This window comes from Pseudomonas sp. E141, assembly GCF_052659885.1.
In genome coordinates this window covers 403701-461371 of sequence record NZ_CP084024.1, presented here as the reverse complement: position 1 = coordinate 461371, position 57671 = coordinate 403701, and the positions used below count along the sequence as shown (strand labels likewise).

Annotated in this window: 45 protein-coding genes, 2 tRNA genes and 3 rRNA genes (2 of these 50 cut by a window edge); 22 read left to right on the top strand and 28 right to left on the bottom strand. The window is 60.4% G+C overall.

All coding sequences use genetic code 11. The annotated features are described in order from the left end of the window. The 10 genes from recD to GKKCFE_RS01890 all read right to left on the bottom strand — a co-directional run. A protein-coding gene (gene recD / locus GKKCFE_RS01935; RefSeq protein ID WP_339492483.1) for an exodeoxyribonuclease V subunit alpha crosses the window boundary here: on the bottom strand, nucleotides 1-171 show its 5' portion. It extends 1926 nt beyond the left edge of the window; only the first 171 of its 2097 coding nucleotides appear in the window; the start codon lies at nucleotides 169-171; its stop codon lies off the left edge, out of view. Continuing rightward, nucleotides 168-3857, bottom strand: a complete 3690-nt coding sequence (gene recB, locus GKKCFE_RS01930) for an exodeoxyribonuclease V subunit beta (RefSeq protein WP_445577430.1) — start codon at nucleotides 3855-3857, stop codon at nucleotides 168-170. The genes recD and recB overlap by 4 nt, the downstream gene beginning before the upstream one ends. Next, the gene (gene recC, locus GKKCFE_RS01925; protein WP_445577429.1) at nucleotides 3854-7306 is read right to left on the bottom strand and encodes an exodeoxyribonuclease V subunit gamma; all 3453 of its coding nucleotides are present in this window, start codon (nucleotides 7304-7306) and stop codon (nucleotides 3854-3856) included. Before recC ends, recB begins: the two co-directional genes overlap by 4 nt. 154 nt (nucleotides 7307-7460) lie before the next feature. Beyond that, nucleotides 7461-7576: ribosomal RNA gene (gene rrf / locus GKKCFE_RS01920) — 5S ribosomal RNA — on the bottom strand. A gap of 150 nt (nucleotides 7577-7726) precedes the next feature. Next, a 23S ribosomal RNA gene (locus GKKCFE_RS01915) occupies nucleotides 7727-10618 on the bottom strand. 247 nt (nucleotides 10619-10865) lie between these two features. After that, nucleotides 10866-10941, bottom strand: a tRNA-Ala gene (locus GKKCFE_RS01910). A 27-nt stretch (nucleotides 10942-10968) separates the two neighbouring features. Then, nucleotides 10969-11045 (bottom strand) — tRNA-Ile (locus GKKCFE_RS01905). 65 nt (nucleotides 11046-11110) lie between these two features. Continuing rightward, nucleotides 11111-12647 (bottom strand): 16S ribosomal RNA (locus tag GKKCFE_RS01900). Together the 16S, 23S and 5S rRNA genes with 2 tRNA genes alongside form the textbook arrangement of a ribosomal RNA operon. Nucleotides 12648-13272: 625 nt before the next feature. Then, nucleotides 13273-14766, bottom strand: a complete 1494-nt coding sequence (locus GKKCFE_RS01895; RefSeq protein ID WP_139051231.1) for a CoA-acylating methylmalonate-semialdehyde dehydrogenase — start codon at nucleotides 14764-14766, stop codon at nucleotides 13273-13275. A gap of 72 nt (nucleotides 14767-14838) precedes the next feature. Next, a complete protein-coding gene (locus GKKCFE_RS01890; protein WP_445577428.1) occupies nucleotides 14839-16188 on the bottom strand; it encodes an aspartate aminotransferase family protein in 1350 nt (449 codons plus the stop codon). A gap of 122 nt (nucleotides 16189-16310) precedes the next feature. Here GKKCFE_RS01890 and GKKCFE_RS01885 point away from each other — a divergent pair, with 122 nt between their 5' ends. The 6 genes from GKKCFE_RS01885 to GKKCFE_RS01860 all read left to right on the top strand — a co-directional run bounded on the left by GKKCFE_RS01885 (nucleotide 16311) and on the right by GKKCFE_RS01860 (nucleotide 22736). After that, entirely contained in the window at nucleotides 16311-17231 is a 921-nt protein-coding gene (locus GKKCFE_RS01885) for a LysR family transcriptional regulator (RefSeq protein WP_047227434.1), read from the top strand. A gap of 131 nt (nucleotides 17232-17362) precedes the next feature. Beyond that, a complete protein-coding gene (locus GKKCFE_RS01880; protein WP_445577427.1) occupies nucleotides 17363-18013 on the top strand; it encodes a TetR/AcrR family transcriptional regulator in 651 nt (216 codons plus the stop codon). A gap of 7 nt (nucleotides 18014-18020) precedes the next feature. Beyond that, on the top strand, nucleotides 18021-18602 hold the full coding sequence (locus GKKCFE_RS01875; protein ID WP_445577426.1) for an IMPACT family protein: 582 nt from the start codon (nucleotides 18021-18023) through the stop codon (nucleotides 18600-18602). Between the two features lie 537 nt (nucleotides 18603-19139). Further along, nucleotides 19140-20693: an ABC transporter ATP-binding protein gene (locus GKKCFE_RS01870; RefSeq protein WP_445577425.1), complete on the top strand. Its 1554-nt coding sequence runs from the start codon at nucleotides 19140-19142 to the stop codon at nucleotides 20691-20693. 10 nt (nucleotides 20694-20703) lie between these two features. Next, the gene (locus tag GKKCFE_RS01865) at nucleotides 20704-21810 is read left to right on the top strand and encodes an ABC transporter permease (protein WP_445577424.1); all 1107 of its coding nucleotides are present in this window, start codon (nucleotides 20704-20706) and stop codon (nucleotides 21808-21810) included. Next, on the top strand, nucleotides 21810-22736 hold the full coding sequence (locus GKKCFE_RS01860) for an ABC transporter permease (protein WP_047227429.1): 927 nt from the start codon (nucleotides 21810-21812) through the stop codon (nucleotides 22734-22736). Before GKKCFE_RS01865 ends, GKKCFE_RS01860 begins: the two co-directional genes overlap by 1 nt. 66 nt (nucleotides 22737-22802) lie before the next feature. Here the strand turns inward: GKKCFE_RS01860 and GKKCFE_RS01855 are convergent, their stop codons facing one another. Further along, nucleotides 22803-23243: a hypothetical protein gene (locus GKKCFE_RS01855; protein ID WP_047227428.1), complete on the bottom strand. Its 441-nt coding sequence runs from the start codon at nucleotides 23241-23243 to the stop codon at nucleotides 22803-22805. A gap of 81 nt (nucleotides 23244-23324) precedes the next feature. Here GKKCFE_RS01855 and GKKCFE_RS01850 point away from each other — a divergent pair, with 81 nt between their 5' ends. From GKKCFE_RS01850 to GKKCFE_RS01840, 3 genes are all read left to right on the top strand, one after another. Next, nucleotides 23325-23675: a MerR family transcriptional regulator gene (locus GKKCFE_RS01850; protein ID WP_047227427.1), complete on the top strand. Its 351-nt coding sequence runs from the start codon at nucleotides 23325-23327 to the stop codon at nucleotides 23673-23675. Nucleotides 23676-23700: 25 nt separating this feature from the next. Then, nucleotides 23701-24387, top strand: a complete 687-nt coding sequence (locus GKKCFE_RS01845) for an SDR family oxidoreductase (protein ID WP_047227426.1) — start codon at nucleotides 23701-23703, stop codon at nucleotides 24385-24387. A gap of 247 nt (nucleotides 24388-24634) precedes the next feature. Further along, nucleotides 24635-25993 carry an 8-oxoguanine deaminase gene (locus tag GKKCFE_RS01840; protein ID WP_445577423.1) on the top strand — a complete coding sequence of 453 codons (1359 nt, stop codon included), beginning with the start codon at nucleotides 24635-24637 and terminating at the stop codon, nucleotides 25991-25993. Between the two features lie 103 nt (nucleotides 25994-26096). Here GKKCFE_RS01840 and GKKCFE_RS01835 read toward each other — a convergent pair whose 3' ends face one another. After that, entirely contained in the window at nucleotides 26097-27188 is a 1092-nt protein-coding gene (locus tag GKKCFE_RS01835; RefSeq protein WP_047227424.1) for a calcium:proton antiporter, read from the bottom strand. 291 nt (nucleotides 27189-27479) lie between these two features. Between GKKCFE_RS01835 and GKKCFE_RS01830 the strand changes: the two genes are divergently transcribed. The 3 genes from GKKCFE_RS01830 (at nucleotide 27480) to GKKCFE_RS01820 (ending at nucleotide 30707) form a co-directional block, all read left to right on the top strand. Beyond that, nucleotides 27480-28562, top strand: coding sequence for a BMP family ABC transporter substrate-binding protein (locus GKKCFE_RS01830; protein WP_445577422.1), 1083 nt, complete (start codon nucleotides 27480-27482; stop codon nucleotides 28560-28562). 142 nt (nucleotides 28563-28704) lie between these two features. Then, nucleotides 28705-29670 carry a 2-oxoglutarate and iron-dependent oxygenase domain-containing protein gene (locus GKKCFE_RS01825; RefSeq protein ID WP_305467289.1) on the top strand — a complete coding sequence of 322 codons (966 nt, stop codon included), beginning with the start codon at nucleotides 28705-28707 and terminating at the stop codon, nucleotides 29668-29670. Between the two features lie 83 nt (nucleotides 29671-29753). Next, complete coding sequence (locus GKKCFE_RS01820) at nucleotides 29754-30707, top strand: adenosine deaminase (protein WP_076386484.1); 954 nt, start codon at nucleotides 29754-29756, stop codon at nucleotides 30705-30707. Between the two features lie 120 nt (nucleotides 30708-30827). Here the strand turns inward: GKKCFE_RS01820 and GKKCFE_RS01815 are convergent, their stop codons facing one another. The 3 genes from GKKCFE_RS01815 to GKKCFE_RS01805 form a co-directional block, all read right to left on the bottom strand. Continuing rightward, nucleotides 30828-32210, bottom strand: a complete 1383-nt coding sequence (locus tag GKKCFE_RS01815) for an MFS transporter (protein ID WP_445577421.1) — start codon at nucleotides 32208-32210, stop codon at nucleotides 30828-30830. 88 nt (nucleotides 32211-32298) lie between these two features. Continuing rightward, complete coding sequence (locus tag GKKCFE_RS01810) at nucleotides 32299-33033, bottom strand: ArsR/SmtB family transcription factor (RefSeq protein WP_047227419.1); 735 nt, start codon at nucleotides 33031-33033, stop codon at nucleotides 32299-32301. Nucleotides 33034-33234: 201 nt separating this feature from the next. Further along, nucleotides 33235-34164 (bottom strand): LysR family transcriptional regulator, encoded by a 930-nt coding sequence (locus tag GKKCFE_RS01805; protein WP_047227418.1) that lies wholly within the window; start codon nucleotides 34162-34164, stop codon nucleotides 33235-33237. Nucleotides 34165-34277: 113 nt separating this feature from the next. Between GKKCFE_RS01805 and GKKCFE_RS01800 the strand changes: the two genes are divergently transcribed. Both GKKCFE_RS01800 and GKKCFE_RS01795 read left to right on the top strand, forming a co-directional pair. Then, the gene (locus GKKCFE_RS01800; RefSeq protein WP_047227417.1) at nucleotides 34278-35291 is read left to right on the top strand and encodes a zinc-binding alcohol dehydrogenase family protein; all 1014 of its coding nucleotides are present in this window, start codon (nucleotides 34278-34280) and stop codon (nucleotides 35289-35291) included. Nucleotides 35292-35513: 222 nt separating this feature from the next. Further along, nucleotides 35514-35684: a hypothetical protein gene (locus GKKCFE_RS01795; protein WP_171061426.1), complete on the top strand. Its 171-nt coding sequence runs from the start codon at nucleotides 35514-35516 to the stop codon at nucleotides 35682-35684. A gap of 1 nt (nucleotide 35685) precedes the next feature. Here the strand turns inward: GKKCFE_RS01795 and GKKCFE_RS01790 are convergent, their stop codons facing one another. After that, complete coding sequence (locus GKKCFE_RS01790) at nucleotides 35686-36888, bottom strand: multidrug effflux MFS transporter (RefSeq protein ID WP_445577420.1); 1203 nt, start codon at nucleotides 36886-36888, stop codon at nucleotides 35686-35688. Between the two features lie 96 nt (nucleotides 36889-36984). Continuing rightward, nucleotides 36985-37182: a heavy-metal-associated domain-containing protein gene (locus GKKCFE_RS01785; RefSeq protein ID WP_417695863.1), complete on the bottom strand. Its 198-nt coding sequence runs from the start codon at nucleotides 37180-37182 to the stop codon at nucleotides 36985-36987. A gap of 148 nt (nucleotides 37183-37330) precedes the next feature. Between GKKCFE_RS01785 and GKKCFE_RS01780 the strand changes: the two genes are divergently transcribed. From GKKCFE_RS01780 to cueR, 3 genes are all read left to right on the top strand, one after another. Beyond that, complete coding sequence (locus tag GKKCFE_RS01780; RefSeq protein ID WP_047227414.1) at nucleotides 37331-37714, top strand: hypothetical protein; 384 nt, start codon at nucleotides 37331-37333, stop codon at nucleotides 37712-37714. A gap of 128 nt (nucleotides 37715-37842) precedes the next feature. Next, a complete protein-coding gene (locus tag GKKCFE_RS01775; protein WP_107321490.1) occupies nucleotides 37843-40236 on the top strand; it encodes a heavy metal translocating P-type ATPase in 2394 nt (797 codons plus the stop codon). Beyond that, on the top strand, nucleotides 40233-40646 hold the full coding sequence (gene cueR, locus GKKCFE_RS01770; protein ID WP_047227412.1) for a Cu(I)-responsive transcriptional regulator: 414 nt from the start codon (nucleotides 40233-40235) through the stop codon (nucleotides 40644-40646). The genes GKKCFE_RS01775 and cueR overlap by 4 nt, the downstream gene beginning before the upstream one ends. A 1177-nt stretch (nucleotides 40647-41823) precedes the next feature. Here cueR and GKKCFE_RS01765 read toward each other — a convergent pair. After that, complete coding sequence (locus GKKCFE_RS01765) at nucleotides 41824-42717, bottom strand: PA4780 family RIO1-like protein kinase (RefSeq protein WP_047227411.1); 894 nt, start codon at nucleotides 42715-42717, stop codon at nucleotides 41824-41826. 225 nt (nucleotides 42718-42942) lie between these two features. Continuing rightward, nucleotides 42943-43734 (bottom strand): AraC family transcriptional regulator, encoded by a 792-nt coding sequence (locus tag GKKCFE_RS01760; protein ID WP_076382810.1) that lies wholly within the window; start codon nucleotides 43732-43734, stop codon nucleotides 42943-42945. Nucleotides 43735-43813: 79 nt separating this feature from the next. Here GKKCFE_RS01760 and GKKCFE_RS01755 point away from each other — a divergent pair, with 79 nt between their 5' ends. After that, entirely contained in the window at nucleotides 43814-44842 is a 1029-nt protein-coding gene (locus GKKCFE_RS01755; RefSeq protein ID WP_445577419.1) for a bile acid:sodium symporter family protein, read from the top strand. Here the strand turns inward: GKKCFE_RS01755 and GKKCFE_RS01750 are convergent. Continuing rightward, the gene (locus GKKCFE_RS01750; protein ID WP_047227408.1) at nucleotides 44829-46106 is read right to left on the bottom strand and encodes an acetyl-CoA C-acetyltransferase; all 1278 of its coding nucleotides are present in this window, start codon (nucleotides 46104-46106) and stop codon (nucleotides 44829-44831) included. The two genes, GKKCFE_RS01755 and GKKCFE_RS01750, sit on opposite strands and share 14 nt — an antisense overlap. Nucleotides 46107-46251: 145 nt before the next feature. Here GKKCFE_RS01750 and GKKCFE_RS01745 point away from each other — a divergent pair, with 145 nt between their 5' ends. After that, complete coding sequence (locus GKKCFE_RS01745) at nucleotides 46252-47604, top strand: 3-oxoacyl-ACP reductase (protein WP_076382814.1); 1353 nt, start codon at nucleotides 46252-46254, stop codon at nucleotides 47602-47604. A gap of 2 nt (nucleotides 47605-47606) precedes the next feature. Further along, complete coding sequence (locus GKKCFE_RS01740) at nucleotides 47607-48461, top strand: MaoC family dehydratase (protein WP_139048470.1); 855 nt, start codon at nucleotides 47607-47609, stop codon at nucleotides 48459-48461. A gap of 294 nt (nucleotides 48462-48755) precedes the next feature. Here the strand turns inward: GKKCFE_RS01740 and GKKCFE_RS01735 are convergent, their stop codons facing one another. The 4 genes from GKKCFE_RS01735 to GKKCFE_RS01720 are packed head-to-tail and all read right to left on the bottom strand — an operon-like array spanning nucleotide 48756 to nucleotide 51028. Then, entirely contained in the window at nucleotides 48756-49313 is a 558-nt protein-coding gene (locus GKKCFE_RS01735; RefSeq protein ID WP_047227405.1) for a DUF4136 domain-containing protein, read from the bottom strand. 20 nt (nucleotides 49314-49333) lie between these two features. Next, nucleotides 49334-49951 carry a DUF4136 domain-containing protein gene (locus tag GKKCFE_RS01730; RefSeq protein WP_076382818.1) on the bottom strand — a complete coding sequence of 206 codons (618 nt, stop codon included), beginning with the start codon at nucleotides 49949-49951 and terminating at the stop codon, nucleotides 49334-49336. A 25-nt stretch (nucleotides 49952-49976) separates the two neighbouring features. Next, a complete protein-coding gene (locus GKKCFE_RS01725) occupies nucleotides 49977-50726 on the bottom strand; it encodes a methyltransferase (RefSeq protein ID WP_047227403.1) in 750 nt (249 codons plus the stop codon). Beyond that, nucleotides 50723-51028 carry a MazG-like family protein gene (locus GKKCFE_RS01720; protein ID WP_076382820.1) on the bottom strand — a complete coding sequence of 102 codons (306 nt, stop codon included), beginning with the start codon at nucleotides 51026-51028 and terminating at the stop codon, nucleotides 50723-50725. Before GKKCFE_RS01720 ends, GKKCFE_RS01725 begins: the two co-directional genes overlap by 4 nt. 164 nt (nucleotides 51029-51192) lie before the next feature. On the opposite strand from GKKCFE_RS01720, the gene GKKCFE_RS01715 reads away from it, so the two are divergent. Then, nucleotides 51193-51486, top strand: a complete 294-nt coding sequence (locus GKKCFE_RS01715) for a hypothetical protein (protein WP_047227401.1) — start codon at nucleotides 51193-51195, stop codon at nucleotides 51484-51486. A 209-nt stretch (nucleotides 51487-51695) separates the two neighbouring features. Then, entirely contained in the window at nucleotides 51696-53045 is a 1350-nt protein-coding gene (locus GKKCFE_RS01710) for an MATE family efflux transporter (RefSeq protein ID WP_281459574.1), read from the top strand. Between the two features lie 5 nt (nucleotides 53046-53050). On the opposite strand, the gene GKKCFE_RS01705 is transcribed toward GKKCFE_RS01710, so the two are convergent. The 4 genes from GKKCFE_RS01705 to GKKCFE_RS01690 all read right to left on the bottom strand — a co-directional run. Next, the gene (locus GKKCFE_RS01705; protein WP_288911140.1) at nucleotides 53051-53848 is read right to left on the bottom strand and encodes a DUF4123 domain-containing protein; all 798 of its coding nucleotides are present in this window, start codon (nucleotides 53846-53848) and stop codon (nucleotides 53051-53053) included. Continuing rightward, a complete protein-coding gene (locus GKKCFE_RS01700) occupies nucleotides 53845-55161 on the bottom strand; it encodes a type VI secretion system Vgr family protein (protein WP_281459576.1) in 1317 nt (438 codons plus the stop codon). Before GKKCFE_RS01700 ends, GKKCFE_RS01705 begins: the two co-directional genes overlap by 4 nt. Before the next feature lie 234 nt (nucleotides 55162-55395). Beyond that, entirely contained in the window at nucleotides 55396-57309 is a 1914-nt protein-coding gene (gene speA / locus GKKCFE_RS01695) for an arginine decarboxylase (protein ID WP_047227397.1), read from the bottom strand. Between the two features lie 223 nt (nucleotides 57310-57532). Then, nucleotides 57533-57671 carry the 3' portion of a translation initiation factor Sui1 gene (locus tag GKKCFE_RS01690; protein ID WP_047227396.1) on the bottom strand. It continues 233 nt past the right edge of the window, so 139 of the gene's 372 nt are visible here — the last part of the coding sequence; its start codon lies beyond the right edge, outside the window; its stop codon occupies nucleotides 57533-57535.

Sequence of the window (57671 nt, the reverse complement as noted above, 5' to 3'; positions counted from 1 at the left end):
GAGCTCATGGAGGAAGGCGACGAATGCCTTGTCCAGGGCGCGCAACCATCCTCGTTCGACCCAGCGGGTGAGCAACAGCAGCAAGTCATCCGCGCGGCTCAGCGGAGCCAGATCCATCAGGCTCTCGTCATCAGACGATTTGGGTAACAGATCGGCAAAAGAACGTTTCATAGCAGCTCCCCCTGTTCCCATGCCGGTTCAGCCTTTGGCTCGCAAACCCCTTGGAACATGCGGTCCAGTTGCTCGATCAGCGCCCGTGGAGGCTTGGTGAAGTAAACGCCCTGACTGGCTGAGCGGGTACCGCGCAGGAACAGATACAACGCCCCGCCGACATGCCGGTCGTAGTCATAGTCGGGCAGGCGCGCCTTGAGCTGACGGTGCAGGGCCAACAGGTACAACACGTATTGCAGGTCGTAGCGATTGTCGAGGATTGATTGTTCCATGGCCTGCTCGGTGTAGGCCATGTCATCGACACCCAGCCAGTTGGACTTGTAATCGGCCACGTAATACCGGCCTTCGTGCTCGAACGTCAAATCGATGAAGCCCTTGAACATCCCGTTGAGCAACACCGGCTCAGCGGCCACGCGAGCGACACCGCCATGGGTGAATTGGCAAACCAGTTGGTCGAGCTTGAGCACATCGACCTTGTGGCTGGCAAACCAGAACTCCATCTCGACCTGAAACCGGGACAGGTTCTCGAGCACCACCGGCGCCTGGTCACCACCTATGTGCATAGGCAGTTTGATCAGGTGTTGCAGCCAGTCACCCAGGGTAGCGATCCAGCCTTTCCAACCTCGACGATTGCAGCGCCGGGCTATGGCATCCTCAATGGCGGTTGGCGTAGCTTCAAATCCTTCGCCAGCGGCCCACTCCAGCAGGCCATGAAGGAATGTGCCGGGGCCAGGGCCGCGAGGGAAGCGGTGAATATCGCCACCCACGGCAACAATTTCCCTTGGGGCATCGGGGTCAAGCCGCTCATCGTCGAACAGCTTCTGAGCCTGCGGGTTCTCCGGCGCATCATTGCTGCCCGCACTCAGGCTTTCCCCAATACGCAAGGCGCTGTAGGAGGCGATCCACCAGTTTTCGCTGGCTTTGCGTACGGGTATCAAAGGTTCAAGCAATACCGCTTCGTTGCGTGGCGGCCGGTAATGCTCGTCGGTGGCCTGGGGCATCTCCTGATAGCTGACCACTGCGCTGCCTTGTTGCAGGTCCTCCAGCCAGCGCCTCAACTCCACCGATTCGACTAACGGCACACCACCGCCCAACAGATAGCCCAATGCGGACAGGTGCAGGATCGAGCTGTTGTTATTGCCCCGTTTGAGATCAGCCACACCCAGCCAGCAAGCGTGTTGTGCGCGGGTCAGGGCCACGTAGAGAAGCCGCAGATCCTCGGCCAGACGCTCGTCATCGGCCTTGGCGATCAACTCGGCGGTAGGCTTGAGGCTGATCTGTGCCTTGCAGGCTTCATCGTGGTAATGCAAAGGCAACCGACTGCCATCCACCGGTTTCGTCGAACAGGTGAAGGGCAAAAACACCAGTGGATATTCAAGTCCCTTGGACTTGTGAATCGTGACCACCTTGACCAGTTGCTCATCGCTTTCCAGGCGCAGGATCTGTTCTTCGCCAGCCTGCCCGGACAGCGCCAGGTGCTCGGACAGATGCCGAATCAAAGCTTGCTCGCCATCCAGCTCACCGGCGGCCTGTTGCAACAGCTCGCAAAGATGCAGCAAATTGGTCAGCACCCGCTCGCCGTCGCTACGCGTCATCAAGGCCTGGGGCAGCTCGAAATCATGTAGCAGGCGACGCAACATGGGCAACACGCCCTGGGTACGCCAGACCGTACGATAGCCCCGGAACTGCATGACCCGACGCTCCCAGGCCAGCTCATCCTGATTGAGACGTTCCAGCTCCGTCAGCGCAAGATTCAGCGTGATGCTGGCCAGCGCTGCCCGCAGTGGCCGCTCGACATCCGGCTCGGCGCAGGCCCTGAGCCAGATCAGCAGGTCCCGCGCTTCCTGTGAAGCGAAGACCGAGTCTTTGTCGGACAGATAGACACTGCGCACTCCCCGCGCGGACAGCTCGTCGCGCACGGCCTGAGCTTCTTTGCCGTCACGCACCAGGATGGCGATATCCGCCGGGCGTAATCCCTGGAGCGTCTTTTCATCGACCGTAAAGCCATCGCGCCCCGATTGGCCGCCATTGAGCAACGCCGTGATCTCACTGGCACAAGCCGCCGCCATGTGCTTCCGATACACCGCCCCGGAAAGCGGCTGATCAGAAGACAGGTGCCAGATATTCATTGCGGCAACGGGTAGCCCGTTGATTTGCAAGGACTCCTTGCGCCCTTGGGACTCAACGGGCTGGAACGGCACCGGGTTCTTGCCCGACGGTTCACGAAACAGAAAAGCACCGCGCCCTTCAGGGCGAGATTCGGCATTCTGGAAAATATGGTTCACCGCACTGACCATGGCGTGGCTGGAACGGAAGTTTGTTCCCAGCGTATGCAGCCTGCCGGCGGTGGCTTCGCGGGCGCGCAGGTAGGTATAGATATCAGCGCCGCGAAAAGCGTAAATGGCCTGCTTCGGGTCACCGATCAGGAACAGCCCGGTGTCGGGGTTGCTTTCTGCGATGTGGTAGATGCTTTCGAAGATGCGATATTGAATCGGGTCGGTGTCCTGGAACTCATCGATCAGCGCCACCGGAAACTGTTCGCGGATCAAGCTCGCCAGCCGCTCTCCGCCCTCGGCCTGAAGGGCCGCGTCCAAACGCAGCAGCATATCGTCGAAGCCCATCTCCGCGCGGCGCCGTTTCTCCGCCTCGAAACGTGCCCCCACCCATTGCGCGGCATGTTGCAGCACCGCGGCATCGGGAGTGGGCAAGGCTTCCAGGCTGGCCTTGAGACCGGACATGGCGTCCAGCCCGGGATGACTGGGCACTTCGCCTTTCCAGGCCTCGGCCATGCCCTCGGGGGTCAGGCGTGTGAATCCGCTGCCGATGTCCAACAGCTCAAGGCTTTCGTCCTCCACCCAGGCATTGATTTTCTGGAACCACGGTTCGAAGTACCGGGCCTGCATCTTGCGCCCGTCGACGCTTTTGTTGGCGACACCTTGCTGACAGATCTCCAGCAGCTCCACGGCCCATTGCCGCCATGGCGCCTTGAGATCGAGCAAGGCGGCGCTGCGCTCCTGAAGCGATGCGGCGATCAGTTCGGCGGGTTCAAGCCCCTCAGCAGCATCGCGTTCGCTGGAAAACAGTCCTCTGACTCGCGGCAGCAGCGCAGCGGGCCCGCCCCAATGTGTCCGCACCCAATTCAGCGCCTCGCCTTGCATCGAGTAGCAGAACAGCCGCCAATAGTCGCGAAGCACTTCGCCGAGCAAGTCGCTGTGATCGGTTTCCAGGGTCTGGGTAAACAGGCTACCGCTGTCAAAAGCATGTTCACGCAGCATGCGCTGACACCAACTATGGATGGTCGACACTGCTGCTTCATCCATCCATTGCGCAGCGATGTCCAACCGGTTCGCACAGCCAGGCCACTGCGTTGCATCGAACTCATCCCGCAACTCGGCGATCAGCGAATCCGGGGCGGCAATTTCATCACGAAAGAAGCGCGCCGCCTGGGCCAGACGCATGCGGATACGTTCACGCAACTCCTTGGTGGCAGCGTCCGTAAAGGTCACCACCAGGATCTGCGGAGGAAGCAGTTCGCGACCAAAGCCGGTAGCCGGGCCGCCATGCCCCAGTACCAGACGCAGGTACAACGCCGAAATGGTAAAGGTCTTGCCGGTACCGGCGCTGGCCTCGATCAATTGACTACCACGTAGCGGGAAGGCCAGGGCGAGTGGAGGCTGGCGAGTCATGAGCTTACCTCCTCGCCGGCCAATGAACGCCATGGTGCTTCGAGCAGTGGCCGGTAAAGTGCATCGCACCAGTCGGGGAATGTCTCGTCGGCCGTCAAGGCATCGAAGTCAGCAAACTGCCGGGCCAACGCCGGACTTTCCCGCCGCTCACCCTCAGAGTTCTGCCCGTCGCCTTCGTAGGCTTTTCGAGCAGCCGCATCGGCTTTGGCTGGATCGCTCTGGCCGAGCCAGGCGAAGGCGGTTTTCACCGCGACGGGAAGCGGCTGACGCATACCCGCCTGCCAGGCTTGCAATAGATCGCCGAGCAACCGTCGTGCCACGGGCTCTTCAAAAGGAGCCAGCAGCAAGCTGTCATCACTGGCCACCAGTGCCGTCGTCATCGAAAAGCCGTTAGCGCACGCAACAAGATGATTGACCCAAGGACGAATCAGACGATGCCATTTACGGGTCTTGGGGGAGCCAATACCGTTGGGTATCGCGCTGATGGTGAGAACCGCTCCATCCGCACTCTGGTGCAGGCCACTCAGCCAGCCCTCGACGCTCACGCCATGCAATTGCAAACTGACAGGCAAGGCACTGGTCAACGGTGTGGGCCATAACGCCAGAAGCTGCTGGTAACGCTGGAGCAAATCAGGCAAGGGCTCGATCAATTCACGTTGCATGCATTCACCGAAACCGGCCATCGGTAACAGGCCACTGTTCTGCAGTCTTTTGGCATGAGTGGCCAGTGCCAGATCCGGTTGATCGAGGCGAACCAGGGCGGCCTCCAGCAAGCTGTCGCTCAGGCTGTAGCGTTGCAGCGCATCGAGAACGAAGGGTTCGTCATCTGCCAAAGGGGCCTCGATGGCCTCGAAGAATATTTTGAGTCGTTGACTGAAGAAGTGCCGGACGGGATTGCGCAGAAAGTCCTGCAGTTGCCCAAGGCCCAAGGGCTCTTCCTGAACATAGGGTTCCAGCACCTGGCTTTGGGCGGCGTGTTCGTGGGCACCGTGGAGCATTCGCCATTCACTGGCGTAACTGAACAACGCACTGCCTTGATGAAAATAACGAGCACTGAACGGTTGCAGCGGATGTTCCTGGGTCAACGCCTCAAGAAGGTCCCCGCGGTCATCCGCCAACCGCCAACCGCTGGCGAGATGATCCCGCAGTTGGCCGACCAATACTGAAGCAGGACGGTCGCTGTTGTCGCGGATGCTGCGTCCGACCCAACTGATATAGAGCTTTTCCCGGGCTGAAAGCAGCGCTTCCAGTAACAGATATCGATCATCTTCGCGTCGGGAACGATCCCCGGGGCGATAGTCGCTGCCCATGAGATCGAAATCCAGGGGCGGTTGTGCTCGCGGGTAATCACCGTCGTTCATACCCAGCAGACACACCAGTTTGAAAGGAATCGCGCGCATCGGCATCAGGGTGCAGAAGTTGACCGCTCCGGCCAGGAAACGCTGGGACAGTCGGCCCTGATCCAACCCTGCCAACCAGGCCTCACGGACTACAGTCAGGGGCAACTCATCCTGCAGGGCAACCGACTCACAGGTCTCCAGCCAGGTTTCACGCAAGTCTTCGAGTTGGGCCAGCAGATAGTCGTCATGTTCGTTGCTCGCCTGGAAAAACAGTTGCATCAGATCATGTAGGCGCGAGCCCCATTCTTGCGGTGATGCGGGCCGGGTGAGTTCCTGATGAGCGACTTGCAAAGCATCCAGCAACGCAACCAAAGGACCGATCAACACCGCATCCAGGCCACCAATTTCATCATAGGGTTCGATGCCGTCATAAGCGCCCGCGCTGCCGACGGCATACCCCAGCAGCATGCGCCGAAGACCGAAACGCCAGCTGTTCTGCTCGAGCTCCGCGGGCAAACCCAGTCCGGCACGATGTTCGGCACTCATGCCCCAGCGGATACCGGCGCCCTCGATCCAGCGGTGCAGCGTAGGCAAGTCAGCTTCATCGATACCGAACCGCTCACGCAACGCCGGAACATCGAGCAGATCGAGGATTTCGCTGACCGGAAAGCGGCTATCCGGCAGCTTGAGCAAGTGTTCGACGGCGATCAATAACGGATCACGTCCACGCTGGCCCTGATCAGTGAGGGTGAAAGGAATGAAACGGGGATCAGTCCTTTCAAGCTGACCGAACACAGCGCGTATATGCGGTGCGTAGCTGTCGATGTCCGGGACCATGACGATGATATCCCGGGGGCGCAGGCTCGGATCCGCACTGAAGCGGGCCAGCAACTGATCGTGAAGGATTTCAACCTCGCGCTGAGCACTGTGGGCTACATGGAAACGGATAGACCCGTCCTGCTCCGTATCCACCGCTGGCCAGTGTTCCCGGGTTTCGTTCAGGGGGCGCAGCTCGAGAATGTCATCCTGCAGTTGGCCGAGAAGGGTCGTGGGATTCCCCTCGCTGAACAGGTCGATCCGTCCATCGCGAAATACCGAGCGATAACTGTTGGGATCGTCGTAGCTGTCGAGCAGGTTGATATAGTCACGCCCCTGCTTGCCCCACGCAGCCAATAATGGATGAGCATGCTGGTGCAAGGTCTGCGGGTCGAGGACAACAGGCATTCCGGCCTTGCGGGCCTGGCGTTTGTATTGGTGGCGTAGCAGGTCCTTGTCGGCGACGATGTCCGCCCAATGGTGGCGACATGGGTTATGAACGCACAGCAGAACCTGGCTAAACCGTGACAGACCGGCAAGTGCTTCAAGGACTTGGGCCGGCAGAGAAGAAATGCCGAACACTATCACCCGCGCGGGCAGGTTCCTGGGAGCCACTTCCAAACTGTTGATACGCTCGATGTACCGTTGATGAACCCCAGCACGGCTTTGGGCCATGCCTTGCTCCCCTACATCCATCAAAAGGGCCCGCCACAGTTCGGCCTGCCAACAGTTTTCTGGCGCGAGCGGCTTGATTTCGCCCCGGACATTTCTTGTCTGGTGCCGACCTTCCGCCCAGTCCTCCAGCCAATCCGCCCGGTACACCTGATATTGGTCAAACAGATCGGCAAGACGCTCGGACAACTGATAACGCTTGCGCAAGTCGGTATCGTGGGTAAGGAAACGCCGCAGGGGCTCGAAATGGGGCTGCTCGATCAACTGTGGCAGAAGGCGCATCAGCCGCCATGTAAGTGGAGCCTTATCAAGCAACGACTTGGCCGGAATTTCGTCACGTCCCAGGACCGTTCGATAGAGTTGCCACATGAAACTGCCGGGCAACTGCACATCAATGGCGGCGGCGATACCGCAGCCACCGGTATCGTCATCTTCCGGATCCTCAGCCAATGCCAGCTTCAACCATTGGGCGATGCCATTGCTTTGAACCAGCGCGATTTCATTTTCAAGAGGCCCCAGCGGATAGCGCCGCATCAAGCTGATCACCAGGCTGCGCAACTCATCCAGGCGATTCCCGTGGACCACCATGAAAGCAGGGCTTAAGGACGTCGCGTCCGGCATAAAGGCATCCTTGAAAATGCAAAAGCTAGGGCCGAACCTTAGCACTGTCGGGGGGCTGTGACAGCCGGGAGCTGTCCGTGCTTGTCGTAAGAACTTTCCTGCGGGCAAAACAAAACCCCTACCTGCGTCAGCAGATAGGGGTTTCGGAATTTAATCTTGACGATGACCTACTCTCACATGGGGAAACCCCACACTACCATCGGCGATGCATCGTTTCACTGCTGAGTTCGGGATGGGATCAGGTGGTTCCAATGCTCTATGGTCGTCAAGAAATTCGGTAGCCAGCGCGTGCCTTGCGGTCACGTTCCAGCGAATGGGTATGCGATAGGTTTGTGTGTTGTGCGAACTTTCGGTTCATAGCGTCTTCACACACCGCAATCTGGTGCCCTGTATCGGGTCAGCAAATTGCTTGGGTGTTATATGGTCAAGCCTCACGGGCAATTAGTATGGGTTAGCTCAACGCCTCACAGCGCTTACACACCCCACCTATCAACGTCGTAGTCTTCGACGGCCCTTCAGGGGACTCAAGGTCCCAGTGAGATCTCATCTTGAGGCAAGTTTCCCGCTTAGATGCTTTCAGCGGTTATCTTTTCCGAACATAGCTACCCGGCAATGCCACTGGCGTGACAACCGGAACACCAGAGGTTCGTCCACTCCGGTCCTCTCGTACTAGGAGCAGCCCCTCTCAAATCTCAAACGTCCACGGCAGATAGGGACCGAACTGTCTCACGACGTTCTAAACCCAGCTCGCGTACCACTTTAAATGGCGAACAGCCATACCCTTGGGACCGGCTTCAGCCCCAGGATGTGATGAGCCGACATCGAGGTGCCAAACACCGCCGTCGATATGAACTCTTGGGCGGTATCAGCCTGTTATCCCCGGAGTACCTTTTATCCGTTGAGCGATGGCCCTTCCATACAGAACCACCGGATCACTAAGACCTACTTTCGTACCTGCTCGACGTGTCTGTCTCGCAGTCAAGCGCGCTTTTGCCTTTATACTCTACGACCGATTTCCGACCGGTCTGAGCGCACCTTCGTACTCCTCCGTTACTCTTTAGGAGGAGACCGCCCCAGTCAAACTACCCACCATACACTGTCCTCGATCCGGATAACGGACCTGAGTTAGAACCTCAAAGTTGCCAGGGTGGTATTTCAAGGATGGCTCCACGCGAACTGGCGTCCACGCTTCAAAGCCTCCCACCTATCCTACACAAGCAAATTCAAAGTCCAGTGCAAAGCTATAGTAAAGGTTCACGGGGTCTTTCCGTCTAGCCGCGGATACACTGCATCTTCACAGCGATTTCAATTTCACTGAGTCTCGGGTGGAGACAGCGCCGCCATCGTTACGCCATTCGTGCAGGTCGGAACTTACCCGACAAGGAATTTCGCTACCTTAGGACCGTTATAGTTACGGCCGCCGTTTACCGGGGCTTCGATCAAGAGCTTCGCGTTAGCTAACCCCATCAATTAACCTTCCGGCACCGGGCAGGCGTCACACCCTATACGTCCACTTTCGTGTTTGCAGAGTGCTGTGTTTTTAATAAACAGTCGCAGCGGCCTGGTATCTTCGACCGGCGTGGGCTTACGCAGCAAGTGCTTCACCCTCACCGGCGCACCTTCTCCCGAAGTTACGGTGCCATTTTGCCTAGTTCCTTCACCCGAGTTCTCTCAAGCGCCTTGGTATTCTCTACCCAACCACCTGTGTCGGTTTGGGGTACGGTTCCTGGTTACCTGAAGCTTAGAAGCTTTTCTTGGAAGCATGGCATCAACCACTTCGTCACCCAAAGGGTAACTCGTCATCAGCTCTCGGCCTTAAGATCCCGGATTTACCTAAGATCTCAGCCTACCACCTTAAACTTGGACAACCAACGCCAAGCTGGCCTAGCCTTCTCCGTCCCTCCATCGCAATAACCAGAAGTACAGGAATATTAACCTGTTTTCCATCGACTACGCTTTTCAGCCTCGCCTTAGGGACCGACTAACCCTGCGTCGATTAACGTTGCGCAGGAAACCTTGGTCTTTCGGCGTGGGTGTTTTTCACACCCATTGTCGTTACTCATGTCAGCATTCGCACTTCTGATACCTCCAGCAAGCTTCTCAACTCACCTTCACAGGCTTACAGAACGCTCCTCTACCGCATCACCTAAGTGATACCCGTAGCTTCGGTGTATGGTTTGAGCCCCGTTACATCTTCCGCGCAGGCCGACTCGACTAGTGAGCTATTACGCTTTCTTTAAAGGGTGGCTGCTTCTAAGCCAACCTCCTAGCTGTCTAAGCCTTCCCACATCGTTTCCCACTTAACCATAACTTTGGGACCTTAGCTGACGGTCTGGGTTGTTTCCCTTTTCACGACGGACGTTAGCACCCGCCGTGTGTCTCCCATGCTCGGCACTTGTAGGTATTCGGAGTTTGCATCGGTTTGGTAAGTCGGGATGACCCCCTAGCCGAAACAGTGCTCTACCCCCTACAGTGATACATGAGGCGCTACCTAAATAGCTTTCGAGGAGAACCAGCTATCTCCGAGCTTGATTAGCCTTTCACTCCGATCCACAGGTCATCCGCTAACTTTTCAACGGTAGTCGGTTCGGTCCTCCAGTCAGTGTTACCTAACCTTCAACCTGCCCATGGATAGATCGCCCGGTTTCGGGTCTATTCCCAGCGACTAGACGCCCTATTAAGACTCGCTTTCGCTACGCCTCCCCTATTCGGTTAAGCTCGCCACTGAAAATAAGTCGCTGACCCATTATACAAAAGGTACGCAGTCACCCAACAAAGTGGGCTCCCACTGCTTGTACGCATACGGTTTCAGGATCTATTTCACTCCCCTCTCCGGGGTTCTTTTCGCCTTTCCCTCACGGTACTAGTTCACTATCGGTCAGTCAGTAGTATTTAGCCTTGGAGGATGGTCCCCCCATATTCAGACAAAGTTTCTCGTGCTCCGTCCTACTCGATTTCATGACTAAGAGATTTTCGCGTACAGGGCTATCACCCACTATGGCCGCACTTTCCAGAGCGTTCCGCTAATCTCAAAGCCACTTAAGGGCTAGTCCCCGTTCGCTCGCCACTACTAAGGGAATCTCGGTTGATTTCTTTTCCTCAGGGTACTTAGATGTTTCAGTTCCCCTGGTTCGCCTCTTGCACCTATGTATTCAGTACAAGATAACCATCTTATGATGGCTGGGTTCCCCCATTCAGACATCTCCGGATCAAAGTCTGTTTGCCGACTCCCCGAAGCTTTTCGCAGGCTACCACGTCTTTCATCGCCTCTGACTGCCAAGGCATCCACCGTATGCGCTTCTTCACTTGACCATATAACCCCAAGCAATCTGGTTATACTGTGAAGACGACATTCGCCGAAAATTCGCATGCTCTAAGAGCACTCACAAATTTTACCTTAGCCTGATCCGTTACCAGTGAAAGTAACGTTCAGTCTATCTTTCTATCACATACCCAAATTTTTAAAGAACGATCTAATCAAAAGACTAGAAATCAACATTCAGCACCGTCTTGGTGGAATGCTCATTTCTAAGCTTTAAACGTTGGTGCCAATCTGTAATGGTGGAGCCAAGCGGGATCGAACCGCTGACCTCCTGCGTGCAAGGCAGGCGCTCTCCCAGCTGAGCTATGGCCCCGTATTTCTACAGGGAACACCATGAAATTGGTGGGTCTGGGCAGATTCGAACTGCCGACCTCACCCTTATCAGGGGTGCGCTCTAACCAACTGAGCTACAGACCCAATCGTCTTCTTCAATGAATCAAGCAATTCGTGTGGGAGCTCATGAAGCAGCTGCGGTCGTCGATTAAGGAGGTGATCCAGCCGCAGGTTCCCCTACGGCTACCTTGTTACGACTTCACCCCAGTCATGAATCACACCGTGGTAACCGTCCCCCCGAAGGTTAGACTAGCTACTTCTGGTGCAACCCACTCCCATGGTGTGACGGGCGGTGTGTACAAGGCCCGGGAACGTATTCACCGCGACATTCTGATTCGCGATTACTAGCGATTCCGACTTCACGCAGTCGAGTTGCAGACTGCGATCCGGACTACGATCGGTTTTGTGGGATTAGCTCCACCTCGCGGCTTGGCAACCCTCTGTACCGACCATTGTAGCACGTGTGTAGCCCAGGCCGTAAGGGCCATGATGACTTGACGTCATCCCCACCTTCCTCCGGTTTGTCACCGGCAGTCTCCTTAGAGTGCCCACCATGACGTGCTGGTAACTAAGGACAAGGGTTGCGCTCGTTACGGGACTTAACCCAACATCTCACGACACGAGCTGACGACAGCCATGCAGCACCTGTCTCAATGTTCCCGAAGGCACCAATCCATCTCTGGAAAGTTCATTGGATGTCAAGGCCTGGTAAGGTTCTTCGCGTTGCTTCGAATTAAACCACATGCTCCACCGCTTGTGCGGGCCCCCGTCAATTCATTTGAGTTTTAACCTTGCGGCCGTACTCCCCAGGCGGTCAACTTAATGCGTTAGCTGCGCCACTAAGAGCTCAAGGCTCCCAACGGCTAGTTGACATCGTTTACGGCGTGGACTACCAGGGTATCTAATCCTGTTTGCTCCCCACGCTTTCGCACCTCAGTGTCAGTATCAGTCCAGGTGGTCGCCTTCGCCACTGGTGTTCCTTCCTATATCTACGCATTTCACCGCTACACAGGAAATTCCACCACCCTCTACCATACTCTAGCTCGACAGTTTTGAATGCAGTTCCCAGGTTGAGCCCGGGGATTTCACATCCAACTTAACGAACCACCTACGCGCGCTTTACGCCCAGTAATTCCGATTAACGCTTGCACCCTCTGTATTACCGCGGCTGCTGGCACAGAGTTAGCCGGTGCTTATTCTGTCGGTAACGTCAAAACACTAACGTATTAGGTTAATGCCCTTCCTCCCAACTTAAAGTGCTTTACAATCCGAAGACCTTCTTCACACACGCGGCATGGCTGGATCAGGCTTTCGCCCATTGTCCAATATTCCCCACTGCTGCCTCCCGTAGGAGTCTGGACCGTGTCTCAGTTCCAGTGTGACTGATCATCCTCTCAGACCAGTTACGGATCGTCGCCTTGGTGAGCCATTACCTCACCAACTAGCTAATCCGACCTAGGCTCATCTGATAGCGCAAGGCCCGAAGGTCCCCTGCTTTCTCCCGTAGGACGTATGCGGTATTAGCGTCCGTTTCCGAGCGTTATCCCCCACTACCAGGCAGATTCCTAGGCTTTACTCACCCGTCCGCCGCTCTCAAGAGGTGCAAGCACCTCTCTACCGCTCGACTTGCATGTGTTAGGCCTGCCGCCAGCGTTCAATCTGAGCCATGATCAAACTCTTCAGTTCAAACATCTTTGGGTTTTGAGAAAACCCTAAACTTGGCTCAGCAATCGTTGGTTACATCTTTGATTTCTCGCGGAGTAACTTGTGATGCTGATAATCTGTTGACTAGCAGTCTGACCCCACAAGCACCCACACGAATTGCTTGATTCAGTTGTTAAAGAGCGGTGGGTTGAGCCTTTCGTCTCAACCGAGGCGCGCATTCTACAGCGCCCCGTGTATCTGTCAAGCGGTTATTTTAAGAAGTTTTCAAAGTTTCCTCTGCAACTTCAACCACTTGCGCTTCCGATCTCTCGTTAGCGGGAGGCGAATTCTACAGCGTTACTCGCTGCTGTCAACACCTCTTTTTGACCGCTTTCGATCGAGAAGACCGAACCGTTAACGGAGCCAGAAAAACCGCCCCACTAACTGCTTCCCAAGCTTCGATGACCTGAAGCCCTGCGCTGCCGAAAATCGTTTAACTCATTGAAACTCAAGGAGTTTTCCGTTTCGACTGCGCCGAAAGTGGGGCGAATTATAGACGTCCAGAATTTGCCGTCAACACCTATTTTCACATTTCTGTCACAACAGCCAAAAGCTCCCGCAAACACAGAGGCCGGTGTCCAAAGACACCGGCCTCTTCACCTACCGCTTACAAGCTCGGGAAGGCGAACTGTGACGCTTCGTGGCTGGCACGCTGCGGCCAGCGCTGGGTAATGGCCTTGCGACGGGTATAGAAGCGCACCCCGTCCGGACCATAGGCATGCAGATCGCCAAACAGCGAACGCTTCCACCCACCGAAGCTGTGGTAGGCCACGGGCACCGGCAAAGGAACGTTGACGCCTACCATGCCGACTTCGATTTCATCGCAGAACAACCGCGCCGCCTCACCATCACGGGTAAAGATGCATGTGCCGTTGCCATACTCGTGATCGTTGATCAGTTGCATCGCCTCTTCCAGGCTGTTGACCCGGACGATGCACAGCACCGGCCCGAAAATCTCTTCTTTATAGATGCGCATCTCAGGCGTCACGCGATCAAACAGGCAGCCGCCCAGGAAGAATCCCTCCTCATGCCCGGCCACGCTCAAACCGCGACCATCGACAACCAGCGACGCACCCGCCGATACGCCATCTTCTATATAGCCGCTGACCTTGTCGCGATGCTGACCGGTCACCAATGGTCCCATGTCCAGTCCGCACGACGTACCCGCGCCGATTTTCAGCGACTGGATCTGCGGCACCAGCTTGGCGACCAGCGCATCCGCCACCTGATCGCCCACACACACCGCCACGGAGATCGCCATGCAGCGTTCGCCGCACGAACCGTAGGCCGCCCCCATCAGCGCACTGACGGCGTTATCCAGATCCGCATCCGGCATCAAGACCGCATGGTTCTTCGCCCCACCCAGTGCCTGCACGCGTTTGCCGCGCCGGGTGCCTTCGGCATAGATGTATTCGGCAATCGGCGTGGAGCCGACAAAACTCAGCGCCTTCACCTCCGGCGCTTCGATCAGCGCGTCCACTGCGGCTTTGTCGCCATGCACCACGCTCAACACGCCTTTGGGCAACCCGGCTTCCAGAAGCAATTGGGCGATCAGCAGCGTCGAACTCGGGTCACGCTCGGACGGCTTGAGGATGAAGCAGTTGCCACAAACGATCGCCAGCGGGTACATCCACAGCGGCACCATCGCCGGGAAGTTGAATGGCGTGATGCCCGCCACCACGCCCAAGGGCTGGAAGTCTGACCACGCGTCGATGTTCGGTCCTACGTTACGGCTGTATTCGCCCTTCAGAATTTCCGGTGCCGCACAGGCGAATTCGACGTTCTCGATGCCGCGCTTAAGCTCTCCAGCCGCGTCTTCCAGGGTCTTGCCGTGCTCTTCGCTGATCAACTGGGCGATGCGCGACTCGTTCTGCTCCAACAACTGCTTGAACCGGAACATTACCTGCGCGCGTTTGGCCGCCGGTGTGCTGCGCCAGGCAGGGAAAGCCGCCTTGGCGGCGTCGATAGCCTGCTGGACCGTCGCACGATCGGCCAGAGGCACCTGATGAATCGCCTGGCCGGTGGAAGGGTTGAACACGTCGGCGGTACGAGCGCTGTCGCTCAACAGTTCGCCATTGATCAAATGCGCAATGAGGCTCATGGGGACTCCAGAATGTTATCCACAGGCGCCCGCTGCCGGACGCCCGTATTAAAAGCTATATAGAGGGACGCGTCAGTCGAGTTTGTTCAGCACTTCACCGACCGCATCGAACAAGCGATCCAGATCCTGTGGCTTGCTGTTGAACGTTGGCCCGAATTGCAGAGTGTCGCCGCCGAAACGCACGTAGAACCCCTTTTTCCACAACGCCATGCCGGCCTCGAACGGGCGCACGATCGCGTCGCCATCGCGGGGCGCAATCTGGATTGCCCCGGCCAGGCCATAGTTGCGGATGTCGATGATGTTCTTCGCCCCCTTCAGGCCATGCAAGGCCTTCTCGAAATGCGGAGCCACCTCGGCCACGCTCTGCACAAGGTTTTCCTTTTGCAGCAGATCCAGCGCCGCCAAGCCTGCCGCGCACGCCACCGGATGCGCCGAATAGGTGTAGCCATGGGGGAATTCCACTGCGTACTCAGGCGTCGGCTGGTTCATGAACGTCTGGTAGATCTCGGAGCTGGCAATTACCGCGCCCATGGGGATCGCGCCATTGGTAACCTGCTTGGCAATGCACATGAGATCCGGGGTCACGCCGAAGCTATGGGCACCGAACATCGAACCGGTGCGGCCGAACCCGGTGATGACCTCGTCGAACACCAACAGGATGCTGTGCTGATCGCAGATTTCCCGCAGGCGCTTGAGATAACCCTCAGGCGGCACCAGTACACCGGCGGAACCGGCCATCGGTTCAACAAACACCGCGGCGATGTTGGAGGCATCGTGCAGCTCGATCAGCTTCAACAGCTCATCGGCCAAGGCGATACCGCCCTCTTTTGGCATGCCACGGGAATAGGCATTGCTTGCCAGCAACGTGTGGGGCAAATGATCGACGTCCATCATCGCCTGACCGAACAACTTGCGGTTGCCGCTGACGCCGCCCAGGCTGGTACCGGCGATATTCACGCCATGGTAACCACGAGCACGGCCGATCATCTTGGTCTTGGTCGCCTGGCCCTTGAGACGCCAGTAGGCGCGGACCATTTTCACCGCGGTATCGGCACACTCGGAACCGGAGTCGGTGAAAAACACATGGTTGAGGTTGCCCGGTGTCAGGCTGGTGATTTTTTCTGCCAGCTGGAACGACAGCGGGTGGCCGTACTGGAAGCCCGGCGAGTAGTCGAGGGTGCCCAGCTGTTTGGCGACTGCTTCCTGGATTTCCTTGCGGGTGTGCCCGGCGCCGCACGTCCACAGGCCCGACAGCGAGTCGTAGACCTTGCGCCCTTTGTCATCCACCAGCCAACTGCCTTCGGCGGCGACGATCAGACGTGGATCGCGCTGGAAGTTGCGGTTGGCGGTGTAAGGCATCCAGTGGGCATCAAGCTTGAGCTGGCTGGCCAGGGAGCCGGCAGCATGTTCGGGCATGTTCATCGACAGAACCTCGCAGGAGAGAAGCGACAGGGATCCAAAGGCGTTCTTGCAGCTAACTTGCCACGGCGATAAAGTCGATGAAATCCAACTTTTCTAACCTTCAGTCAGCAGATCACTAAACTATGAGCGCGCGTCGTCCCGATCCACTGGCCCAGGTCAGCGACTTTGATATTCGTCTGTTGCGCATTTTTCGCAGCGTGGTGGAGTGCGGTGGATTCTCCGCTGCGGAGACGGTGCTTGGGATCGGTCGCTCCGCCATCAGCCAGCAGATGAGCGACCTTGAACAGCGTCTTGGCCTACGGTTGTGCCAGCGCGGGCGGGCGGGCTTTTCCCTGACGGAGGAAGGCCGCGAGGTCTATCAATCGGCGTTGCAACTATTAAGTGCACTGGAAAGCTTTCGCACCGAAGTCAACGGCCTGCATCAACACTTGCGCGGCGAATTGATCATTGGCCTGACCGATAATCTCGTCACCCTGCCCCACATGCGCATCACCCATGCCCTGGCCCAATTGAAGGAACGCGGTCCAGACGTGCAGATTCAGATTCGCATGATCGCTCCCAACGAAGTCGAGCAAGGCGTACTCGACGGCCGATTGCATGTCGGCGTGGTGCCTCAGGCCAGTGCCCTTTCCGGGCTGGAGTATCAACCGCTCTACAGCGAACGCTCGCTGTTGTATTGCGCGGTCGGGCATCCGTTGTTTTATGTGGATGACCAACAACTGGACGACGCTCGCCTCAACAGCCAGGATGCCATCGCACCGACCTTCCGCCTGCCCGCCGAGATCCAGGCCCATTACCAGGCACTCAATTGCACTGCCAGTGCTTCGGACCGCGAAGGCATGGCGTTCCTGATTCTTACAGGGCGCTACATCGGTTACCTGCCGGATCATTACGCCAGCCTGTGGGTCCAGCAGGGACGGTTGCGCGCCCTCAAACCCACGGCCCGTTTCTATGATTTGAGCCTGGCGTCAGTCACGCGCAAGGGGCGTCGGCCTCATCTGGTGCTGGAGAGCTTTCTCCAGAGCCTGGCGGCAACCCGCTAACCCTTGGTCCGACATTGGCTGGGTTAGCCTGCCCCCAGCGAAAGGCTTTTAGCATGATGGCACTTGTCGGATCGCTGCCGGTGCGCTATCAACGCATTTGCTTGCCCCACAGACCCAGCCCGGAAACGCCCATGACCTTTGAAGTCCCTGCCCACGGTGGCAAGCCCACCAGCCGCATTCGTCAAAAAAACGAAGAGACCATCCTCAAGGCCGCCGAAGATGAATTCGCCCGTCACGGGTTCAAAGGCACCAGCATGAATGCCATTGCCTTGAAGGCCGGGCTGCCCAAGGCGAACCTGCATTATTACTTCACCAACAAGCTTGGGTTGTACGTGGCGGTGCTGAGCAACATCATCGAGTTGTGGGACAGCACCTTTAATACCCTCACCGCCGAGGATGATCCGGCCGAAGCCCTGACCCGCTACATCCGCGCCAAAATGGAGTTCTCCCGCCGCCATCCCCAGGCGTCCCGGCTTTTCGCCATGGAGGTGATCAGCGGCGGTGAATGCCTGACTGAATATTTCAACCAGGATTATCGCACCTGGTTCAACGGCCGCGCGGCAGTGTTCCAGGCCTGGATCGATGCCGGCAAGATGGACCCGATCGACCCCGTGCACCTGATCTTTCTATTGTGGGGAAGTACTCAGCATTACGCCGACTTCACCACCCAGATCTGCCGCGTGACCGGTCGCAGCAAGCTGACCAAGCAGGACATGATCGATGCCGGCGACAACCTGATCCGCATCATTCTCAAGGGCTGCGGCCTGAAACCAACCTTTTAAGACCCTCATGCCTTTTACCCTCACCGGCTTTTGTGAATACCGCGAAGAGATTCGCAAAAGCCGCTTCATCACCCTCGCCGCCCCTATCACCAGCCCTGCCGATGCCGTGGCCTTTATAGAGCAGCGCAGCGATCTGAACGCCACACACAACTGCTGGGCCTGGAAACTCGGTGACCAATACCGCAGCAACGACGACGGCGAACCGGGTGGCACCGCCGGGCGGCCGATCCTGGCGGCCATCGAAGCCCAGGCTTGCGATCAGGTCGTGGTGCTGGTGATCCGTTGGTACGGTGGAATCCAGTTGGGCACCGGAGGCTTGGCCCGGGCCTATGGCGGGGGCGCGAACAAATGCCTGCAAAACGCCGAGAAGGTTGAGTTGATCAGCCGTGTGGCGCTGCGCTGCACCTGCGGTTTCGCGGAACTGGCCCTGGTGAAACTGCGGGTCGCCGAATGCGGCGGATTGGTGAACACCGAGAGCTTTACAGCTAATGGCGTGGACTTGCACGTGGCCGTGGGTGAAGCGCAGATCGAAACATTGCAAAAGCAATTGGCCGACCTGAGCCGTGGACGGATTCTGCTGGCCCGTTGAGCGCGAGGGGGTCTGCGACTTTTCAGGGCAAACGCCATCGTGCGACTTGCCCACATCCACTGTGCACCCGACTGTGGATAACCTGAGCACATTCCGCTGTAACCCTTCTGTCATGCGGCTTTGCGGCTGTTGTTCGTTTTTTGATCAAAGCACTGTTTTCTGTACAAATTCTTCAGCAAAACAAATGCTTGCAAGGTTTTATCACCTTTAGAAGAAAGCCGGGCGCTGGTTATGCCGGACCTTCAGGCTTGCGCACAATAACTGTGGAACATCCTGTGGATAACCCGTTCATGGCTCACGCCGTCCCATGAAAGGCATGGCTCGCAGCCGCCTGATCATTTTTTAACCACCCGTTTCGGGGCACAAACAGCGCCTCTATCACCTGCTCGCCCCATTGCGGTGCCCTATCCACAGCGAGGGTGTTGGCGGGTAAGCCAAGCCGATAGGCAAAGCGCGGGGCTCGCTGACATTTCCTGACCTACTGGCCAGGAAATTGCTTTATCCACAGGCATTCATGTCCCCTGACCCGAGCCTGTCATGTCCGACCCCGATTCCATCCCGCGCCTGCAATTGCGCAAGATCAGCAAACGCTACCCTGGTTGTCTGGCCAATGACGCCATCGACCTGAGCATCCAGCCCGGCGAGATCCACGCGCTGCTCGGCGAAAACGGTGCTGGCAAAAGCACCCTGATGAAGATTATCTACGGCGTTACCCACGCCGATTCGGGCGAGGTGATCTGGCAAGGCCAACGGGTCGACCTGCGCAACCCGGCCCAGGCCCGCAGCCTGGGCATCGGTATGGTGTTCCAGCATTTCTCGCTGTTTGAAACCCTTACCGTGGCGCAGAACATCGCCCTGGCCATGGGCGCGGCAGCCGGCACACCGGCGCAACTGGAGCCGCGAATCCGCGAAGTTTCCCAACGCTACGGCATGGCCCTGGAGCCGCAGCGGTTGGTCCACAGCCTGTCGATTGGCGAACGTCAACGGGTGGAGATCATTCGTTGCTTGATGCAGGACATCCGTCTGCTGATTCTCGATGAACCCACCTCGGTGCTGACGCCCCAGGAAGCCGAAGAACTGTTCGTGACCCTGCGGCGCCTGGCGAGCGAACGCTGCAGCATTTTGTTCATCAGCCACAAGTTGGGCGAGGTCCGCGCGTTGTGCCACAGCGCGACGGTGCTGCGCGGCGGACGGGTGTCAGGGCATTGCACACCAGCGCAGTGCTCGGACCGGGAACTGGCGCAGTTGATGGTCGGCGAAGCGGCCGGGCTGATCGCGGACTATCCCAAGGTCAGCGCAGACAAAGCGTTCCTTGAGATCCACAAACTGTCATGGCCAAACCCAGACCCGTTCGGTTGCTCGTTACGGGATATAGACCTTGAGGTACGCAGCGGCGAAATCGTCGGTATCGCCGGAGTGGCGGGGAATGGGCAGGACGAGTGGCTGGCGTTACTCAGCGGTGAAACGCAACTGCCCCGCCACAAAGGCGAGACGATCAGGTTCGATGGGCAACCTGTGGCGCATCTGCGCCCCGATGCCCGGCGCCGCCTCGGGCTTGCATTTGTTCCAGCCGAACGCCTGGGCCACGGCGCCGTGCCGCAATTGAGCCTGGCGGATAACGCCCTGCTCAGCGCCTTCCAACAAGGACTGATCCGTTGCGGCCTGATTCAACGGCGCAAGGTCGAGCACCTGGCCGAGGAGATTATCCGTCGTTTTGGGGTGAAGACGCCCGACACCAGAACCCCGGCGCGCAGCCTCTCGGGGGGCAACCTGCAAAAATTCATCCTCGGTCGGGAAATCCTCCAACAGCCCAGGCTGCTGGTGGCGGCGCATCCCACATGGGGCGTTGACGTCGGCGCAGCGGCGACCATCCACAGGGCCCTGATTGCCTTACGCGATGCGGGTGCCGCCATCCTGGTGATCTCCGAAGACCTCGACGAACTGTTCCAGATCAGCGACCGCCTCGGCGCTTTGTGTGGCGGGCGTTTGTCCGCCTTGAGGCCCACTGTCCAAACCCGGCTTAGCGACGTCGGCGGCTGGATGGCCGGCCAGTTCGACGCCCCTCAATCCCCTGATCCCGCGACGGTCTAACGGAGTTTTTATGCTGCTGTCTCTTGAACCCCGCGGCCAACAATCGCGCCTGATGCTCTGGTGCTCGCCGCTGCTGGCCGCCGTATTGACCCTGGGCTGTGGCTCGCTGCTGTTCGCCGTCCTGGGGCATGATCCGTTGCAAACCTTGTACACCTTGTTGATCGCCCCGATCAGTGATCTATACGGTGTGTCCGAATGGCTGGTCAAAGCCTTGCCGATCCTGCTCTGCGCCCTCGGCCTGGCGGTGGCCTACCAGGCACGAATCTGGAACATTGGCGCCGAGGGACAATTGCTATTGGGCGCCCTGGCCGGCAGCGCCGTCGCGGTGAACATCATCGGCATGCAAAGCCGCTGGGCACTGGTGCTGATTCTGCTGACCGGCACCCTCGCCGGTGCCACCTGGGCCGGGCTCACGGCGTGGCTACGCACGCGCTTCAATGCCAATGAAATCCTGACCAGCATCATGCTCAATTACATCGCACTTAACCTGCTGCTGTTCTGCGTTCACGGACCGCTGAAAGACCCGGCCGGGTTCAACTTTCCGGAGTCGGCGATGTTCGGCGATGCCAGTCGCCTGCCATTGCTGGTGGAAGACGGACGGCTTCATGCCGGGTTGTATTTCGCCCTGCTGGCACTGGTGGCGGTCTGGGTGTTGCTGCAGAAAAGTTTTGTCGGGTTTCAGATCAAAGTGCTGGGCCTGGACGCTCGGGCCGCCGGCTTCGCCGGCTTTCGCCAGAAGCCGCTGGTGTGGCTGGCGCTGTTGATCAGCGGTGCACTGGCCGGGCTCGCCGGTGTCTGCGAAGTGACCGGGCCAATCGGCCAACTGGTGCCGCAAGTGTCACCGGGCTACGGCTATGCGGCGATTACCGTGGCGTTCCTGGGACGTCTGAATCCCATCGGCATTCTGTTCGCCAGCCTGCTGATGGCCTTGTTGTACATCGGCGGCGAAAGCGCGCAGATGTCGCTGAACCTTCCCCAGGCAATCACCCAGCTGTTCCAGGGCATGATGCTGTTTTTCCTGTTGGCCTGCGACGTACTGATCCTGTATCGGCCGCGCCTGAACCTGCGCTGGGCCCGGCGCACCCGGACCACCGCCGTACAGGCAGGAGCGCTGTGATGGATATCGACCTGTTGAGCAATATTTTCTACGCCATGATCCGTTGCGGCACACCGTTGCTGCTGGTGGCTCTGGGTGAGCTGATCTGCGAGAAAAGTGGTGTTTTGAACCTGGGCCAGGAAGGCATGATGCTGTTCGGCGCGGTGATCGGTTTTATCGTCGCGTTCAACAGCGGCAACCTGTGGCTTGGCGTGCTGCTGGCGATGGCCGCCGGGATGCTGTTGTCGGCGCTGTTCGCGTTGGTAGCGCTGGTGTTCAATGCCAATCAAGTGGCCACCGGGTTGGCGCTGACGATTTTCGGCGTGGGGCTGTCGAGTTTTGTCGGCGCGGCCTGGGTCGGCAAGCCGCTGGCGGGGTTCGAGCCGCTGGCGATTCCCTACTTGAGCGACATCCCGTTGATCGGGCGGATGCTGTTTGCCCAGGATCTGCTGGTGTACCTGTCTTTTGCGCTGTTCGCCCTGGTGGCCTGGGTGATTGTGAAAAGTCGCGTCGGGCTGATTATCCAGGCGGTGGGGGAAAATCCCGATGCCGCCAGTGCAATGGGCCTGCCGGTACTGCGGGTGCGGACCCTGGCGGTGCTGTTCGGCGGTGCCATGGCCGGGCTGGCGGGTGCCTATCTGTCGCTGGCTTACACGCCGATGTGGGCCGAAAACATGAGCGCCGGGCGCGGCTGGATCGCCCTGGCGCTAGTGGTGTTCGCCAGTTGGCGAGTCTGGCGCCTGCTGCTGGGCGCCTACCTGTTCGGCCTCGCCAGCATCCTGCACCTGGTGGCCCAGGGCTTGGGGCTGGCGATTCCATCGAGCTTGCTGGCGATGCTGCCGTACGTCGCGACCATTGTGGTGTTGGTGTTGCTGTCCCGGGACGCGGTGCGCACGCGGCTGTACGCGCCGGTGTCGCTGGGACAGCCTTGGCAGGCAGGGCATTGAGGTAGACGGCGGCGCGCCTATCGCGAGCAGGCTCGCTCCCACATTTGATCGGGGTGACCGTCAGTTTCAGGCTCGCCCCATCTCTCCCTGTGGGAGCGAGCCTGCTCGCGATGAGGCCCGAACAGGCAATACCTGAACCAAGCCCCACACCAACTCGAAAAACAGGAAAACCCACAACACCGCACTGGCCCCATGAAGCAGTGCATACAGCATCCAGGCCGAAAACAAAAACCGCCCCGCCGCGTCATAACGCCCGTACAGCGGCTGCGGATCACGAATCCGCAGCACCGCCCACACGCAGACAATCGAGCCCAGCAGATTCACCATCAGCACATGCGCCGGCGCGAACGGCGGCAGTTCTCCAGGCAGGTCAAATAGCTGAGTCATACTCATCAACACACCATGCAACGCCGCAAAGCTCCACGGCGTGGCCAGCACGGCCGACACGATAAGGTCGTACCAGGCGCTGCCGCGCACCACCCGGCGATATTGCATCAAAGTCCACATACACCTTGCTCCAGATAATTGGGAAGCAAAGAGCCTAAAGCCTGGGGTATGCTCCAAGGTCAAGCCCTTCGGAGACCCACCATGCGCATCGGTGAACTCGCCCAAGCCTGTGCCGTCAGCCGTGACACCCTGCGCTTCTACGAGCAGCGCGGCCTGATCGCGGCGCAGCGCAGCGCCAATGGCTATCGCCACTACCCCGCCGACATGGTGCAACTGGTGCTCTACATCAAGACCGCCCAGCGCCTGGGTTTTACCCTCGGCGAGATCGGCGCCAGCGTCGCCGCCCTGTGGCAGGCGCAGGACCCTGACTGCGCCGTGACGCAATTGCTGCAAGACAAACTGAACCTGATCGAAACCCGTATGACCGAACTCGACGCGTTGCGCCATGAGCTGAAACAACGGCTCGGGCAACGCTGTCCATTAAATCCGTGACCTTTTTTCATCAAGGATGCTCCTCATGAATTCGGCAAAAAACGCATTGATCATTGGCGCCTCCCGGGGCCTGGGCCTCGGCCTGGTGAAGACGCTGCTCAGCGATGGCTGGAGCGTGACCGCCACCGTGCGCAACCCGCAGAACGCCGAGGCGTTGAAGGCACTGGGCCCAGTGCGGATCGAAAAGCTCGACATGGACGACCAGCAAGCCGTCATCACCCTGAGCCAGCAGCTCAAGGACGAAACCTTCGACCTGTTGTTCGTCAATGCCGGCGTCAAAGGCCCTGACAACCAGAGCCCCGGCGGTGCGACGCTGGCCGAAGTCGGCCAGTTGTTCTTCACCAACGCCGTGGCACCGATCAATCTGGCCCAGCGTTTCGTCGGCCAGATCCGCGACGGCAGTGGCGTGCTGGCATTCATGAGCTCCGTGCTGGGCAGCGTGACCATGCCTGACGCCCCGGAACTGGCGCTGTACAAGGCCAGCAAGGCGGCGCTCAATTCGATGACCAATAGTTTTGTCACTCAATTGGGCGAGCAGACATTGACGGTTCTGTCGCTGCACCCGGGCTGGGTGAAGACCGACATGGGTGGCGAAGGGGCGGACATTGATGTCGAGACCAGCACCCGCGGCCTGATCGATCAGGTCAATGCCTTTGCCGGCAAGGGTGGGCATCATTTCGTCAACTACAAGGGCGAGACGATTCCCTGGTAACCCAAGCCTTCCCCCTGTGGGGGCGAGCCTGCTCGCGATTGCGGCCTGACATTCACCATGATGTCGACTGACACACCGCTATCGCGAGCAGGCTCGCTCCCACATGGCTCCCGTTCAACTCTGGAAATGTGCCCCGCAACCTGAGTAAACTCAGCACCTCGCCCTACCCAACGGGCGACCCTGGATCAGCAGACAGGGCATCACTGAGCTGGCTAACCTGAACCCACTTTCAGAGGAGCCGGCCACCATGCCTGCGACCCGTACCTGGTTAAAAAATCCCCTCGCCATCTTCACGGCCAACGACCTCGATGCCCGTGGCGGTCTTGTCCTGCAAAACGGCGTGATCGTCGAATTGCTGAGGGCCGGCCAGCAACCCGCCCAGCCCTGCGACACAGTCTTCGACGCCGGCGAACATGTGATCCTGCCGGGGCTGATCAACACCCATCATCATTTCTACCAGACCCTGACTCGCGCCTGGGCACCGGTGGTGAACCAGCCCCTGTTCCCGTGGCTGAAAACCCTCTACCCGGTATGGGCGCGGTTGACACCGGAAAAGCTCGCTCTGGCGAGCAAAGTGGCGCTGGCCGAACTGTTGCTTTCAGGCTGCACCACAGCGGCCGATCACCATTACCTGTTCCCCGACGGCTTGGAAAATGCCATCGATGTGCAGGTGCAAAGTGTCCGTGAACTGGGCATGCGCGCGATGCTGACCCGCGGTTCCATGAGCCTGGGCGAAGCCGATGGTGGCTTGCCGCCACAACAGACCGTGCAGCAGGGCCACGTGATTCTCGAGGACAGCCTGCGGTTGATCAGCCAATACCATGAGCGCGGCGACGGTGCGCAAATCCAGATTGCCCTGGCGCCTTGTTCACCGTTTTCGGTCACGCCTGAAATCATGCGCGCCAGCGCCGAGCTGGCGGAGAAACTCGACGTACGCCTGCACACTCACCTGGCCGAAACCCTCGACGAAGAGGACTTCTGCCTGCAACGCTTCGGCCTGCGCACCGTGGACTACCTGGACAGCGTCGGCTGGCTCGGCCCGCGCACCTGGCTGGCCCACGGCATTCATTTCAATCCTGAGGAAATCACCCGTCTCGGCGCCGCCGGCACCGGCATCTGCCATTGCCCAAGCTCCAACATGCGCCTGGCCTCGGGCATCTGCCCTACCCTGGAACTCACCGCCGCCGGCGCACCGCTGGGCCTGGGTGTGGACGGCTCGGCCTCCAACGATGCCTCGAACATGATCCTGGAAACCCGCCAGGCGTTGTACATTCAGCGCCTGCGCTATGGCGCGCAGGCGATCACCCCGCAGCGAGTGCTGGGCTGGGCGACCCGCGGCTCGGCACAACTGCTGGGGCGCAGCGATATCGGTGAGCTGGCGGTGGGCAAACAGGCTGACTTGGCGCTGTTCAAACTCGACGAACTGCGCTTCTCCGGCAGTCACGATCCGGTTTCGGCCCTGCTGCTGTGCGGCGCGGACCGGGCGGACCGGGTGATGGTCGGTGGGCAATGGCGGGTCATCGACGGACAGGTCGAAGGGTTGGACCTGAAGGGGTTGATTGCTGATCACAGCCAGGCGGCGCGGGAGTTGATCGCCGGCGCCTGACCGGACGCTATCGCGGGCAAGCCTTGCTCCCACATCAAGGGTGGATGTATGAAGCAGCCTTGCCGTGAGACCAGTGGGAGCAAGGCTTGCCCGCGATACTCTTCTAGAGTCCCAGCAACGACAACATGATAAACGTCGCGAACAACACAAAATGGGTCATGCCTTCAATGGCATTGGTTTCCCCATCGTTGAGGTTGATGGCGCAGACGATCAAGGTGATGAAGATCATCACCGTCTGCACCGGGGTCATTGCCATCTGGAACGGCTGGCCGGTGTAGAGCGCCATCGCTTCCATCACCGGCACGGTGAGGATCACGGTGGACAGCGAAGCCCCCAAGGCGATATTCACCACCGACTGCATACGGTTGGCCAACGCCGCGCGCAAGGCGGTGAGGATTTCCGGTGCCGCGGAAATGGCAGCCACCAGAATCGCCGTAACCACCGGCGGCGCCCCTGAACCTTCCAGCCCCAGGTCGATGGCTTTGGACATGACCTCGGCCAACGCTCCGATCACTACGACGCCAAACACCAGCGCCGCGATGGAGAACGTCAGGCTGATGGGTTTCGGCTGGTTTTCCACCGGCTCTTTCCGACGGCGTTTTTCCGGGTAGCTGTAGCTGAAAAAGTAACTGTGAGGCCCCACCTGCATGCGCAGGAACAGGGTGTACAGCACGATCATCGCGCCGATGGTGAATGCCGAATAGAGCTTCCAGCTCTCTTGGGGAATGAACTCCGGCACCACCATCGACACGCCCATGGCGGTGAGGATCATCACGCTGTAGGTGCGCGCCGAATCATCGTTGTAAGCCTGCTCGCCATGCTTGATTCCGCCCATCAGCGCCGCAAGGCCAAGAATGCCGTTGATATCGAGCATCACCGCAGAATAGATGGTGTCGCGCACCAGCGTTGGCGAGGCTTCGTTGCTCATCATGATCGCCAGGATCACCACTTCTACCAGCACCGCCGACAGGGTCAGGATCATCGTGCCGTAGGGATCGCCGACCTTCTCTGCCAGCAGCTCGGCGTGATGGGCCACACGCATGGAAGCCGCGACGATAAAGCCGATCAGGACCAAACCGCCGAGCAACGCCACGATCTGTCCGCTGCCCAACAGCCAGTGTTCCAGCGGATAGGCGAGCACCGCAGCGATCAGCGCCAGCAACAGCAGTTTTTCTTGCTTGATCAAAGTCAGCATCGCGGGCCTATCAACGTGGGCGGGGTCATGAGCTACTGACTGTAGGGGGCGGCGAACGTTCGGGCGAAGTGACGCACCAGGGAGTGGCGAGTGGGTGGCAGGTGCACCTTTATCGATCTCAAGGACCTCATCGCGAGCAAGCTCGCTCCCACAGGTATTGCGTTGTCCTTGTGGGAGCGAGCTTGCTCGCGATGGCTGCCTCGAAAAGATCACAGATTTTGTTGTCCTATTGGTCAGCATTTTGCATTAGCGCTGTTCAGCCAACCTCACAACAAAATGGAGTTCGAGTTCATGCACAAGCGTCCCTTGAAGATGTTGCTTTGCGCCGTCGCTGCGACTGTCGGTCTGAGCGCCGGCCTGAATGCCAGCGCTGCCGACCCACTGAAGGTCGGTTTCGTCTATATCGGCCCCATCGGTGACCACGGCTGGACCTACCAGCATGAACAGGGACGCAAGGAACTGGTGGCGAAACTCGGCGACCGAATCACCACCAACTACGTGGAAAACGTGCCTGAAGGCGCCGACGCCGAGCGGGTGATCCGCAACATGGCCAAGGACAAGTACGACCTGATCTTCACCACGTCCTTCGGCTACATGAACCCGACATTGAAGGTCGCCAAGCAATTCCCCAAGGTGACCTTCGAACACGCCACCGGCTACAAGCAGGACAAGAACCTGGGCACTTATCTGGCACGCACCTATGAGGGTCTCTACGTCGGCGGCTTCATCGCGGCCAAGATGACCAAAAGCAAAAAAATCGGCTACGTCGCCTCCTTCCCGATTCCAGAAGTGATCCGCGATATCAACGCGATCCAACTGGCCCTGAACAAGTACAACCCCGGCACCGAAATCAAAGTGGTGTGGGTCAACTCCTGGTTCGATCCGGGCAAGGAAGCCGATGCCGCCAACGCACTGATCGACCAGGGCGTGGATGTGGTATTCCAGCACACCGACAGCCCGGCGCCGATCCAGGCCGCCGAGCGGCGCGGCGTCTACGCCGTCGGCTACGCTTCGGACATGGCCCACTTCGGTCCCAAGGCGGTGCTGACCTCGATTGTCAACGACTGGGGCCCGCACTACATCCAGGCCACCCAAAGCGTGCTCGACCATAGCTGGAAATCCCAGGACTACTGGGGCGGCCTGAAGGAAGGCACGGTGAAACTGCCGATCAGCGACCTGGTGCCAGCGGCGGTCAAAGGCGAAGCCGAGCAGATCATCGCCGACATCCAGAGCGGTGCTTTCCATCCGTTCACCGGGCCGATCAAGGACCAGGCCGGCGTCGAGAAAATCCCGGCGGGCGTGAGCGCTACCAATGCGCAACTGGCGTCGATGAATTACTACGTCGAAGGTATGAAGGCTGAGATTCCCAAATAACTGACGAGTCAACACAAAACCCTGTGGGAGCGAGCCTGCTCGCGATAGCGGACTGACATTCAACGTTGATGTCGACAGACAAATCGCTATCGCGAGCAGGCTCGCTCCCACATCGGCCCCCTCACACAATCAGGAAAGCCGCATGAACAGCCTTCCCATCATCGACATCAGCCCGCTCTACGGCGATAGCCCCAGCGCCTGGCAATCGGTCGCCAACCAGATCGACCAGGCCTGCCGCCAGTGGGGCTTTTTCTACATCAAGGGTCACCCCATCAGCCCGGCTCGCATCACCGAAGTCCTGGACCATGCCCAACGCTTCTTCAGGCTGCCGGTAGAAGAAAAACTCAGGATCGACATCACCCAGACCCGCCATCATCGCGGCTACGGCGCCGTCGCCACCGAACAACTGGACCCGGCCAAACCCAGCGACCTGAAAGAAACCTTCGACATGGGCCTGCACTTGCCGGCCGATCATCCCGACGTGCTGGCGCACAAGCCTCTGCGCGGTCCTAACCGACACCCGGACCTGGCGGGCTGGGAACCCCTGATGGAGCAGCATTACCGCGACATGCAGGCCCTTGCCCAAACCCTGCTGCGCGCCATGACCCTGGCGCTCGGCATCGAGCGGGACTTCTTCGACACGCGCTTCACCGAGCCTGTGAGCGTGCTGCGCCTGATTCACTATCCGCCGCGTCACACCGCCAGCTCTGCCGAGCAGCAAGGTGCCGGCGCCCATACCGATTACGGCTGCATCACCCTGCTCTACCAGGACGCCGCTGGTGGCCTGCAAGTGCGCAACGTCAACGGCCAATGGATCGACGCGCCGCCCATCGACGGCACGTTCGTGGTCAACCTCGGCGACATGATGGCGCGCTGGAGCAACGACCGTTACCTGTCCACCCCCCACCGGGTGATCAGCCCGCTGGGGGTAGACCGCTACTCGATGCCGTTCTTTGCCGAGCCGCACCCCGACACGCAGATCCAATGCCTGCCCGGTTGTCAGGATGAGGGCCACCCACCGAAGTACCCGACCACCACCTGCGCCGAATTCCTGCTGTCACGCTTCGCTGACACCTATGCTTATCGGCGGGAGCAACAGGCGGTGTAGTGGATCAGCCGGTCAGGTTTTACCAGACATTGCGGCCAGCCCCTGTAGAATGCCTGCCATCGATTCGCTGATGAGAAAAGAACATGTACGACTGGCTGAACGCCTTGCCCAAGGCTGAACTGCATTTGCATCTGGAAGGCTCGCTGGAGCCCGAGCTGCTGTTCGCCCTGGCCGAACGCAACAAGATCGCCCTGCCGTGGAGCGACGTGGACACCCTGCGCAAGGCCTATGCCTTCAACAATCTGCAGGAATTCCTCGACCTGTATTACCAGGGCGCCGACGTGTTGCGCACCTCCCAGGATTTCTACGACCTGACCTGGGCCTACCTGTTGCGCTGCAAGGCGCAGAACGTAATTCACACCGAACCGTTCTTCGACCCGCAGACTCACACCGACCGTGGCGTCCCGTTCGAAGTGGTGCTCAACGGCATCGCCGCGGCCCTCAAGGACGGTGAACAGCAACTGGGCATCACCAGCGGCCTGATCCTGAGCTTCCTGCGCCACCTGAGCGAAGAACAGGCCGAGAAAACCCTCGACCAGGCGCTGCCGTTCCGCGATGCGTTCGTGGCCGTGGGTCTGGACAGTTCGGAAATGGGTCACCCGCCGAGCAAGTTCCAGCGGGTATTCGACCGTGCACGCAACGAGGGCTTCCTGACCGTTGCCCACGCCGGTGAAGAAGGCCCGCCCGAGTACATCTGGCAAGCCCTGGACCTGTTGAAGATCCAGCGCATCGACCACGGCGTGCGGGCCATTGAAGATGAACGACTGATGCAGCGGATCATCGACGAACAGATCCCGCTGACGGTCTGCCCGTTGTCCAATACCAAGTTGTGTGTGTTCGACGACATGTCGCAACACAACATCCTCGACATGCTCGAACGCGGTGTGAAGGTGACGGTCAACTCCGATGACCCGGCGTACTTCGGCGGCTACGTCACCGAAAACTTCCACGCGCTGCACACCCATCTGGGGATGACCCAGGACCAGGCCACACGCCTGGCGCAGAACAGCCTGGATGCACGGCTGGTAAAACCCTAAGACGGGTGATGCCCCCTTGTGGGAGCGAGCCTGCTCGCGATAGCAGCATGACATTCGACATCGATGTCGACTGACTTACCGCCATCGCGAGCAGGCTCGCTCCCACAAGAGTGAAGTGGTTTACCCGGCCACCGTACCCTCGCTCAACTCCTCCAATGTCTTGCCCCGCGTCTCCACGCCAAACAACCAGACCACCCCCGCCGCCACGGCGAAGCACAGCGCGCCCAGGGCGAACACACCGCCCTGTCCGGTAATGGGAAACACCAACCCGGTGACCAGGGGCCCGAGCAGCGAACCAATGCGACCGACAGCCGAGGCAAAACCCGAGCCCGTGGCCCGTGCCGAGGTGGGGTACAGCTCTGGCGTGTAGGTGTAGAGCACCGCCCACATGCCGAACAGGAAGAACTGCATCAAAAGCCCGGTGCCGATCAGCAGGCCCACGTTGCCGCCAAACACCGCGCTCTGACCATAAAGAAACGCCATCACCCCGCCACCCAGCAACGTGACCACGCACACCGGTTTACGTCCCCAGCGCTCCACCAGCCACGCCGCCATGAGGAAGCCGGGAATCCCGCCCAAGGAAATCAGCACGGTGTAATACACCGACTGGGTCACGGCGAATCCGGACTGCTGCAACAAGGCACTGAGCCAGGACGTCAGGCCATAAAAACCGAGCAAGGCGAAGAACCAGACGCTCCAGATCATCATCGTGCGCTGGCGATACAGCGGTGACCAGATCTGCGTCAGGGCCGAAAAGAAATTGCCCGGCGTGCTCTCGCCCCTCGGCAGACGAATCGGTTCAGGCAATTCTCCACGTCCCAACGAGGCTCGGACCTTGTCTTCGATTCGCTTGAGCACGGCGTCCGCCTCGTCCCCCCGGCCGGCCTGTTCCAGCCAGCGCGGCGACTCGGGAATGAAGAAGCGAATGACCAGGACGAACACCGCCGGCACCGCCAACACCAGGAAGATGTCGCGCCAGCCGATCACCGGCAACAGGAAATACGACAGCACGCCCGCCGCCACGAAACCCAACGGCCAGAAGCCATCCATCAACGCGATATAGCGGCCTCGGCGTGTGGCCGGGATCAGTTCCGAGAGCATCGACTGAGCGATCGGAAACTCCATGCCCATGCCGATACCCAGCAGGATACGGAACAGCATCAGTGAATCGACGCTCTGGGCGGTCGAGCACAAATAACTGGCGACGCCCCACAACACGATGCTCCACTGGAACACCGGCTTGCGCCCGAACCGATCGGCCAGCATGCCCGACAGCGATGCTCCCAGTACCATGCCAAAGAAACTGGAGCTGGCGAGCAAACCTGCCTGGGCGGTGCTTAAGCCAAACTCGGCTTTGATCGAGCCCAGCAGGAACGTCATCATGGCCAGGTCCATGGAATCGAAGAAAAACGCCAAGGCAATAATGATGAAAATAATCCGGTGGTAGCCGCTGATGGGCAGTCGCTCCAGACGTTCCGCCGCGCTGTAGCCGTGAGTATCCATGCTGTTTCCCCCAATCCAAAAAAATCCCAGGTTCGAGTGTGCGCGAACCTTGCTGGAGGCTATTGCTGAATACGACCTGTCGGCAGCCCTAGAACGCCATTTCCACGGTGTCCTGCGTGGCGAACCGATGGATTTCCTGCTGGCCAAGCACCGTTACCTGCAAGGCCCTGGAGTCGTTGGGCAAGCTCAGCCAACCGGACTGCATGAACAGTTGCAGCAACGCAGCACCCAAGGCGCCCCCCAGGTGCGGACGTCGCTCGCTCCAGTCCGGGCAGGCACAAGCGGTGCGGGCGTTGCGGTGGGCCAGCGCCTGGATGAACAGGCCGTGCCCGGCCAGCTCATTGGCACCTTTGTGAGTCACGATCACCCGCTGGTCGCCCTGCTCGATCCATCCGGCATCCAGCAGGCGCTGATACAGGTCGGCCGCCAGGGTGCCGCCCAGATGGTCTTCGCAAAGCCTGGCCCGCATCAACGAAGCGGGAGCCGACGGGGCCTTGCCCGGCATGACTCCGCGCTTGAAGACTTCCGGAAGCTGGCGCGGCGTACTGGCCAGGGTCGCGCTGGCCAGCGCTTCGACGGCAGCGCCGATCTCGGGTGCCGCCAGGCGGAAAAACCGTTTGCGGCCACGGGCTTCGACTTTCAACAGGCCACCGGCGGACAGACGGCCCAGATGAGCGCTGGCCGAAGACGGCGACAGCCCGGCCAGCAACGCCAGCTCTTCAGCCTGCCGCGCAGTGCCGTCCATCAAGGCCCACATCATTGCGCTGCGTTTTGGGTCGGCCAGCAGCGTGGCGATCTGGCTGATGCAAGGTGCATGTTCCATGTATTCACTCCCTGTTGAATCATTCGTCTACTGCTCTGGCGCTAGTGACCAGCAATGGGGCCGCCCAAAGCGGCTCGACCGCCGCAAATCGCGCGCCGCTTCAGGCGGCCGCTAGTATAAGCGTGCGGATCGAGGTTTCCTGTCCTCCGGAAACCTTTGGAGGCGATTGTTCGTGAGGGAAAAGTCTCTATTTACGCGCGACTAATGGTCGTCCCCCGTCGAGAGGGCAAATTGTGCCGTCAACCGGCCACAACGCAGCTTGAGCATTTCCCGCAGCAGATTGATGGGTTTGCTCAGTTGCGCTCGGTGAGCACACAGCAGATTGAGCGGCGCGCGTTCGCATTGCAGATGCGGCAGAAGGATTTTCAAACGTCCGGCCAACACATCGGTTGAAACGTCCAGCCAGGACTTGTAAGCGATCCCCGCGCCTGCCACCGCCCAGCGACGCACCACATCGGCATCGTCGCTGAAGCGGTCGCCGCTGACGGTCAGGCTCATTTCCCGTTTGCCGTCATGAAAACGCCAACGGTCATGAACCCGCGTGCCGAGCATGTACAACAGACAATTGTGCTGGGCCAGTTGCTCCAACTGAACAGGTTCGCCATGCCGAGCCAGGTAACTGGGCGATGCACACAGCACCCGGCGGTTATCCGGCGCGACCGGCAGGGCCACCAGGCTCGAATCTTCCGGCTCGCCATAACGCAACGCGACGTCCACCGGCTGCTTGAACAGATCAGCGATGCGATCACCCAGCAGCAGTCGCACGGTCAGCCCCGGATGCTCCTCCTGGAACGCGTCCAGCCAGGGCAGCAGCAGGTTGCGTCCCAAGTCCGAGGGGGCGGACAACTGCAACACCCCGCTGACCTGGTCCTGGCCGCTGGTCAATAACCTGCGTCCTTCGTCGAGGCTGCTCAGCGCCGCGCGGGCATACTCAAGGAAGCCTTCGCCCTCGGCCGTCAGGCGCAAACTGCGGGTAGAGCGCGCCAACAGCCGGGCGCCCAAGTGTTGTTCTATCCGCTTCAATGCGGCGCTGGCCACCGCCGCCGACAGGTCCATGACCCTGGCCGCGGCAGACAGGCTGCCCAGGTCTGCGGCCCGGACGAACAACTGCAAGTCGTCGAATCGAAGCATGACGGCCTCATTATCAAAAAAACATTGAAAGAGCCTGTTCTTTTAGCCGGTTTTATCTCGGCGATAAATAGCTAACCATTGGCTTCATCGAACTCACTTCAAGGAGCCGCCCTATGAAAGCCATCGCCTACTACCATTCGTTACCGATCACCGACCCGCAATCGCTGCAGGACATTGAACTGCCGGAACCCACCGCCGGCCCTCGGGACCTGCTGGTGGAAGTCAAAGCCATTTCGGTCAACCCGGTCGACACGAAAATTCGCCAGAACGTCCAGCCTGAAGACGGCGCAGCCAAAGTGCTGGGTTGGGACGTGGCCGGCGTGGTCAAGGCGGTGGGCAATGAGGTCACGCTGTTCAAGGCGGGCGACAAAGTGTTCTACGCCGGCTCCATTGCCCGCGCCGGCGGCAACAGTCAATTGCATGTGGTGGATGAACGTATCGTCGGCCAGATGCCCAAGACGCTCGGTTTCGCCGAAGCCGCTGCCCTGCCGCTGACGGCCATTACCGCGTGGGAATTGCTGTTCGAGCGCCTGCAAATCCAGGAAGGCCAGGAGGATCAGGGGCAAAGCCTGTTGATCGTCGGCGCTGCGGGAGGTGTCGGCTCGATACTGACGCAACTGGCCAGCCAGCTCACCGCACTGAAAGTGATTGGCAGCGCTTCCCGGCCGCAGACACAGGACTGGGTAAGAGGCCTGGGTGCCGATCTGGTCGTGGACCATAGCCATCCGCTGAGCGATGTATTAAAGCAGGCAGGCCAGGCTCAGGTGACCCATGTCGCCAGCCTGACCCACACCGATCTGCATCTGGATCAATTGGTGGAAGCCCTGGCGCCCCAAGGCAAACTGGCGCTGATCGATGATCCCAAGGCGCTGGATGTGACCAAGCTCAAGCGCAAGAGCCTGTCGTTGCATTGGGAGTTCATGTACACCCGCTCACTGTTCGAAACGGCGGACATGATTGAGCAACATAACCTGCTCAACCGCGTCGCCGCGCTAATCGATGCCGGCACATTGCAAACCACCGTGGGCGAGCACTTTGGCACCATCAACGCCGAGAACCTGCGCCGGGCCCATGCCTTGCTGGAAAGCGGAAAAGCCAAAGGCAAGATTGTGCTTGAAGGTTTCTAACCACCGATAAGGGGGCGTTTTTCGTAGAGGCAAAGCTTGCTCGCGATGAAGGTCGCGCGGTTCCCCGTCAGGCCAAGTCGTCGCTTATCGCGAGCAAGCTTTGCTCCCACAAAAAAAACCTGCACCGTCAGTCTGAGAATTGACCCTTGTCACAATTGCGATCGTATTCAGGTCTACACTCGAGGCCTTTGCAGCACAATCTTTTACGTGAGGAGGTCAGCAATGAAGATCCTGATAAAAGAAGTGGCAAAATCCCAGTGGCAAGTGCGTCTTGACCAACACGTCGTGACCTTCCGCACCGAGGCCGAGGCCCAGGCTTTCGCCACCACCCTGCAAGCGCGTATTCACGCACCTCACCGCTACCCTGAACAGCAGCAGCGAGCGGCCGGCTGAATCAGTCCTGGCCACTGGCTTGTGCCAGTGTCCGGGCCTGTTGCAGGCGGCGGGTCAGCATCGCTGCACCCACCACCAATAACCCGCAAAGGCTGATGACCATCGCCATCGGCACGGCACTGCCATCGTGCAGCGCCGCCACCAATGCGGCGGCACCGGCGGCCACCGAAAACTGCAGGCATCCCAGCATCGCCGAGGCGCTACCGGCACGAGCACCCTGTCCACTCATGGCGCAAGCCGAGGCATTGGGCAGGATGCAACCCAGGCTGGCGATGCAAATGAACAGCGGAATCAATAACGGCCACAACCGCTCAGGGTGCAAGGAACTGACCGCCAACAAACACAGCCCGGCGGCGAGATAGACCCACACCGCACGCGACAGCAGGAATGCCGGCCCACGCTTGGACAACAACCGGGCGTTGACCTGTGCCACCAGGATAAAACCCGCCGCGTTGGTTCCGAACAGCCAGCCGAAGTGTTCGGCCGGCACACCGTAGAGCTTGATGAAGACGAAAGGCGAACCGGCAATGTAGGCAAACATCCCGGCGATAGCGATGCCTCCCGTCAAGGCATGCCCGAGGTAGACCGTGTCGGTCAACAGTCGACCATATTGGCGCAACGCCCCGGACAATGGTTGACGCGGCACATGGGCCGGCAGACTTTCCGGCAGCCACAATGCCACGGCCGTCGCCGCCAGTGCGCTGAACACCGTCAGGGCAATGAAGATCGATTGCCAACCATGCAGGTTCACCAACAGCCCGCCAAGCATCGGCGCGAGGATCGGCGCCAGTCCCATCACCAGCATCAGTTGCGAGAACACCTTGGCCGAGCCCACCGCGTCGCATTTGTCGCTGACCACCGCCCGGGAAATCACCATGCCGGCGCATCCGCCCAGGGCCTGGACGAAACGGGCACCGATCAGCCATTCCAGACTCGGCGCATAGGCACAGGCCAGAGAAGCCAGGGTGAACAGACCGACGCCCGTCAGCAACGGAATCCGCCGTCCGAAGCGATCCGCCACCGGCCCATAGGCCAGTTGCCCGATGGACAATCCGAGGAAATAAGCCGCCAGGGTCAGTTGGATGTGATTTTCGTCGGTGCCGAAGGCGGTCGCCATGGCCGGGAAAGCCGGCAGATAGAAATCGATCGCCAAGGGACCGAATGCGCTCAAGGCGCCAAGAATCAGAATGGTACGGAAGTTCATCGGGCGTCCAGGTTCAGGCGTCAGTCAGCAGCCCGACAGTCTAGCCCTGCCGGGCGCTCTTGAACATTCCGATAGGTCGCTAACTATTAAAAAATCTCAGGCGAGACTGGCCTCGTACCCCTCCTCTTTAATGGCTTGGAGCACGGCATCGACCGACAACGAACTCTGGACCTGAACGGTCCTGGCGCCCAGATCGATCTGCACATCCGCCCCCGGATCCTTGGCCTGCACAGCCTGGGTGATGGCCTTGACGCAGTGACCGCAGGACATTCCCTGAACATTGAATGTTTGCATGAGATGACTCCTTGGGATTGAGGTTGCCAGCAGTTTCAAGCTTGCCATCATGGAAAGGTCAAGTTCTGACGAAAACTGCCGGGCTGGCAATCGCTGCCAAGCTCGGCCAAGCTGCACACATCAAGGATTTCACACCGGAGGTTCAGCCATGCGCTGGTCAGCGTTCAGCCTGTTTTGCATGCTCGGTTTGTCAGCGGTGAGCCCTCAGGCGTTGGCCGTCGGCGAAGACTACGGCGTGCTGATCATTTCCCGCGAGCGCCTGGAAGTGCCGACTTCCTGCGAAATCGGCATCTATATCGGCGATCAGCTCTCGGGGCGTTTGTTCCAGGAACAGAGCACCTCCTTCAACCTGCCACCCGGAAAATTCTCCTTGCGCTTGAAGCTGCTGCCAGGCCAGGCGCCGGGCTGCAGCCCGGGCATGCTTGCGCCGGGGTCGCAGGATGTGACGCTCAAGGCTGGCGACATACTGAAGTTCCGCATTGCCATGACCCAGGAAGGGATGTATCTCAAGCCGGCTGAGCTGGGTTATTGACCCCTTAGATAAAAAGTGGGAGCAAGCCCGCTCCCACAAGGTGTGTGTGCAAGCGTTTGGATTAGCGCTTGACCTTCCCGGCGTGGCAAGGTTGATCCTGTAGTCATTCACTACAGGGAGCCTGTCCGATGTCTGAATCCACCCTTTTCGATCTGCCGATTGCCGGGATGACCTGTGCCAGCTGCGCCGGGCGGGTCGAGCGCGCCTTGAGCAACGTCACAGGGGCCAGCGCCGTCAGCGTGAACCTGGCGACCGAACAGGCGCGGATCCAGGCGCCCGAGGGCAGCCTGCCAGCCTTGATGCAGGCCGTCGAACAGGCCGGCTACAGTGTCCCCGTCCAGACGCTGGAACTGTCCATCGAGGGAATGACCTGTGCCTCATGCGTCGGCCGGGTCGAGCGCGCCCTGAGCAAAGTCGCCGGGGTGAACCGTGTCAGCGTCAACCTCGCCAACGAACGGGCCCACCTGGACTTGCTCGGCCGGGTCGACCCGCAAACCCTGATCGATGCGGTCAAGGGCGCCGGTTATGACGCCAGTGTCTGGCAGGCCGAGCAACCCCATGACGCACAAAGCAATCGCCTGAATCGCGAGCGCCTGGCCTTGGTGCTGGCGATTTTGCTGTCCGTACCGTTAGTGCTGCCCATGCTTTTGCAACCGTTTGGCGTGCATTGGATGCTGCCGGCCTGGGTTCAATTCGCTTTGGCGACGCCGGTGCAGTTCATTTTCGGTGCGCGTTTCTATATCGCGGCCTACAAGGCCGTGCGTGCCGGGGCCGGGAACATGGATCTGCTGGTGGCCCTGGGCACCAGCGCGGGTTATGGCTTGAGCATTTATGAATGGGCCATTGCCCGCCCTGGCAGCATGCCGCACCTGTATTTCGAGGCCTCGGCCGTGGTGATTGCCCTGGTATTGCTCGGCAAATACCTGGAAAGCCGCGCCAAGCGCCAAACCGCCAGTGCTATCCGTGCCCTCGAAGCCTTGCGACCGGAGCGGGCGATTCAGGTCATTGACGGGCAGGAGCGGGACGTCGCCATCAGCGCCCTGCGCTTGAATGATCGGGTGCTGGTCAAGCCCGGCGAACGCTTCCCGGTGGACGGCGAAGTGCTGGAAGGCCAGAGTCACGCTGACGAAGCCTTGATCAGTGGCGAAAGCCTGCCGGTGCCCAAACAGCCCGGCGACAAGGTGACGGGCGGTGCCATCAACGGCGAAGGCCGCCTGCTGGTGCGCACCCTGGCCCTGGGCACGGAAACCGTCCTGGCGCGCATCATCCGCCTGGTGGAAGACGCCCAGGCAGCCAAGGCCCCCATTCAAAAGCTGGTGGATAAAGTCAGCCAGGTCTTCGTGCCGGTCGTGCTGGTGCTGGCATTGGCGACGTTGATCGGCTGGTGGTTGTATGGCGCCCCCCTGGAGACGGCACTGATCAACGCTGTCGCCGTGCTGGTGATCGCCTGCCCGTGCGCCCTCGGTCTGGCGACACCCACGGCAATCATGGCCGGCACCGGGGTGGCTGCCCGCCATGGAATCCTGATCAAGGATGCCGAGGCCTTGGAGCGCGCCCATGAAGTCGACACCGTGGTGTTCGACAAGACCGGAACCTTGACTTCCGGCACACCACGCATCGCCCACTTGAGCGCTCTGGACGGTGACGAAGACAAGCTGCTGCAAATGGCCGGCGCCCTGCAACGCGGCAGCGAACACCCCCTCGCCAAGGCGGTGCTGGATGCGTGTGCGGAGCGCGGCCTGGTTGTCCCGGACATCAACGACAGCCAGTCGCTGACCGGACGCGGTATTGCCGGCAGCCTGGACGGACAGCGTCTGGCCCTCGGTAACCGACGTTTGCTGGACGAACTGGGCCTGGCCCCCGGTTCGCTGAGCGAGTCGGCCCAGGCCTGGGAGACCGAGGGCCGAACCCTGTCCTGGCTGATTGAGCAAAACGCCACGCCACGGGTGCTGGGCCTGTTCGCTTTCGGCGACACACTCAAGCCCGGCGCCCTGGCGGCCGTACACGCCCTGAATGAACGCCATATCGGCAGCCACCTGCTGACTGGCGACAACCGCGGCAGTGCCCGGGTGGTGGCCGAGGCATTGGGCATCGCCAACGTTCATGCCGAAGTACTGCCGGCCGACAAGTCCGCCATCGTCCAACAGTTGAAGACCCATGCGGTGGTGGCCATGGTAGGCGACGGCATCAACGACGCCCCGGCCCTCGCCGCCGCAGACATTGGCATTGCCATGGGCGGCGGCACAGACGTGGCAATGCACGCCGCCGGTATTACCCTCATGCGCGGTGATCCACGGCTAGTGCCCGCGGCGCTGGAGATCAGCCGCAAGACCTACGCCAAGATCCGTCAGAACCTGTTCTGGGCATTCGTCTACAACTTGATCGGTATTCCCCTGGCGGCATTCGGCTTCCTCAACCCGGTGTTGGCCGGCGCGGCCATGGCCTTGTCGAGCGTCAGCGTGGTGAGCAACGCGTTACTGTTGAAACTCTGGACACCCAAACACCTGGAGGACAAGCGATGAACATCGGCCAAGCGGCCCGCCAGAGCGGCCTGAGTGCGAAGATGATCCGGTACTACGAATCCATTGGCCTGCTCAAGGCAGCTCATCGCACCGACAGCGGCTACCGGATCTACGGTGCCGATGACCTGCACACCCTGGCCTTTATCAAGCGCTCCCGGGACCTTGGGTTTTCATTGGAAGAGGTCGGCAAATTGCTGACCCTCTGGCAGGACCGCCAACGCGCCAGCGCCGACGTCAAGGCCCTGGCCCGGCAACACATCGACGAACTGAACCAGAAAATCCGCGAACTGGCCGAACTGCGCGACACCCTCCAGGACCTGGTGGAACACTGCCACGGCGACCACCGCCCGGACTGCCCGATTCTCAAGGAACTGGCGTCGGGGTGTTGCGAGAAGACAGTGCATGCTTGAGCGAAGGTGAGAGTGAGCCTGCTCGCGATGACGTCGGCACATACTACATCCATGCAGACTGATACACCGCTATCGCGAGCAGGCTCGCTCCCACAGGGGATTGGTTCCGAACGCAGGATCCATATACCCCCGAGAACCAATGTGGGAGCGAGCCTGCTCGCGATGACGCCGGCACATCCTACATCCATGCAAGCTGATCCACCGCTATCGCGAGCAAGCTCGCTCCCACAGGGGATTTGTGCAAGACGCAGGATCCATATACCCCCGAGAACCAATGTGGGAGCGAGCCTGCTCGCGATGACGCCGGCACATCCTACATCCATGCAAGCTGATACACCGCTATCGCGAGCAGGCTCGCTCCCATAGGGGATTTGTGCAGGACGCAGGATCCATATACCCCCGAGAACCAATGTGGGAGCGAGCCTGCTCGCGATGACGCCAGCACATCCTACATCCATGCAAGCTGATACACCGCTATCGCGAGCAGGCTCGCTCCCACAGGGGATTTGTGCAGGACGCAGGATCCATATACCCCCGAGAACCAATGTGAGAGCGAGCCTGCTCGCGATGACGCCGGCACATCCTACATCCATGCAAGCTGATCCACCGCTATCGCGAGCAAGCTCGCTCCCACAGGGGATTTGTGCAGGACGCAGGATCCATATACCCCCGAGAACCAATGTGGGAGCGAGCCTGCTCGCGATGACGCCGGCATATCCTGCATCCATGCAAGCTGATACACCGCTATCGCGAGCAAGCTCGCTCCCACAGGGGATTTGTGCAGGACGCAGGATCCATATACCCCCGAGAACCAATGTGGGAGCGAGCCTGCTCGCGATGACGCCGGCACATCCTACATCCATGCAAGCTGATACACCGCTATCGCGAGCAGGCTCGCTCCCACAGGGGATTTGTGCAGGACGCAGGATCCATATACCCCCGAGAACCAATGTGGGAGCGAGCCTGCTCGCGATGACGCCGGCACATCCTACATCCATGCAAGCTGATACACCGCTATCGCGAGCAAGCTCGCTCCCACAGGGGATTTGTGCAGGACGCAGGATCCATGCACACCCGAGAACCAAGGTGGGAGTTGGTGGCGGCCTCACAAAAACACTGTGGGATTTTTTGGGCGGCCACAAAAAACCCGGCCTGGGCCGGGTTTCTGGTCAAGCGCTCACTGCATCCAGGGCGGAGGCGGTTCTTCGGTTTTGCCGGGTGGAGCGTCGTCAGCGGCGCGGACGGCCTGGCGGCGTTCCTCGTCCAGACGGGCAGCCTCGATTTCACGCATGATCCCGCCGACATCCGCCAGTTCTTCCGGCTCATCGAACTCGCCGGTCAGCACGCTGGCCGGGTGCAAGGTGCCGGCCTCATACAACGCCCACATTTCCTTCGCGTACCGGGTGCGCTTGAGCTCCGGGGCAAACCGGCCGAAGTAGGACGCCATGTTGCCCACATCCCGCTCCAGCATGCTGAAGGCGTGATTGTTGCCAGCGGCGTCCACCGCCTGCGGCAGATCGATGATCACCGGGCCCGTCGGCGTAAGCAGCACGTTGAACTCCGACAGGTCACCGTGCACCAGACCGGTACACAGCATCAACACGATCTGGGAGATCAGGAACGCGTGATACTCACGGGCCTGATCCGGCTCCAGTACCACATCGTTCAGACGCGGTGCCGCATCGCCGTATTCGTCTGCCACCAGTTCCATCAGCAGCACGCCTTCGAGGAAGTCGTACGGCTTGGGCACTCGCACGCCCGCGCCGGCCAACCGGAACAGCGCCGCCACTTCGGCATTCTGCCAGGCGTCTTCAGTTTCCTTGCGCCCGAACTTGGAGCCCTTGGCCATGGCCCGGGCCTGGCGGCTGTTACGCACCTTACGGCCTTCCTGGTATTCGGCCGCCTGACGAAAACTTCGCTTGTTCGCCTCCTTGTAGACTTTGGCGCAACGTAACTCGTTGCCGCAGCGCACCACATAAACAGCTGCTTCTTTACCACTCATGAGTGGGCGCAGCACCTCGTCGACCAGACCGTCCTCGATCAGGGGTTCAATGCGTTTTGGAGTCTTCATCAGCTTTTATTGTGGGTCCTTTATTACCGAACACGCGAATGACAGTCGTTATACGGCAATCCTCCCTCCACGGGGAGGGGTTGCCGACTTATGAACCCTTCGATGCACACAATGTGCCGGATTAATCGACCGAGCCGAATCATAGCCGAGACAGCGCATAGCGTTGGCAACTGAATGCAAAGGCATTTGCGACAAGAGCTGACAGCCATGCCCAGTGCAGCTGATTCAATGTTTAAACAACTCCCCCGGGGTCAATCCAAACATCCCCTTGAACGCCACTATGAAAGCGGACGTGGAATCGTAGCCACAGGACAACGCCGCGCCGGTCACGCTATCGCCTTTTTCCAACGACCCCAAGGACGACAACAACCGAGTGCGCTGGCGCCAGGCGCGAAAGCTCAGGCCGGTTTCGCGCTGGAACAGACGCATCAGGGTTTTTTCCGATGTGCCCAGGCGCTCGGCCCACACTTGCAAAGTCACGTTCTGGTCGGGCTGTTCGATCAGCTCGTTGCACAACGCCAGCAGACGCGCATGCCGGGGAAGTGGCAGGCAAAAGCCAACCTCCGGCAGTGTTGCCAACTGGTCCAGCAACACTTGCACCAGTCGCGCTTGCTGGGTATCGCCCTGAGCGTAATCGGCCGGCAACTGACAAAAAGCCTTGATCAGCTCCCGCGCCAGCGGCGTGACCTCCAGCACTCGGCAGCGTTCATCGGCCCACGGACAGGCTTCGCGACGGACATAAAGGCTGCGCATTTCTGCCCGGGTGGAGGTCACCACATGATGCTCCAGGTCGGCAGGAATCCAGATGGCCCATTGTGGCGGGGCGAAAAAACTGCCTTCGGCGGTGTGCACACCCAGCACGCCACTGATGGCGTAGGAAAACTGCACCCAATCATGACGATGGGCCTGGGTCCACGAACCGGCGCTCAAGCTTTCGACACGGGCATAAAGCGGCCTGGGCAATTCCGTCAGGTCGGGAATGCGTCTTTCGAGTTGTTGGTGTCCGTTAGTCGGCATGGATTGGCCTTATGTCGCAAGACGGCTGCAAGTGCCGACGTTAGGCTAAGTCGACTTTTCTTACAACTTGCGGTGCCGTATGCACATTTTCAGACACCTCAAACGCCTGGTAACCGACTGGTTCCTGTGCGGCATGCTGCTTGCCACGTTGCTGGCGTATCTGTTTCCCAGCTTTGGCGCCACGGGTGGCTCCATGCATGCCGAGTGGGTGGTCAATATCGGCATCTTTGTCGTGTTCTTCCTGCACGGGATAAACCTGTCCGGCGAGCAGATCCGCCACGGTCTGAGAAACACCCGACTGCACTTGATGGTGCAGCTCTTTACCTTCGGCGTGTTTCCGTTGATCTGGCTGGTCAGCGATTGGCTTCTGGGCCGCCATGTGCCGTCACTGCTGATGCTGGGGTTCTTCTACCTGTGCGTCCTGCCCTCGACCATTTCATCCTCGGTGGCCCTGACCGGCAGCGCCGGCGGTAACGTACCGGCGGCGATTCTCAACGCGAGCCTGTCCAGCGTGCTGGGGATTTTCCTGACGCCACTGCTGGTCAGTTTCGTGGTCGGCAGCGGCGCCGGGGGTATCGATCTGGGTGCGACTTTGCTCGACCTTTGCCTGATGTTGCTGCTGCCGCTGGTGCTCGGACAGTTACTGCGCCGCTGGCTGGCCGGTTTTTTCGGGCGGTACAAACGCTACACCAGCATCATCGACAAACTGGTGATCCTGCTGCTGGTCTACGCGGCGTTCTGCAATTCGATGGTGTCCGGGATCTGGCAACAACAAGGCAACACTGTGCTGCTCAGTGCATTGCTTGGCAGTGCCGTGTTGCTGGCAATCATTTTGTGGATGACCACCCGTACCGCCCGGGTCCTGCGGTTCAGCAACGCCGATGAGATTGCCGCGGTGTTCTGCGCCAGCAAGAAATCCCTGGCGGCCGGGGTGCCGATGGCCGCGTTGATTTTCGGCAACAACCCCGGCCTGGGGCTGATCCTGTTGCCGATCATGATCTATCACCCGTTGCAGCTGATCGTCTGTTCGATCCTGGCCGAACGCTACGCCAACCGCCAACGGGAACTCATTCATCAACAACGCGAGGCGTCCCTCAACGCTCAATGATTGCCGTCACACCCTGGCCACCGGCCGCGCAGATGGAAATCAGACCGCGGCCCCGCCCCGCCGCGTCCAGCAACTTGGCGAGGTTGGCGACGATTCTTCCACCCGTGGCGGCAAACGGGTGGCCGGCGGCCAGGGAGCTGCCTTTCACGTTCAGCCGGCTGCGGTCTATGCTGCCCAACGGAGCGTCGAGGCCCAGTCGCGTCTTGCAATAATCCGGGTCTTCCCAGGCTTTGAGTGTGCATAACACTTGAGCGGCAAATGCCTCGTGGATCTCGTAGTAATCAAAGTCCTGTAACGTCAGGCCGTTGCGCGCCAGTAACCGAGGCACGGCGTAGGCCGGCGCCATCAACAACCCTTCTGCTCCGTTGACGAAATCCACCGCTGCCGTTTCGCCGTCGCGCACATACGCCAGGATCGGCAACCCCCGGGACTTGGCCCACTCTTCGCTGCCCAGCAACACCAGTGACGCGCCATCGGTCAATGGTGTGGAGTTGCCCGCCGTCATCGTGCCCTTGGCGCTTTTTTCGAAGGCCGGCTGGAGGGCGGTGAGTTTTTCCAGGGTCAGGTCCGGACGCAGGTTGTTGTCCCGTGTCAGGCCGAGAAACGGCGTCATCAAATCGTTCTGCCAGCCTTCGGCGTAGGACGCGGCCATTTTCTGATGACTTTCCAGGGCCAATTGGTCCTGCTCCTCCCTGGGAATCTGCCAGGTCTGAGCCATCAGTTCGCAGTGCTGGCCCATGGACAGGCCGGTTCGTGGCTCGCCATTGCGCGGCAGTTCGGGAACGAGGTGCTGGGGACGCAGTTGCAGGAAGGTCTTGATTTTCTCAGCGGTGGTTTTGGCGCGATTGGCTTGCAGCAGGATTCTGCGCAGCCCTTCGTTGACGCCAATCGGCGCATCCGAGGTGGTGTCTACGCCGCCGGCAATGGCACTGTCGATCTGCCCGAGGGCGATCTTGTTGGCCGTCAACAGCACAGTCTCCAACCCCGTGCCGCAAGCCTGTTGCAGATCGTAGGCCGGGGTGGTGGGCGATAGCCGCGAGCCGAGCACGCATTCGCGGGTCAGGTTCAGATCCCGGGAAAGCTTGAGCACCGCACCGGCGGCCACCTCACCGATGTGCAGGCCATGCAGGTTATAGCGCTCGATCAGCCCCTCGAGCGCGGCGGTCAGCATCGCCTGGTTGCTGGCGGTGGCATAGGCCCCGTTGGAGCGGGCGAAGGGGATGCGGTTACCACCAATGATCGCGACGCGGCGTAGCTGTGTCATGAAGAACTCCCTGTGTATGTCCGGATGCGCCAATGGGCCTGCGGAAACCCGGCTCCCGCACAAGCTTAGGCTTTATCTGGCCAATCGAACGACTGATTGCCAATCATGGTCCACACTTTGAACCTCATCAGCCGGAGTGTGTTCCATGTCAGACCGTTATATCGACTTCGCCAATTCGCCCCTGGGCCTGCGTCTGGTCGGTGCGCTGGGCCTGCCATCGCCGGCCCGCCTGGAGCGCTGGCAGGCCGGGCGGCTGCGGCCGATCGAAGGTGCGTTGCTGTTGGGCGGCGGGCCGTTGACCGAACAGATCGGCGCATTTGCCAAGCGCCTGACCGATGCGATCTTCATCTACGGGGGCGAACCGACACTGGCCACCGAATGGATCCCCGGTCACGGTCCGAAAATCAAGGCGGTGGTGTACGACGCCAGTCATCTGGCGCAGGCCGACCAGCTCAAGCAACTGCGCGAGTTCTTCCAACCCCTGATGAAGAACCTCGACCACAGCGCCCATGTCGTCATCCTCGGCCGCGCTCCGGAAGGTCTCGCCGATCCGTTTGCCGCCAGCACGCAGCGGGCCTTGGAGGGCTTCAGCCGTTCCCTGGCCAAAGAGTTGCGCCACGGCGGGACGCTGCAATTGCTGTATGTGGGTGACGGCGCCGAGGCCCAACTGGAAGGTGCGCTGCGGTTTTTCCTGTCGCCCAAGAGCGCCTACGTTTCCGGGCAGGTCATTCGCCTTGATGCCTGCCAGGCCCAGGTCCAGGACTGGACGCGTCCGCTCACCGGCCTCAAGGCTCTGGTCACCGGCGCGGCCCGCGGGATCGGCGCCTCCATTGCCGAAACCCTGTCCCGCGATGGCGCCGACGTGATCCTGCTGGACGTCCCGCAGGCCAAGGCCGATCTCGAAGCCCTGGCTGCGCGCCTTAGCGGGCGCAGCGTGACGCTGGACATTTGTGCTGAAGACGCCGCTACACAGTTGACTGAACACCTGCCCGACGGCATCGACATCGTGGTGCACAACGCTGGCATCACCCGGGACAAGACGCTCGCCAACATGACCCCGGAATTCTGGGACGCGGTGCTGGCGGTCAACCTCAACGCGCCGCAGGTGCTGACCAAGGCCCTGCTCGACAGTGGCACTCTGCGGGACAATGGCCGAGTGATTCTGCTGGCGTCCATCAGCGGCATCGCCGGCAATCGCGGCCAGACCAATTACGCGGCGAGCAAGGCCGGGTTGATCGGTCTGGCCCAGGCCTGGGCGCCGGTCCTGCAACCTCGGGGGATCAGCATCAACGCCGTAGCCCCGGGTTTCATTGAAACCCGCATGACCGCCGACATCCCTTTCGCCCTGCGCGAAGCCGGGCGGCGCATGAGTTCCCTGGGCCAGGGCGGCCTGCCACAGGACGTCGCCGAAGCCGTGGCCTGGCTCGCCCAGCCGGGGACGGGCGCCGTTACCGGCCAAACGCTGCGGGTGTGCGGGCAAAGCCTCCTGGGAGCATGACCATGACGATCCAATGGCATGAAGTAAACGCCGCGCCCGGTATGTCCTCGCTGTACGTGAAAGCCGCGACACGGCGCAAGGTCACTGGAAAAACCTTGCCCCAGGACGGACTGCGCCAAGTGATACAGGTCGATCCGCAACGCCTGGCGGCCTATCGCAAAGTCTGCGGTTTTGCCGAAAACGGACTGCTGCCGCCGACCTACCCCCACGTACTGGCGTTTGCCCTGCAGATGCAATTGCTCACCGCCCGGGACTTTCCGTTCCCGTTGCTGGGGCTGATCCACTTGAGCAATCGCATCCGCCTACTGCGGCCCATGGGCGGGGTCAGCCAAGTGCAGGCTCGCGTCAACGTGCAGAATCTGCAAGCTCACCCCAAGGGCGCGGTGTTCGACCTTGTGACTCGCATCGATGATCAATTGGGGCCGTTGTGGGAGGCTGAGAGCCAGATGCTTTGCAAGGGCGTCCAGCTTGACGGCGCGTTGGTGGAAGAGCCGCTGCAAGAGATCCAGGCATTGACTGAAGTGGCGCACTGGACCGCGCCGGCTGACATTGGCCGGCAATATGCCAAGGTGTCCGGCGATTACAACCCGATCCACCTGAGCGGCCTCAGCGCACGGCTGTTCGGCTTCCCCACCGCCATCGCCCACGGCCTGTGGAACAAGGCCAGGACCCTGGCGGCGCTGGACGAACACTTGCCCGATGCCAACGTCGAGATCGATGTCACCTTCAAGAAGCCGGTGCGCCTGCCCAGCGAAGTGACACTGCTGGCGAGTGCCGCGGGGTCCAGTGGGGACTTGCGATTGATCGGTTCGGGGGACTTGGAGCATATGGTGGGGAGCTGGCGGCCGGCTGGCTGAGGACCGGCATCTTTGTTGAATGTGCGATGGCTATCGCGAGCAGGCTCGCTCCCACATGGGTTCTCGGGCGTTCATGGGGCCTGCGTTCGAAACAAATCCCCTGTGGGAGCGAGCCTGCTCGCGATAGCGGTGGGTCAGCTTGCATCGATGTTGAATGGGCCGCCGTCATCGCGAGCAGGCTCGCTCCCACATGGGTTCTCGGGTGTTCATGGGGTCTGCGTTCGGCACAAATCCCTGTGGGAGCGAGCCTGCTCGCGATAGCGGTGGGTCAGTTGGCTTCGATGCTGAATCCGTCTACCGCGGTGGATAGTTCGCCAGGATCCGCGCAACCGTCTCACGCACCGCGGTACTGCGATCCGTCGGATTGGGCGAGTTGCTGAGCATTCGCTCATCACTGCCACGCCACACCAGCTTGCCGTCCTTGCCATCGAGCAGGTCAATCTGCACCGTGGCGACCTTGTAGCTGATGTTGCGGGTTTCGTTGTACATCGGCCCGCCCCAATAGCCATTCCAAGGGCTGCCCCAACCACCGCCGTAGTTGGTCGTAATCTGTTGCTGGCGATCCTCGACGATCAGGTAGGCCTGGACCATCACATCCCCTCGCCCGCCAGCCTGGGCCGGGCGCAGACCGCGCTGGTCGAGTTGATCGGCAACCGCCTGGCGGATCCGCTGTTCGGTCAGGTCGCTCTTGATGCGCGGATCATCGGGACGATATTGCAGCGCCGGCTCTTTCCAGCTCCAACTGCGGTAAGCCGAGAAATCCCGGCTGGTGTCAAAGTCGTGGTTGACCGGGGTACCCGCACAGGCGCCGAGCAACAGGGTAAAAGCCAGTAGAGCGATACGGCGAAACATGGTTTTTCTCCGTTGCGTAATCAACTTGGAGGATAAGCCGACAGGGCTTTTTCCACCGCTTCGCGAATGGCATCGGTGCGCGCGCTCTGACTGCCGCGCTGGCTGGTCTCGGCGCTGGCGCTCCACACCGGCTGACCATTACGGGCATCGAACAGGTCCACTCGCACCACCACGACCTGCTCCCGATAAGTGCGCACCACCGGCACCGAGTGATACATGCCATAGCCGGGGCCGTAGCGGTCGTAACGGTTATAGCCGCCGTAGTAACCGGAATCATAGTCGTCCCGAACTTGACGCACGCGCGTTTCCAGGCGCAGGTCGGCACTGACGAACAGGTCGGCCGGGCGGTTGTCATGCAATGGACGCAGGCCGCGTTGATCCAGGGCGTTGCTCACCGCTTCAGCCACCTGGGCCGAGTCCGCCCAAGCGGTGCCCGGTGGCAGTCGCCCGTTGAGCCAGGCCCAACTGCGATAGCGCCCGTAGTCACGGGGTGGCGCGGGGTAAGCGCTGCGGTCAAACACCGTGGCGGCCTGCGGCGGCGCCGGTGGCAGCGGGTTAGACGTGGCGACATACGGGTTGCTGCCCTGGCAGGCAGCCAGTCCCAGGCACAACACCAACAACCCTGAACGACCTTTCATTTCGCGCTCCGATTGCTCTTTCAGATCAGAGGGGACGGCAGACCCAGTGCAGATAACGCCCCAACCCGGCAAACGCCGGATGGCGGCGGTGAGCCAGCTCCATCTCCAGCAACTGCGCCAGCTCCACGCGGCCCTGGAACTCCACCGGCATGTAGTCATGGAAAACCCGCACGCCACTTTGAGTTTCGACCTGCCACACGCCTTCAAGTTGCGCCGCCAATTCCCGCGGATCAAGGGGTTGTTGCGGGGTCAGGCTCTGTTTTTCACCGGCCATGTCATTTTTGCGCAACTTGCGAAAATGCCCCTTGAGCAGGTTGCGATAAACCAGCGCGTCGCGGTTGTAGAACGCCAGGGACAACCAGCCGCCCGGAACCGTGAGTTGATGCAGCACCGGCAGGATCGCATGGGGTTCGGCCAGCCATTCCAGCACCGCGTGGCACAGCACCAGGTCGTAAGGCTCAGTGAGCTGGTCGGGCAGCGCCTGCCACGGTGCCTGAATGAACGTTGCGCTCTGACCGGCATCGGCGAACCGCTGACGGGCACCTTCGAGCATGGGCTCGGCTGGCTCGGCCAGGGTCACTTGATGGCCGCGCTCGGCCAGCCACAACGACATGTGACCCAAGCCGGCGCCTATGTCCAACACACGCAACGGACGCTCAGGCAAGGCTTCAAGCAGATCGGCCTGCAGCACCGCCAGGCGGATCGCACCTTTGGCCCCACCGTAGATTTTTTCAGCAAAGCGCGTGGCGAGCTGATCGAAATGGCGATCGCTCATTGGCCGAACCGCCGCTCGCTGTCGGCCAGCTTGCTGCGCACCACAGCCTCCATATCCAACCCCAGCTCGCTGCACAGCAGCAACAAGTACAACACAATGTCACCGACTTCCTGCCCAGCGTGGGCCAGCTTGTCCGCCGGCAACTGGCGCGACTGGTCCTCGGTCAGCCACTGGAAAATCTCCACCAGTTCGGCCATTTCCACACTGGCGGCCATGGCGAGGTTTTTCGGGCTGTGAAATTGCCGCCAATCGTTATGGTCACGAATGGCATGCAGGCGTTCGGTCAGTTCAACAAGGTTCATCGGGGTCTCCTGAATGCGCATAGCTTCGGGGGGATGACGAGGGAAGGCAAGCGTCTCAGTACGAAGCGGCGTTTTGCCCCATAATCGAACGATCTTGGCCTTCAGCCGCTCTTACAACCAGAAGCCCAAGGCTCGATTCCGATCTCTCTCATCAGGATGTACACATGCAGGTAGAAAGCTTTTTCGAATGGCTCGGCCAGGCGCTCGGTTCGGTGATCCGGTTTATCGTCGACCTGCTCAGCGGCCTGTTCAACACCCTGGCCAATGCTGGCGGCAACTTTGTCGATGGCCTGTCGCGCACACTGGGCATGGACACCTCGATCATCAGCATCATTGCGCTGATCCTCGGGCTGATGCTGCTGTACTCGGCAATCCGCGCCTTCATGCGGGCATCGATCATCCTGGGCATTATCTGGTTGGTGCTGGGGTTGTGGTTGTTGAGCTGGATCATTCACTAGGGCCGAGAGCACTGTGTGGGAGCAAAGCTTGCTCGCGATACAGGCGCCTCGGCGCCCTGAAAGACCGCGTCATCTTCATCGCGGGCAAGCCTTGCTCCCACAGAGTTTTTTGAGATCGAACGCGGAGCGTCCCTAGAGGCATTCCCACGCGGAGCATGAGAACGATCATGCGAGAACCCGCTACAATCGCGCTCCGCCAAGGAGCTCGCATGTCCAACCTGATCACCGACTGGCGCGACCGTCTTACCCACCGCCGGGTATGGGCGCTGGCCGCGCCGATGATTCTCTCGAACATTTCCGTGCCGCTGGTGGCGCTGGTGGACAGCACCGTCATCGGCCACTTGCCCCATGCCCATCAGTTAGGCGCGGTGGCGGTCGGGGCGAGTTTGTATACGGTGCTGGCCTGGGCCATGGGTTTCTTGCGCATGGGCACCACCGGGTTCGCCGCCCAGGCAGCCGGGCGTGGGGATGGAGCGGCGTTGAGGCAGGTGCTGCTGCAAGGTCTGCTGCTGGCGATGGGGTTGGCGCTGGTGCTGGGAGCGGTCGGCGTGCCGTTGAGTGGCGTGGCGTTGCATTTCATGCAGCCATCCGCCGAGCTTGAGCAGTTGACCCGGGACTTTTTCCACACCCGGCTGTTTGGCTTGCCAGCGGCGCTGGCCAGTTATGCGCTGGTGGGCTGGTTTCTCGGTGCTCAGAATGCCCGGGCGCCGTTGGCGATCCTGCTGGTGACCAACCTGGTGAACATCGCCCTGAACCTGTGGTTCGTGATCGGCCTGGACTGGGGCGTGACCGGTTCGGCCCGGGCGTCGGTGATTGCCGAGTGGACCGGCGCCCTGGTCGGTCTGATCCTGGCGCGCAACACGCTGCGGGTCTGGCCGGGGCAGATCGCCTGGGCGGCCCTGGGGGTGTGGCAAAGCTGGCGTCCGTTGCTGGCGGTGAACCGGGACATTTTCATTCGCAGCCTGGCGCTGCAAGCGGTGTTCTTCCTGATCACGGTGCAAGGCGCGCGTCTGGGGGATGCGACCGTGGCAGCCAACGCGCTGCTGCTCAATGGTCTGCTGCTGACAGCCCACGCCCTGGACGGTCTGGCCCATGCCGTCGAAGCGCTGTGCGGTCACGCCATCGGCGCCCGCGACCGCCTGGCCCTGCGCCGCTCGCTGGTGGTGGCCTGCGGATGGTCATTGATTGCCAGCGTGGGGTTTGCCTTACTGTTTCTGCTCGCCGGCCACCTGTTCATCGATATGCAGACCGATATTCCGGACGTGCGCGACACCGCTTACCGCTACCTGCCTTACCTGGCAGCGCTGCCGTTGATTGCGGTCTGGAGTTATTTGCTCGATGGCCTGTTCATCGGCGCCACTCGTGCCAGGGAAATGCGCAACGGCATGCTGTTGACCCTGTTGCTGGTGTCGCCGTTTGCCTGGGTACTGCAAGCGCTGGGCAACCACGGGCTGTGGATCACTTTCCTGCTGTTCATGGCTTTGCGCAGCCTGACCCTGGGTGCTTTCGCCTGGCGCATGCAACAGCGCGATAGCTGGTTCGGTGCCGGCGCCCATTGACCTTTTCAACCTTGATTGTCCTGCCACAGCCGCCGCAGGTGATCCAGGCGTTCGCGCTGCGAACCGCCTTTGAGCCCCGGCACGGGTCGGGCATTGGGGTACTGCAGGCGCAGCCATAACCAGTCGTCGAGTACCGGTCGTTCGGTGAACCCCAGGGTCAGCCCTTGCTGCAAGTCCTCCCAGAGCAGGCGGAAATCCCGTCCGGTAGAACAAGACCACTGCCAGACGTGGCGTTCCAGCAGACATCGCTGCAACTGACTTTGCTGCCAGTCGCTGAGACTGTGTTCGTTTTCCAGTGCCGGTACTGCCAGGCCCGGATTGCAGAGTTGCTGCCAGCCCTGGCTGCCGATGGTCCTGTCACCCCAGGTCCCGCCGAACCAGCGCACCAGGCTGATCGGCCCCAGCCAGCAACTGAGTTCCCGAGGATCGCAACCGTCGAAGAAATAACTGGCCGTGTGAGGGTTGTAATAGTTCAGCAAGGCCTTGTGATGCAGGCCTAACGTCACCGTCAACATGCGCCGCAGATGCGCCAGTAACTGCGCCTCTGACGCTCCGCTGACCAACAACAGCCCCGGCCAGGCGCCGGCATCCAGGTGACACAGGCTGGCCAGTGCCGGCGATTGCTGCAAATCCACCAGCAACGGACCATGCTCCCTCAGCCCGTGCAATTCGGTGCCTTCGAACAAGGCAAAGCGCCGGATCTCGGCGAACTGCTCCTGCAAACGCTGCGCGGTGTCCGGCGCACCGGGTACGTCGAGCAGCAGCCATTGCGGCGCTGATGCAGACATGGCGGCAGCATTCATGGAGCAGCGCCCGCGCCGAGCTGCGTGAGCATGCGGCAGGTGCACAACGGCTGGCTACAGGGGTTGAAGCTGCCGCCCCCGGGCAACAGACACAACAACACCAACGGCTCGGCACTCTGGATCGCCGCCAACAGAAGCGGGTCGATGCCAGAGGCCTCATGGACTGGTCGGGATGTTTCGCTCAGGAGTGACTCATCCCCTTCTTCCCGAGATGCCGGCGCGTCGAGCAATGCACTGATCAATGGACGGTCCGGGTCGCCCTCGATAAAACTCACCAGCACCTCGGTGCCCTTGCCAATGGCGTGCCCCCAAGCGGCCACTTCAGGGGCCAACGGCAGCCAGCAATGACTGGGACTGGCTCCCTCCCCCTGATAGACCCAGTCGAACTGCACCGCCACTCGCCCCGTCACCTGCATCTGCGGCTCATCGACCGTGACCACCCAGCCGCGCTGCCGACTCAGCATGCGAGGTTTTGCCGCAACCCCGGTCGCCACGAACGGCCATCCCGCAGGAATGGCGCGAAAATGGTTGCCATATACGCCGGCCTGCGCGCGATGCTCGACTTTCGTCAACAGCCAGGGCTGGTTCCAGCCTTCGACAGGGTGCCCTGCCAGCGACAGCGTCCGGCCGCAATGCAGCCCCATCAGATCGCTGCGGCCCAAGGCTACCTGCTCCCCCGAAACATCGCTTTGTACACGCCAGTTGCGCACCGCCGGAGCCGTTCCCTCGAGCCTGTAAAGCGTCTCGCCATCGGGCAGGGAATCGTCCGTGCTGTCAGCAAAAACCAGGCAATGCCCATCCCGAGCCTGCTCGAAATGGAAGTAAATGCCCGCCTCGGCGCACACGCGTTGGAGAAATTGCAGATCTGACTCCCGATATTGGGTACAGAAATCGCGCAGCGGATAATCACCACTCAAAGCCAGGCACACCTGGCGTCCGGCAATGCCGTGGGCCTTGAGCACCTGGCGAATGATTTGCGGCACTGAGCGGGCACTGAACACCCGTTGGCTGAATCGTTGCGCCAGGCACGTCAGCTTCGGCCCGATGCGCACCCGGCAACCAGCGCCCTGACGATGCTGGACAAGCTCGTGAATCTGCCCATGGATGCCCCGCCCTCCAGCGTCGAAACTCAACCAGACGCTGCGGTAGAGCAACCCGGCAAGGTCCAGGGGCGTATCGCCGATCAACAGCTCCACATCAAAGACAAAGGGTTCGCTGATGGCTTCGCTGCCCGTGAAGGCCACGACAACAAAGGATTCGGGCAGACCGGCTATCTCCAGACGAAATGACGGCTCGCTGGCTGGATCGGACATCGGCGTTTCTCTACAGGAGGGGCGGCTGAGGATTCTCGCTGAGAGCCATGGCCGAGTAGAGAGCCCAAGTACAAGTTAGGAAAGGGACTACACGAAATAAGGACACCACCGGTTAAATGCACCAGTGTTCGGAAATAACAGCGGCACAAATAAAAACGCCCTCCGGGACTATCCGAAAAAACCCGCAGCACACGGTGTATTTTCTGACAGTCCCGGAGGGCGTTCAGGCCGCCATCAGGAAGACAGGTAGGACGACCGCGTCAACCCCAGGCGCAGGGCATCCAGGAACTGGGTGCGTTCGGCGGCGCTGATACGGGCGCTGGCGCATTTGTCGCGGTAGTGGGTCATCAACTCCTCCGGCGACAGGTGCACGTAGCGCAGCATGTCTTCGATGGTGTCGTGGGTTTCGATACCGGCGTGGTACACGCTGCCGTCGGCATTCTGGTAGATGTTCACCGAGTCGGTGTCACCGAACAGGTTGTGCATGTCGCCAAGGATTTCCTGGTAGGCACCCACCAGGAAGATGCCCAACAGGTAATCTTCGCCCGGATTGAGGGAATGCACCGGCAGGCTGGTTTCGATGCTCTGCTCGTCGACGTACTGCTTGATCTTGCCGTCGGAGTCGCAGGTCAGGTCTTGCAGCACGGCGCGGCGCAACGGCTCTTCATCGAGGCGATGCAGCGGCAGGATCGGCAGCACCTGACCGATGGCCCAGGTGTCCGGCAGGCTCTGGAACACCGAGAAGTTGCAGATGTACTTGTCGGCGAGCTTGTCGTTGAGTTCATCCAGCACCTGGCGATGGGAACGCTGGCGGGCCTTCAACGAGTTATGCAGGCGACGGCACACGGCGAAGTAGCACTGCTCGGCCAGGGCTTTTTCCGCCAGGGTCAGCTTGCCGTCGGCGTACTGGGCGGCCACGTCACTCATGTAGTGGGTGGCGCGCCAGTAGGTCTCGGTGACCATCTCGATATCGGTCGGGCCCAGCAGGTCAACCAGCCACTGCACGGTCTCCGGCAGGCTTTCCTTGTTTTCGATCACCGGCACGTCGTCGTGGTGTTTCTCGACGTCGGTCACCTGCACCACCAGCATCGCGTGGTGGGCGGTCAGGGAGCGACCACTTTCCGAGAAAATGTGCGGATGCGGCAGGCTCTGGGCATCGCAGAACTCCTTGAGCATGCCAACCACGACACCAGCGTAATCGTCCATGTCGTAGTTGATCGAACTGGCATTGCGCGAGTGCGTACCGTCGTAGTCCACGCCCAGGCCACCGCCAACATCGATGTGATCCACCGGCAGGCCGAGGTTGCGCAGCTCACCGTAGTAGCGGATCGCTTCCTTGAAGCCATGTTGGTAATCCGCCAGGTTGGCGATCTGCGAGCCCATGTGGAAATGCAGCAGGCGGATGCCCTGATCCAGGCCAGCGGCGCGGAAGCGCTCGACCACCGACAGCAGTTGCGCGGCAGACAAGCCGAACTTGGACTTTTCGCCACCGGTATCGGCCCACTTGCTCGACGCCAGGGACGACAGGCGTACCCGCAGGCCGACCTGTGGCTTGACCTTGAGCGACGCGGCTTCTTCGATCACCAGGCCGACTTCGGATTCTTTCTCGATCACGATGAAGACGTTATGGCCCAGTTTCTGGCCCATCAGCGCCAGGCGAATGAACTCGCGGTCCTTGTAACCGTTGCAGACGATAGTCCCGCCCTTGGGCGCCAGGGCCAGCACCGCCAGCAGCTCGGGCTTGGAGCCGGCCTCAAGACCGATGGAAACGTTCTGGGTGGCGATGATGTTTTCGATCACCGCTTCCTGCTGGTTGACCTTGATCGGATAGAGCGCGGTGTACTGGCTCTGGTATTCCAGGCGCGCGATGTTGCTGTCGAACGCTCCGGTGAGCTGGCGCACGCGGTCTTGCAGGATGTCGGGGAAGCGCACCAGCAAGGGCAGCGACAGGCCGCTCTGGCGCAACTGGTCGACTTGCTCGAACAGGTCGATGGGCGAACTGCCTGGACCGTTCGGACGGACTTCGACGCGACCGGCGTCATTGATCGCGAAATACCCGGCCCCCCAATGGCGGATCCCGTAAACACTGCGGCTGTCCGCAACTGTCCATTGGCTGCCATCGTCTTTGCGTGTGCGTCGTACGGACATCGAAGTCCCCTATAAAGAAGTCAAAATGCACCATCCGGTAGGAGGCTGGAGCAGTCTAGAGAATGGAAATGACGATTTGCCTGTAAGCAAGGTAGACCCTGCTCACAGCGCTGAGTTTAGAAACCCGTTCAGAACAGGCTCTGTGAAAACCATGTGGGCGACTTCGAACCGTGCTTCGTAGAAAGGGTTCGAATCAAGCCGAGGGTGGTTTTCACAGAGGCTGCTAGCCGCCGGACTTTTTCGCCTTGAAGCCGTGTCGGGTCAGTTCCGCCAGCAGCAGCTCGACGTGATCGCCCTGGATCTCGATGATGCCGTCTTTCAAAGCACCACCGGTGCCACAGCGTTTCTTCAACGTGGTGGCC

What these genes read in the sequence shown, in the direction of transcription:
- recB (WP_445577430.1), bottom strand. Translation starts at nt 3,857, where the DNA reads ATGACTCGCCAGCCTCCACTCGCCCTGGCCTTCCCGCTACGTGGTAGT.
- recC (WP_445577429.1), bottom strand. Translation starts at nt 7,306, where the DNA reads ATGCCGGACGCGACGTCCTTAAGCCCTGCTTTCATGGTGGTCCACGGG.
- GKKCFE_RS01895 (WP_139051231.1), bottom strand. Translation starts at nt 14,766, where the DNA reads ATGAGCCTCATTGCGCATTTGATCAATGGCGAACTGTTGAGCGACAGC.
- GKKCFE_RS01890 (WP_445577428.1), bottom strand. Translation starts at nt 16,188, where the DNA reads ATGAACATGCCCGAACATGCTGCCGGCTCCCTGGCCAGCCAGCTCAAG.
- GKKCFE_RS01885 (WP_047227434.1), top strand. Translation starts at nt 16,311, where the DNA reads ATGAGCGCGCGTCGTCCCGATCCACTGGCCCAGGTCAGCGACTTTGAT.
- GKKCFE_RS01880 (WP_445577427.1), top strand. Translation starts at nt 17,363, where the DNA reads ATGACCTTTGAAGTCCCTGCCCACGGTGGCAAGCCCACCAGCCGCATT.
- GKKCFE_RS01875 (WP_445577426.1), top strand. Translation starts at nt 18,021, where the DNA reads ATGCCTTTTACCCTCACCGGCTTTTGTGAATACCGCGAAGAGATTCGC.
- GKKCFE_RS01870 (WP_445577425.1), top strand. Translation starts at nt 19,140, where the DNA reads ATGTCCGACCCCGATTCCATCCCGCGCCTGCAATTGCGCAAGATCAGC.
- GKKCFE_RS01865 (WP_445577424.1), top strand. Translation starts at nt 20,704, where the DNA reads ATGCTGCTGTCTCTTGAACCCCGCGGCCAACAATCGCGCCTGATGCTC.
- GKKCFE_RS01860 (WP_047227429.1), top strand. Translation starts at nt 21,810, where the DNA reads ATGGATATCGACCTGTTGAGCAATATTTTCTACGCCATGATCCGTTGC.
- GKKCFE_RS01855 (WP_047227428.1), bottom strand. Translation starts at nt 23,243, where the DNA reads ATGTGGACTTTGATGCAATATCGCCGGGTGGTGCGCGGCAGCGCCTGG.
- GKKCFE_RS01850 (WP_047227427.1), top strand. Translation starts at nt 23,325, where the DNA reads ATGCGCATCGGTGAACTCGCCCAAGCCTGTGCCGTCAGCCGTGACACC.
- GKKCFE_RS01845 (WP_047227426.1), top strand. Translation starts at nt 23,701, where the DNA reads ATGAATTCGGCAAAAAACGCATTGATCATTGGCGCCTCCCGGGGCCTG.
- GKKCFE_RS01840 (WP_445577423.1), top strand. Translation starts at nt 24,635, where the DNA reads ATGCCTGCGACCCGTACCTGGTTAAAAAATCCCCTCGCCATCTTCACG.
- GKKCFE_RS01835 (WP_047227424.1), bottom strand. Translation starts at nt 27,188, where the DNA reads ATGCTGACTTTGATCAAGCAAGAAAAACTGCTGTTGCTGGCGCTGATC.
- GKKCFE_RS01830 (WP_445577422.1), top strand. Translation starts at nt 27,480, where the DNA reads ATGCACAAGCGTCCCTTGAAGATGTTGCTTTGCGCCGTCGCTGCGACT.
- GKKCFE_RS01825 (WP_305467289.1), top strand. Translation starts at nt 28,705, where the DNA reads ATGAACAGCCTTCCCATCATCGACATCAGCCCGCTCTACGGCGATAGC.
- GKKCFE_RS01820 (WP_076386484.1), top strand. Translation starts at nt 29,754, where the DNA reads ATGTACGACTGGCTGAACGCCTTGCCCAAGGCTGAACTGCATTTGCAT.
- GKKCFE_RS01815 (WP_445577421.1), bottom strand. Translation starts at nt 32,210, where the DNA reads ATGGATACTCACGGCTACAGCGCGGCGGAACGTCTGGAGCGACTGCCC.
- GKKCFE_RS01810 (WP_047227419.1), bottom strand. Translation starts at nt 33,033, where the DNA reads ATGGAACATGCACCTTGCATCAGCCAGATCGCCACGCTGCTGGCCGAC.
- GKKCFE_RS01805 (WP_047227418.1), bottom strand. Translation starts at nt 34,164, where the DNA reads ATGCTTCGATTCGACGACTTGCAGTTGTTCGTCCGGGCCGCAGACCTG.
- GKKCFE_RS01800 (WP_047227417.1), top strand. Translation starts at nt 34,278, where the DNA reads ATGAAAGCCATCGCCTACTACCATTCGTTACCGATCACCGACCCGCAA.
- GKKCFE_RS01795 (WP_171061426.1), top strand. Translation starts at nt 35,514, where the DNA reads ATGAAGATCCTGATAAAAGAAGTGGCAAAATCCCAGTGGCAAGTGCGT.
- GKKCFE_RS01790 (WP_445577420.1), bottom strand. Translation starts at nt 36,888, where the DNA reads ATGAACTTCCGTACCATTCTGATTCTTGGCGCCTTGAGCGCATTCGGT.
- GKKCFE_RS01785 (WP_417695863.1), bottom strand. Translation starts at nt 37,182, where the DNA reads ATGCAAACATTCAATGTTCAGGGAATGTCCTGCGGTCACTGCGTCAAG.
- GKKCFE_RS01780 (WP_047227414.1), top strand. Translation starts at nt 37,331, where the DNA reads ATGCGCTGGTCAGCGTTCAGCCTGTTTTGCATGCTCGGTTTGTCAGCG.
- GKKCFE_RS01775 (WP_107321490.1), top strand. Translation starts at nt 37,843, where the DNA reads ATGTCTGAATCCACCCTTTTCGATCTGCCGATTGCCGGGATGACCTGT.
- cueR (WP_047227412.1), top strand. Translation starts at nt 40,233, where the DNA reads ATGAACATCGGCCAAGCGGCCCGCCAGAGCGGCCTGAGTGCGAAGATG.
- GKKCFE_RS01765 (WP_047227411.1), bottom strand. Translation starts at nt 42,717, where the DNA reads ATGAAGACTCCAAAACGCATTGAACCCCTGATCGAGGACGGTCTGGTC.
- GKKCFE_RS01760 (WP_076382810.1), bottom strand. Translation starts at nt 43,734, where the DNA reads ATGCCGACTAACGGACACCAACAACTCGAAAGACGCATTCCCGACCTG.
- GKKCFE_RS01755 (WP_445577419.1), top strand. Translation starts at nt 43,814, where the DNA reads ATGCACATTTTCAGACACCTCAAACGCCTGGTAACCGACTGGTTCCTG.
- GKKCFE_RS01750 (WP_047227408.1), bottom strand. Translation starts at nt 46,106, where the DNA reads ATGACACAGCTACGCCGCGTCGCGATCATTGGTGGTAACCGCATCCCC.
- GKKCFE_RS01745 (WP_076382814.1), top strand. Translation starts at nt 46,252, where the DNA reads ATGTCAGACCGTTATATCGACTTCGCCAATTCGCCCCTGGGCCTGCGT.
- GKKCFE_RS01740 (WP_139048470.1), top strand. Translation starts at nt 47,607, where the DNA reads ATGACGATCCAATGGCATGAAGTAAACGCCGCGCCCGGTATGTCCTCG.
- GKKCFE_RS01735 (WP_047227405.1), bottom strand. Translation starts at nt 49,313, where the DNA reads ATGTTTCGCCGTATCGCTCTACTGGCTTTTACCCTGTTGCTCGGCGCC.
- GKKCFE_RS01730 (WP_076382818.1), bottom strand. Translation starts at nt 49,951, where the DNA reads ATGAAAGGTCGTTCAGGGTTGTTGGTGTTGTGCCTGGGACTGGCTGCC.
- GKKCFE_RS01725 (WP_047227403.1), bottom strand. Translation starts at nt 50,726, where the DNA reads ATGAGCGATCGCCATTTCGATCAGCTCGCCACGCGCTTTGCTGAAAAA.
- GKKCFE_RS01720 (WP_076382820.1), bottom strand. Translation starts at nt 51,028, where the DNA reads ATGAACCTTGTTGAACTGACCGAACGCCTGCATGCCATTCGTGACCAT.
- GKKCFE_RS01715 (WP_047227401.1), top strand. Translation starts at nt 51,193, where the DNA reads ATGCAGGTAGAAAGCTTTTTCGAATGGCTCGGCCAGGCGCTCGGTTCG.
- GKKCFE_RS01710 (WP_281459574.1), top strand. Translation starts at nt 51,696, where the DNA reads ATGTCCAACCTGATCACCGACTGGCGCGACCGTCTTACCCACCGCCGG.
- GKKCFE_RS01705 (WP_288911140.1), bottom strand. Translation starts at nt 53,848, where the DNA reads ATGAATGCTGCCGCCATGTCTGCATCAGCGCCGCAATGGCTGCTGCTC.
- GKKCFE_RS01700 (WP_281459576.1), bottom strand. Translation starts at nt 55,161, where the DNA reads ATGTCCGATCCAGCCAGCGAGCCGTCATTTCGTCTGGAGATAGCCGGT.
- speA (WP_047227397.1), bottom strand. Translation starts at nt 57,309, where the DNA reads ATGTCCGTACGACGCACACGCAAAGACGATGGCAGCCAATGGACAGTT.